We start from the raw sequence: 57671 nt of genomic DNA on the forward strand, positions 1-57671 counted from the left end.
GGCGAACTTTTGCCATTCGTCGCCCGGCATTTTGTAAATCATGCTCGATTTGCCATGCACCACTTCGTCATGGGAAAGAGGCATCATGTAGTTTTCGTTGTACATGTACATGGATGCAAACGTAATTTTGTGGTGATGGTATTTTCGGTGGATGGGATCTTCTTTGAAGTATTTTAGGGTGTCGTGCATCCAGCCCATCATCCATTTCATGCCGAACCCCACTCCACCGTGATGAACGGGTTTGGTGAGCATCGGAAAATCGGAACTTTCCTCGGCGATGGTCATGGTGTCGGGGTAATACCGGTATACTGCTGTATTGAAATCTTGCAGAAAAGCTTTAGCCTCCAAATTGACATTGCCTCCGAAAACATTGGGCTCCCATTGGCCTTCTTCCCTCGCGTAATCCAGATAGAGCATGGAGGTTACCGCATCCACCCGAAGGCCGTCGGCATGGTAGCGATCCAACCAAAATAAGGCATTGGAGATTAAAAAAGACTTCACCTCGTTTCTGCCGTAATTGAAAAGATGAGAATTCCATTGAGGGTGATAACCTTTCCGCGGATCTTCGTGTTCGTAGAGAAAAGTTCCGTCAAAATAATGAAGCCCGTTGGCGTCCCCCGGAAAATGAGAAGGAACCCAATCCAAAATCACTCCGATGCCGTGAACGTGAAGTTCATTGATGAGAAACATCAAATCCTGAGGCGATCCAAATCTCGAATTCGCTGCATAAAATCCCGTAATCTGATACCCCCAACTCGGATCGTAAGGGTATTCCATAACGGGCATAAATTCCACATGGGTAAACCCCATTTCCAAAACATAAGGAATCAGCCGTTCGGCAATTTCTCTGTAATTGAAAAAACGTTCGGGATCGTCCGTGCCACGCATCCAAGACCCCAAATGAAGCTCATAAACAGAAATCGGAGCCTCCAAGCGATTATTTTTCCAGCGGTTCAGCATCCATTCTTCATCCGTCCATTCGTACCAGTTGGTCGATACCAGTGAAGCCGCTTGAGGATTTTGTTCCCAGCTGAGCCCGTAAGGGTCGCTTTTTTCTAAAAGAATACCGTCGGTCGTCCGAATTGCATATTTATAAAGCGTTCCCCAAGATAACCCCGAAATAAAACCTTCCCAAATTCCGGACTGATCCCAGCGAGGGTAAAGTTTATGCGCTTCGGAATGCCAGCCATTAAAATCACCGATGACCGAAACCTCTTTGGCATGGGGAGCCCAGACCGCAAAGTAAACGCCGTCTTTCCCATCATGATTTAGCGTATGGGAGCCGAATTTTTCATACAATCTGTAATGTTTACCTTCTCTGAATAGATAGAGATCGTCCTCTGTGAACAAAGAATAAGGTTGGACGTCTTGCTTCATTTTTTGCTGTTTTTATTAGTGTCTTGATGGCCTATTGCTCTACGAATATATTGCATTTTTGCGGAATATCGATTGCTTGATGCAATAAATTTTTATTAATATTAGATATGTCATCTTTTGCTCTTGGAAGAATAAGAAATAGAGGGGATTTCTTTTGTTTTAGTGCTGTTTTGAGTTGGAGTTTTAGAATTTCATCGGAGGTTTATATAATTTTTGAAAATTTACGACTGTTCCGAATATTAGAGGATAAAGGAATGATAATTGCGGGACTGACGGTAACCAATCACTATACATATCTTAATTTTAAAACTAAAAAAACGATTATGAACAACGAAGAAGTAAAAAAAGCAGAAAATGCAGTAGAAAGCACCGAAAACGCCATTAAAAATGCAGCAAACGAGGTGAAAGACAAGGTGAGCGAGTATTCTGATCAATTGAAAGATTATCTCCGCGAGCAAAAAGACAAGAACGAAGAAGCGACTAAGGAAGGATGGTTCGAAAGAATGAAAGAAAAAGCAGCAGATGCTTGGGAAGACACTAAAGATGCGGCATCCGAAGCATGGGAGAAAACCAAAGATTGGAGCGAGGATGTGAAAGCCGAAATCAAGAAAGCCACGAACTAATTAACGTTAGAAACGTTAAGAAAAGGAAGTCGGGAAAACCGAACTTCCTTTTTTTATGCTTCAAACAATAAAATCATTACTTTTGCGTAAAACAATTCATTATGTCTTACGGATTATTAAAAGGAAAAAAAGGGATTATTTTCGGGGCACTCAACAGCCAGTCTATCGCTTGGAAGGTTGCCGAAAAATGCCATGAAGAAAGAGCAGAATTTATTTTGTCGAATGCACCGATTGCGATGCGGATGGGAGAACTGAATGCTTTGGCAGAGAAAACGGGATCGGAAGTCATCGGAGCAGATGCCACTTCGTTGGAAGATTTGGAAAAACTCTTTGATGCTGCAATTGCAAAATTCGGAAAAATAGATTTCATCCTTCACTCCATCGGTATGTCGGTTAATGTAAGAAAAGGAAAGCATTATACGGAGATGAATTACGATTGGTTGGAGAAAGGTTGGGATGTGTCGGCGGTTTCTTTTCATAAGGTGATGCGGGTGGCTTGGGAAAAAGATTGCATGAACGAATGGGGATCCATCCTGGCTTTGTCATACATTGCGGCGCAAAGAACATTCCCGGACTATAACGATATGGCCGATAACAAATCTTACCTTGAAAGTATTGCCCGTACATTCGGTTACTACTGGGGCGAACGGAATAAAGTAAGGGTTAATACAATTTCCCAATCGCCTACTCCTACAACGGCAGGAAGCGGAGTTAAAGGGTTTGGCGGATTTTTAGGGTATGCAGAAGATATGTCGCCTTTGGGGAATGCTTCAGCCGAGGAATGTGCAAACTATTGTGTAGCCATGTTTAGTGATTTAACCAAAAAGGTTACCATGCAAAACCTTTTCCATGACGGTGGGTTTAGCAGTACGGGGGTTTCCCAAAAGGTCGTGGAGAAATACGAAACGGAGGAATAACCGCTTTTGTTTCTTTTGAATAAACTTTATAAAATCTCAGAAATTTCTGAGATTTTTTTATAAAAAAATAGCCATCTTTTAAGATGGCTATTTTTAGAATTAAAGGTCCTTAAGAAGTTCTTCAACGGCTCGTTTCAGCTGATTGTCTTCCCCTTGATCGGCTTTTTCAGGATCCAAATAGACTTCCACATCGGGCTGGAGTTCATAATTCTCCAAATACGTGCTATCGGCTTTTTCGTATCCCACGACAGGAATTCCAAAATACAGGGAAGGGTCCTGAAGGGTAACCCAATTGACCGAAGTCATGGTTCCGGGGACGGGAGCGCCCACCAGTCTGCCTAATCCCAAATGCTGGTAGACCCAAGGGGTCCCGTGAGCGTTGGAATAATCTGCCTCGTTGATGACCATGATGGACGGTTTGGTCCAGCGGCGGCTGGGCATTACACCGTATTTTTTTCCTTGAACTTTTTGGGTGAGGTATTTTTTTGCACTGAAAAATACTTCAATGTCTTCATGGAGGCGTCCTCCTCCGTTGTTTCGGATGTCGATGACGATCCCCTCTTTATCGTTGTATTTACCTAAAACGTCGGAGTAGGCTTCTCTGAAGCTGCCGTCCCCCATGGATCGGATATGGACGTATCCTAATCTGCCCTCTGACCATTTTTCCACGTCGGCAGCTCTTTGTTGGATCCAGCGTTGGTATAGTGCTTCGTTCCACTGCGAGAGGGTCATTCCTTTGATTTCTTCATCCCAGCGTTGTCCTGATTGAGGGTCGTAAATCGAAATTAAAAGTTTTTTTCCCGCTTTTCCTTCTAAATAAGGATAAAAATCGTTTTTGGACGAAAGTTTTTCCCCGTCTATTTTCTCGATGATATGTCCTTTTTTGGCTTTTGAACGGTAATGGTTGAACGGGCTTCGCGCCGGAATTTCTTCGATTAAAAGGCCTTCTTCGACCGGAGTGAAGAAAACCCCAAGTTGAGCGGTAGAGGCCGAACTTTCGGAAGGCGAGCGATAGCCCGATCCGGTATGAGAAACGTTGAGTTCGCCGAGTAATTCGCTGAGCATTTCCGAAAAATCGTAGTTGTTATTGATGTGGGGAAGGTATTTACGGTATTGTTCGGTTAGTTTTTCCCAATCAACACCGTGCATGTCTTTAACGTAGAATCTTTCTTTGGTTTCCTTTTTGACCATGTCGAACATGAATTCTCTTTCTTTTGCTTCGTCGAGCTTCATGCTGGCGGAAAAGTTAAGATCTTTGATTTTTTCGGAAGGCAGTTCCATGAGTTTCATTTTGGAACCTCCGAGAAGAAAAATCTTTTTGCCTTCTTTGTCGGATACCAGTGAAGCCGATGCACCGCCCAGTTTCGAGAGTAGTTTGGTCGAACGCTCGCGCAAATCGTGCACCCATAAATCATAGCCTTTTTCAAAAGCGGACAGATAGTATAGTTTTTTGCCGTCTTTGCTGATAATGGCGTCACCCAAATTGGAAGAGTTAGGCGTCAGCCTGACAATTCGGTTTTCGAGGTTGTCCCACTCTATTTTGATTTCGGAAGGTTTCTTTTCTTTTTTGGGATTTGATTTTTGAGCTTCCGTAGTGTTTTTCTCAGTTTTCTCTTCTTCGGTATTTTCTTTTTTTGGAGTTTGGTTTAGCAATTCGTATTCTTCTTTGCTCATCAGGTATTTGTCGTAAGCTTCTCTGTTGAGAAAGACGATCATTTGGTCGCTCATCGATCCCCAAGAGGCGTGATTGCGCATACCGTAGCGTTCGGATTTCCAAGTGATGGCGTTTCCGTCCAAAGCCCAACTGGGATTGGTATCAAAGTACCCCGAATCGGTAAGGTTGACAATAGGCTTTCCTCCTTCGGTGCTGATGATCCCAATATCGGAATACGGCTCCCGATTTCTGGCGGTGTACTGCACCACTAACCATTTGCCATCGGGGGACCATTCGTACCCGATATAGCCACTGCGTTCGGTTTGATACTTGGCGTCGGTTATGGTGCGGACTTTTTTGGTTTCCAAGTCATAAATGGAGATGGTGCTGCGGTTCTGAACGAAAGCAATTTCTTTTCCGTCGGGCGAAAATTTAGGATGCATTTTTTCCGAAGCATCTCCGGGAATTAATTTCTCTTCCGAAATAAGGGTGGCATTTGAAAAATTGGGGTCTTCTTTTCGTGGGATGGAAGCTCGGTACAAATCCCAGTAACCGTCCCGATAGCTGGCGTAAACCAAGTTTCTACCGTCGGCGGAAAAGCTGACTCCCTGTTCTGCGGCTGCGGTTTTGGTAATTTGCTTGGTGGTGGTGTAATCGGTGGAGTTTACGAAAACTTCCCCGCGGATAACCATAGCGATTTGTTTTCCGTCCGGAGAAACGGCTGTAGATGTTGCACCGGATTGGAAATTCATGGTTTTATTTCGACCGGCAACGGCGTCGCTGATAATGCGAACGTCAATTTTTTTGGAGGGAAGACCTTGTTCTAAAAGGTAAAGTTCGCCGTCGTAGCCGTAAACGATGGTTCCGTTATTGGCTACGGAAAGAAAACGCACGGGAAATTCCTTGTGAAACGTTAATTGCTCGGCTTTGGAAGGAGATTGTGTCGAAGCCTTAAAAACATTGAAGCTGCCGGCCCGTTCACTTAAAAAATAAAGGGTTTTTCCATCGGTGCTCAATACGGGGTTGCGGTCCTCACCTTTCCAATCGATGATTTTTTCGTGTTTCTTTTTTTTGAAATCGTATTTCCAAATATCTCGTGTAACGGAAGACGTATGGTGTTTTCTCCATTGATTTTCGTTTCCTTTGATGTTTTCGTAGTACATTTCTTTGCCGTCCGAAGTCAGAGCGATTGCTTTAGTCGGCGCATTGAATATTCTTTGAGGAATCCCGCCTTCCACCGGAATCTGATAAAGCTGCGGCAAAGCGCTCGGAAAGGCTATGTTCTGAGGTGCATTTTGAAGGTTGGCGGCATAAACGATGTGCTTCCCGTCTTTTGAAAAAGCCAAAGGTGTGGAAGATTGAGAATGGAAGGTGATTTGTTTGGCTTCTCCTCCTTGGGAAGGCATGAGAAACAGGCGTTGGAAGCCGTTCTCTCTATCGCTGCTGAAAGCAATATAGCGGCCGTCCGGAGACCATACCGGATCGGAGTCGTAGGCCGGGTGTGTGGTGAGTCTCGTTGCTGTTCCCCCCTGCGTTGGGACGGTATAAATATCTCCCATGTAGGTAAAAGCCACTTGTTTTCCGTCCGGAGAGATGGAGGGGTTTCTAAGCCAAAGTGGCGGATTGGCCGAACATAACGACCATGAAATTAAAAAAAAACTTACATACAACTTTTTCATACAATAAAATTATTTTCTTAATCCGTGATTTATAGCCAAAAGAGGATGCTAACCAATGAGCGTATAATTATTCTTAAATGCACATTGGCAGGATTGGCTTCTTTCTTGGGAAGCTAACTTACAAAAAATATTGGAAAGTCGTTCGGCTCCGAGTCGACGGAAAGTTGGATTAAGGCGTGAGCGGGTTGGAATTCAAAGACAGCGAAGAATTTGCAGTCGGTTCTCCGGTTGTTTTTTTAAGATTTTGTTTGATGGTTTTCAGAATGTCGTTCATAACGCCTTCTGTTCCTGTTTTGATGAAGTTTTCCGTGCTCCCCAGTATCTTTTTGTTTTTGCGGTAGGTGTCGTGGCTGGTTTCTGAAAGCAGTTGCCCTTGAGCGTCGTAAACTTTCATGCTAACCACCACCTGATTGGAGAAAACGTATTTGCCGATACCGACCTTAAAGTATTTGATTTTGGGAACGATAGCGAACTTGGCTTCATTGTTTTTACAAATTTCCCTCATCAGGTCGGAGTCGATGTGATCGTAAGAGAAAGGTGTTTCCACGCGGAGCATTTTGAGGTGGTTGTACCGGCTGATTTTATTGCTCACCTCTCCGAAGAACGTTTGGTACGAGAGCTGTTTTACCTCTTCCACATCGGGCAAAATTTCCGGATTAAAACAAACGATTTTTTGAGGATTTTCGATATTCAGGGCATTTCCTGTCGCAATGCGACGGGTTGTTGAATAGGCAGAGGCGCAACCGTAAACCACGGCTGCTCCGGCACTCAATAATACAATCGGTAGTAGATATTTCCTCATCGCACTTTTTCGCAGCAAAAATAAAACCAAATTACGGTATTTTCATGCTAAATTTAGATAAAAAACGGCTAAATTTTCATTTCTTTTACTCGGTTTTGGTTTTCGGGAGGATTAGGGCACAAATTAAGGCGGGCAAATTTTGCTTATTTTTTTTAATAAGACTAAATTTGTGCGAATCTAAATAAAAGTAAATTTATGTCAACTTATGTGGTAGTCGGTCTTCAGTATGGTGATGAAGGCAAGGGGAAAATTACGGATGTTTTATCGGCTAAATCGGACTATGTGGTTCGGTTTCAGGGAGGCGATAATGCTGGTCATACGGTTTATGTCGGAGATGAAAAATTTGTATTGCATCTTCTTCCTTCCGGAGTATTGCAATGCAAAGGAAAATGTGTGATAGCCAACGGAGTGGTGGTAAATCCCAAGTCTTTCATCAAAGAAATCAGTCAAATTGAGGCGAAAGGCATGAAAACCGATCATATTTTCATTTCCAGACGGGCGCATGTGATTATGCCTTACCATATTTTGCTGGATACTTATCGGGAGGAAGAGGCCGGAGGGACGGAAATCGGGACTACCAAAAAAGGCATTGGTCCTTGTTATGAAGACAAAATCGCACGGGTGGGAATCCGAATGGTCGATCTTCTGAATCCGGAGGTCTTGAGAGAAAAAATAGAGAAAAACCTTCGGGTAAAAAATGCACTTTTCGAAAAATATTTCGGGAAGCCTACTTTGGATATCGATGAAATTTACAATGAGTTTTTAGAGATTGGTAAGCAACTTCAGCACCGCATCGTGGATACGGAATTGGAGTTGAACGAAGCGATTAAGGCTGGGAAAAACGTTCTTTTTGAGGGAGCGCAGGCTTTGATGTTGGATATTGATTTCGGGACTTATCCTTTTGTAACGTCCTCTTCGCCTTCTACGGGGGGCGTTTGTGCGGGGGCTGGGGTTCCTCCCACGGCGTTGGAGAATCTCATCGGAGTGTCTAAGGCGTATACCACGCGTGTGGGGAATGGGCCTTTTCCATCGGAGCTTCATGACGATTTGGGCGAACACATCCGTAAAGTGGGGCACGAATTTGGAGCAACGACGGGGCGTCCGAGACGTACGGGATGGTTGGATTTGGTTTCTTTGAAGCACGCGTGCATGATTAACGGGATTAATAATCTTGTGATTACAAAACTGGATGTGCTTACCGGAATCAAACCGCTGAAAATCGTAACCAAATACAAAACGGAAGACGGGAAAATCATTGATTATTTCACCTCTTCGACCACAAAGCTTTACAAGTATGAACCTATTTATGAAGAATTGGAAGGATGGGACGAAGATATTACAAAAGTGAGAAGCTATGACGAACTTCCGGTTAATGCAAAAAAATACATCGAATTTATAGAGAAATATTTGGGGATTAATGTTTATTTGGTTTCGGTTGGTCCTGAGCGAAGTCAGAATATTATCAGAAAAGAGCTTTTTTAACGCTTTTTACAATGATTTTTATAAGTCTTGTTCCTTTGGGATGAGGCTTTTTTAAATTTTATTATTTTTATTTATTAAGATATTTTTATGCTTTTGTCTATTTGAGTTTGTTTTTGGCAAGATTATTGATTTTAAATAATTGAAATTTTATAATAATTTTATTTTTATTGTTAAATAAATTTTTATTTTAAATTAAAATAACTAAAAAACAAACAAATGATGAGAAACTGGTTTAGAAATTCGGATTTTAATCTTGACGACATTGTCTTTGAAGGACGAAACAAAAGGTATGGAGCGTATGCCATAAGGCGGGATTCGGAGAATATCATGGCTAAATCCATGTTTTTTGGGGTGGCTTTGTTTGTTTCCGCTGCGGCAATTCCCTTTGTTTACAATCAACTTAAAACCCCGACAAGTTTGGCAACTCCCGATTTATCGGGAAATCACGATCTCCATCAGATTGATTTGATTGATAAGGTTATTCTTCCGCCGCCTGCGACGGCTCCGCAAAAGCAAGAAAGCCGGAAGGTTTTTAATTCTACGGTGCCCACTCCTACGAAAACCGTTAACAAGGTGGAGCAGCCTTCAGCTAAAACTTCCGATTACGACAAAGCGGTGGCCGGTTTAGAAAATCAGGAAGGTGTCGAAAAGCCTTCTTCCAGCCACTCGCCTATCGTTACCCCAGGAATTTCGGATCTTCCCGTGGTTCCTACGGCCACTCCTCCGGCTCCGGCTCCTGCAGACGACAATCTCTATACTAAGGTTGATGTGGAAGCCGCCTATAAGGGTGGGATTGATTTATTCCGAAATCGGGTGATGAATGGTTTTGATGTTTCGGCATTCTCAGGTTCGGGAGAGGTTCTTAAAACCACGATTATTTTTGTGGTGGAAAAAGACGGGCGTATTTCCTCCGTAAAAGCCGAAGGTCCGGACGAGGCATTTAATCGAGAAGCCGAACGTACAATCCGAAAAATTAAAGGAACGTGGACTCCTGCAAAAATCGACGGTCAAAGCGTGAGAAGCTATTTTAGGTTTCCTATTTCAATGAAATTTGAATAAAAACAAAAAACAGAGCCTTGTCAAGCATGACAGGGCTCTTTAAATTTTTAGAATTAATTCAATAAAAGAAAGCGTTTATCGGTAAAGGCTTACTAAATATTGGTGGTTTTGATCTTCGACTAAATGTTTGATTTTCCATCCTTTGGCGGATGAAATCGCTTGCATTGTTGCTTTATCCAGATAAAGCCATTGAAACCAATCGGTAAATAATGATCCATACTGGTAACGATAGCTAACCTCACCATAGTAATAATCTTCGGGTTTTTCCTGTTCCTGAAACATGTAGGAAATATCGCAAGAGTCAAAAACCAGTTCGCCTTCCGGAGATAATAGTTTTTGGGCGTGATCCAAAAACGAAGCAAAACCATCCAAATCGGAGCAAAGACCGATGCCGTTCATTAAAAGGAGTAAGGTGTCGAACGTTTCGCCAGAAAAGTTAAAAATATCATTGCAAATCACTCTCTTTACCCCTCTGTTTTTCATTACTTCACACGCTGAAGGGGATAATTCCAGAGCGGAAACTTCTTTGTTCTCCTTTTGCAGTTCCAGCGCGTGAGAGCCTGCACCTGCTCCAATGTCCAATATTTTTCCTTGGCAAAACCTCAGTGCCTTTTTTTCCAAAAGAGGCATTTGGTTCCGCTGACGAAAATAGAGAGATACTGGCATTTCGACCTTGGGGCCGAATGTATCATGAACAAAAAGTGGCGTACGGGATTGATCGAACCAATAATCGTAAATTGCTTTTCCCGGAAGATCTATCATGAAAGATTTTTTTCAAAGATACTGATTACCGCGGTTTTTTAGACTACGTAATATAAATTAAAATCCGGCTCATCTTTAAAAAAGATTGCCGGATTTAATACACTTTTCAGAGTAAGGTTATTTTTTCATAGCAGCCTCTTTCTCTCTGAATTCTTTAGCTTTGGCTTCGTTGTTTGTTGATTGATACAAGCTTTTTAGCAAAGAAACCGCATCAACGTTTTTAGGGTCGGCTTCGTACCATTTTTCTGCATAAGGCAATGCTTTTGCAAACCGAGCTCGTCTGGCTTCGATGATTTTATTGGCTTCGTCGGCCTTTCCTGCCTTTCGGAGTTCGTTGTATTTGTCGATATGCTTTTGGTCGTTGTCCAAATCCATGGCCATGTAAGTCAGGTTTTGGTAAGCTAAAGCATATTTAGGGTCTATTTCCAACGCTTTTTTGAAATAACCTTCGGCTTCGCTGTATTTGGAAGGATCTTTACTTGCCAATACCCCAAGGTTGTACCAGCTGTCTCGGTCGTTAGGATTTTTGGCAACTTGTTCTTTCAAGCTGGCCACAAACTCTTCGGTTTTTCCGGACTTGTAGTAAGCCAGCCCTCGAAGTTCGGACAAGCGGGTGCTTGCAGGGAATTTCTCAAGCCCTTTATTGGCCAACGCAATGGCTTCGGTGTATTTTTCCGATTCCATCATAAGTCCTACGTTGGTTTCGTAAATTTCCAACTCTACACTCTTGGAGGTTTCGGTTTTAAAGTCGGTGTAATCGCCGGTAGCCCCTGCTTTTTTCATGAGATCCCAAGCGCTTTTTTCCAACTCTTCCATCTGCCCTGTTTTTTTGTTTTTAGCCAAATATTTGGTTTCCACTCCGGTATACCCCGAGTCGATTAATTCGTTGTAGGTTTCGATGGCTTTGGCTTTGTCATTTCCTAGCGCGTAGGTAATGGCAGAGTAATAAAGGTATTGTTTGTTGTTCTGACCGGCAGCCTTCAGCAGGTTGTAAACCTCTCTGAATTTTGGTCCTGCTACGGCATAATTTTTCGCATTGTAGGCATCAACAGCCGCTTTATTTGCATTTTGAACCAAAGGGTTAACGGCTGAAATTACTTTTGGCGTAAGCGAAGGCGTGTAGCTTTCTTCTTTTAAACCGGAAATTCCCGAAGCATCTGCTGCCGCTTTTCCAACGAAATAAACTTTAGTCTTACCGTCCTTACCCGTGTAGATTTTAGAACTTGCAAGATCGCTTATTTTGGAAAGAACAGAAGCGCCTTCCGATGTTTTTCCCGCCTTGATTAAGGCTAATCCTTTAGCGTAATAATACTGTTCCAAGAGCGCTGGTTCAAGCAAGTGAGTTTGTCCTCCAAAGGCCGATTCCGCGGCAGCCACTTGGGCCGTTGCCGTGGCGTGATCCCCAGACTCTACCGCTTTTACGGCTGAAGCTATTTCTTTTTTTTGGGCAAAAGCAAAAGTAACGGTTACCATTGCTAAGCTTAATACTAGTTTTCTCATTTTTATACGTTTTTATTATAAATTGAGGTTAAAATTACTTTTATTTTCAGAGGAGGTTTACGGCATTACAAGTCTTCGCCGTTTTCCTCCGCTTCCTCCTCCTCTATTTTTCGGAGTTCGTCCTCATCTCCGGTGTTGGTGTAGGCATTGTCTCCGGTTTGCGGAGTGGATACCGTCTCGGGAAGGTCACTATTGACGTGTCCCTCTGGGTGTTCGGTTTCCTCCTCGTCACCTTCCACTTCTTTATCCATTTCCACCTTGGCGATGGCGGCGATTTCGTCATTGTTTTTAAGGTTGATGAGCCTTACCCCTTGGGTGTTTCTACCCATAATCCGAAGTTCGTCTACGCCCATGCGAATCGCTACGCCCGATTTGTTGATGATCATCAGACCGTCTCCATCGGTTACATTTTGAATGGCAATCAAGTTCCCTGTCTTTTCTGTGATGTTCAGGGTGATAACTCCTTTACCGCCGCGGTTGGTTTCCCTGTAATCCTCCACCGCCGAACGTTTGCCGTAGCCTTTTTCGGAAACAACCAAAACACTTTCGTTCTGTACATCATTCACAACAATCATACCAATTACTTCGTCTTGGTCTTCTAAGGCGATTCCGCGTACCCCAATTGAACCACGTCCGACGGCTCTTGCTTTTTCTTCCGGGAAGCGGATGCATTTACCGTTTTTGGTGGCAATCATAATTTGAGAATTTCCATCGGTAAGTCTTGCACCGAGAAGCTGGTCGTCCTCCCGAATTTCAATGGCATTGATACCGTTGGTTCTCGGACGGGAGTAGGCTTCCAAAGACGTTTTCTTCACGGTTCCGTTCTTGGTGATCATTACCACATACATCTGATTAATGTATTCTTCGTCCTTCAAATCGTTGGTACGGATATAGGCTTTGACCTTGTCATCCGCTTCGATATTGATGAGATTCTGAATGGCTCGTCCCTTCGCTGTACGCGATCCTTCGGGAATTTCGAAAACCCTTAACCAATAGCATTTTCCTTTTTCCGTAAAGAAAAGCATATATTGGTGGTTGGTTGCCGAGACAATATATTCCAAGAAATCCTCGTCCCTTGTGGTAGCGGCTTTGTTTCCTACGCCGCCGCGGCTTTGGATGCGGTATTCGGAAAGTAACGTCCGCTTGATGTAGCCCGCATGAGAAATGGTAACCACCACCGTCTCGTTGGGAATAAAATCTTCGATGGACATGTTACCTCCGGCATAATCAATCTCAGTTCGTCTTTCGTCGCCGTATTTCTCTTTGATCTCCAGCATTTCGTTCTTAATGATCTCGTATCTACGGCTTTCATTGGCAAGAATATCTTCCAGATCTTTTATCAAGGCCATGATTTCTTCGTATTCGGCACGGATTTTATCGAGTTCCATTCCCGTAAGCCTTGCCAATCGGAGATCCAAAATGGCTTGCGCCTGAATATCGGAAAGCTCAAAAGCCTCTATTAGGCCTTCTTTGGCGTGTTGGGGTGTCGTGCTGTTCCGTATGATGGAAATGGCTTTGTCTAAGGTGTCCTGAGTGGCGATGACCTTCATGAAACCCTCCAAAATATGAGCTCTTTCTTGCGCTTTTTTCAGTTCGTATTCCGTTCTTCGGATGACCACCTCGTGGCGGTGCTCTACGAAATGTTGAATGATGTCTTTAAGGTTAAGCTGCTGCGGACGCCCCTGCACCAATGCAATATTATTGACGCTAAAGGACGTCTGAAGTGCGGTGTATTTGTAAAGCAGATTAAGCACAACGTTCGGTATGGCATCGTTTTTCAGTTCGTAAACGATTCGCATTCCCCGTCGATCCGATTCGTCCCTGATCTCGTGAATCCCCTGGATTTTATCTTCCTTAATCAATTCCGAGGTGCGCACAATCATTTCGGCTTTATTAACCTGATACGGAATTTCCGTCACGACGATGGCGTTTCGGTTGCCTATTTCTTCAAAATTGACTTTTGCCCGAATCACGATGCGGCCTCTTCCCGTATGGAAAGCATCCCTCACGCCTTCATAACCGTAGATGATGCCGCCCGTAGGAAAATCAGGGGCCACGATATGCTGCATGAGTTCATCAATGGTAATCTCCCGATTATCGATGTAGGCGCAAATCCCATCCACGGCTTCCGAAAGATTGTGCGGTGCCATGTTGGTAGCCATCCCTACCGCAATACCAGAGGTCCCGTTAACCAAAAGGTTCGGAATTCGTGTCGGGAGCACTTTGGGCTCCTGAAGACTGTCGTCAAAGTTGTTTTGAAAATCTACGGTGTCTTTATCCAAATCGGCCAAAATTTCATCCGAAATTTTCTTTAGCCGGGCTTCGGTATAACGCATTGCCGCTGGCGGATCCCCATCCATGGAACCAAAGTTCCCCTGGCCGTCCACCTGAGTGTAGCGCAAACTCCAAGGCTGCGCCATACGTACCATCGCAGCATAAACGGAATAATCCCCATGAGGGTGATACTTACCGAGGACATCCCCTACAATCCTTGCGGATTTCAGGTACTTTCGGTTAGAGAAAACCCCCAAGCCGTACATCCCGTAAAGCACCCGTCGGTGAACCGGTTTAAGCCCGTCCCTTACATCCGGAAGGGCCCTGGATACAATTACGGACATCGAATAGTCGATGTAGGAGGATTTCATCTCATCCACAATGTTAATCGGTATTAACCTTTCTCCTTCTTTATTCATATTATAGTAATAAAATGATTTTCAAAGCTATAAGAAGCTTTGTTTCTTTTTTTGAAATTTACAAAAATAATAACGGGCTAATTTACGAAAAAATACCGATTTTTGCTCCGCTTTTTTCATAATCTGCACATAAACTTTTATTAAAAATGGAGCGTATTCTTAGCCTGACCTTTCATGCCATGCCGGAAATTTTGTCCCGATGGGAAAATTACGCCGAAACCGAACTGTTGGTTTTGGTGGATAATCTTATGGATGTGGATAAATACATTCTTTCGGAGGTTTATAGCGAGATGATTACCGAAGGAAAAAACATGAATTTATTATTGGTTTTTGATAGTGAACAAATCAGAAACCAGTTCATCGAAAGTGAACTGGTTAATATCACGGAACGTATAGCCTCTGAATTTGGCGATCAGGTCATGGTTTTTGAAACCTTACTGAATCCGAAAAAAATACGTTTATAAGTCCTACAAGGCTTGAAGAAAAGCCATAGTGTCGATATTGTCGGCATAAGTGTCAAGGGAGGGACTTTGAGCCTCGCCAAATTTTAGCGCCTTCAACTCCAACGAAGGATGGGCTACCACGCATTGGATTTCTTCTTGATGGTTATCGAGAAAATCATGCACTTGGGAGAGATCGGAATAACGGGTGAAATGAAGAACCGAAAGCGGGCTGAAAAGTGCCGGATCTTCTTTCAGCATGACAAAATTGTTATCCCAAAATTTCTCTTGGTTTAGAAGGTAAACCGCTTTATTATAATCGTAATTGTTGGCGTAGGAGTGATGGTTGATGACCTCCCCGTAGCCGATAAAATTTTCGAAAATAGGATCCAAGGGATAGTCTTGCGGAATCCAAAGGCGGCTTACGTTTCGGCATCCCAGACCAAAATAACGGAAAACATCTTCGCCTAAACGCTGTAAATCTTCTGAGGTTTCTTTACCACTCAGAATTCCTACGGAAGTTCGGTTTTTCCGGATGATGTTTTTGTATTTTTTAAAGTAATAGTCCAAATATTTCGCAGTGTTGTTGCTTCCTGTAGCAATCACCGCCTGCTGCCCTTCCAGCTTTTCTACTATTTCGTAGTGAAAATTGCTTTCTGAAAAACGCTGCCACAATGCCAGTAAAAGCGGTATCATCCGCTTGTCTTTGGACGAAAGTTTAATCAGAGGAATATGGCCGCTGAGCAAAACGCAGACAACATCGTGAAACCCGACCAAAGGGATGTTTCCTGCAAGAATGAGTCCTACCTTTTTCGGCGTCTTTGCGGGAGTATAGGCTTCCAGCCAGCGGGTAATATTGGAAAGGGTGAGCTGCCTGGCCCACTGCAAAAGAGCAAACTTTTGGTTATCGTAAGTAAACCAAGAGTTTTCAATCTCGGATTGGTGTATGGCTTCGGCCAAAAGACGGAAATCTTCTCGATCATAGGGAGGGTTGGTTTCAAAAAAACATTGGATAAATTCTCCCAGGGCGACTAATCCTCCAATTTTTTTTTCCGTATTCATAGGCTGCGTAGAAATTGGTATATTTTTAGTAATTTTGTGCAAATTTAAAAATAAAAATCAGCAATGGCCATTAAAATAACAGACGAATGCATCAATTGCGGCGCTTGTGAACCGGAATGCCCCAATAATGCGATATACGAAGGAGCGGTGGACTGGAAGGCTTCGGACGGAACCAGCCTGAAAGGAATGGTAACACTCACTTCGGGGCTTACCCTTGATGCAGATGCTCCTCAAGAACCTGTAAGTGATGATTTCTACTTTATCGTTACCGATAAGTGTACGGAGTGTAAAGGGTTTCACGAAGAGCCTCAATGCGCGGCCGTTTGTCCTGTGGACTGCTGCGTTCCCGATGACGACCACGTGGAGTCCGAAGAGAAACTCTTGGAAAAGAAAGCCTTTCTCCATAACGAATAATCCTGCGGTTTTTAGAAAAAAAATAAAAAAAGTTAAAAACCTCGGCATCATTTGATGCCGAGGTTTTGTTTTATGCCATCAGATTAAATTTTATAACCCTTATAGCAAAGTTTCGTCCACGAAATGCGGTAAGGTTACTTTGAGATTCGGTTCAACCTCCATTGCCCGTTTGATGGCAAAAATAGCTCCTTCGTTTCTTGCCCAGCTTCTTCGGGAAATTCCGTTGTTGACGTCCCAAAACAGCATGGATTTAAGTCTTCGGTCGGCTTCCTCCGTACCGTCGAGCAACAAGCCGAACCCGCCGTTGATAACCTCGCCCCAGCCAACGCCTCCGCCATTATGGATGGAAACCCACGTGGCGCCCCGGAAACTATCGCCTATCACGTTATGGATGGCCATATCTGCCGTGAACCGCGAGCCGTCGTAGATATTGGAAGTTTCCCGGTAAGGCGAATCCGTGCCGGAAACGTCGTGGTGATCCCGACCTAAAACTACCGGACCGATTTCTCCCTTCCGAATTGCTTGGTTAAAGGCCTCGGCAATTTTCATTCGGCCTTCCGCATCTGCATACAGAATTCTCGCTTGACTTCCGACCACCAAATTGTTTTCTTGAGCCCCTTTAATCCATTGGATGTTATCCGCCATCTGCTGGCGGATTTCTTCGGGAGCTTTTTGCATGATTTCGTTTAAAACCGCTGTGGCAAGATCGTCCGTCCGTTTTAAATCGTCGGGATTGCCGCTGGTGCAGACCCATCGGAACGGCCCGAAACCGTAATCGAAGCACATCGGCCCCATAATGTCCTGAACGTAACTGGGGTATTTGAACTCCCGCCCTAAAGTCGGGTTTTCAGCCATTACATCGGCACCGGCACGACTGGCCTCCAATAAAAAAGCATTTCCGTAATCAAAGAAATAAGTGCCTTTAGCTGTATGTTTGTTGATGGCTGCCGCATGTCTTCGAAGGCTCTCTTGCACTTTTTCTTTAAATAATTCCGGTGTTTCGGCCATCATTTTATTGGCTTCGTCAAACGAAAGACCTACCGGATAATACCCGCCAGCCCAAGGGTTATGAAGCGAAGTCTGATCCGATCCCACGTCGATTTTCAAACCGACTTCATTGAATTTTTCCCATACTTCCACCACATTGCCGAGGTAAGCCAAAGAAACCGTTTCTTGGTTTTGTTGAGCCTTCTTTACTCTTTCCACCAAGGCGTCTAAGTCTTCGTGGATTTCGTCAATCCACTTTTGGTCGTGTCGAATTTTAGTGATTTTCGGGTTTACCTCCGCACAAACGGTAACGCATCCTGCGATATTTCCTGCTTTAGGCTGAGCACCCGACATTCCGCCCAACCCCGAAGTGACAAAAAGCCCTCCTTTCGGCGTTTTCTTGATTTTTCGGAAGGCATTGAGTACCGTGATGGTGGTCCCGTGGACAATCCCCTGAGGCCCAATATACATATAGCTGCCCGCCGTCATCTGCCCGTATTGGGAAACCCCTAAAGCATTAAATTTTTCCCAATCATCAGGCTTGGAATAATTCGGAATGACCATCCCGTTGGTAACCACCACCCGAGGCGCCTCCTTGTGTGAAGGAAAAAGCCCCAGCGGATGCCCCGAATACATCACCAAAGTCTGCTCGTCCGTCATTTCGGAAAGGTATTGCATGGTAAGCAAATACTGCGCCCAGTTTTGGAAAACCGCGCCGTTGCCCCCGTAGGTAATCAACTCGTGGGGATGCTGCGCCACCGCATAATCCAAATTATTCTGAATCATCAGCATAATTGCTTTCGCCTGCTCGGATTTCCCGGGGTATTCGGAAATGGGACGCGCCTTCATTTCGTAATCCGGACGGAATCGGTACATGTAAATCCGTCCGTAGGTTTCCAGTTCCTGAGCGAATTCCGGTAAAAGTTCAGCGTGAAATTTCGGGTCAAAGTAACGCAGTGCATTGCGTAAAGCCAGCTTTTTTTCTTCTTCGGATAAAATGGCCTTGCGTTTCGGCGCATGGTTGATTTGAGGTTCGTACGGCTTAGGAGCCGGCAACACCGCCGGAATCCCTTGCCTGATCTGTTCTTGAAAAGTCATTTTTAATGAATTCAATAATTTTTTAGAGTGGGTTAATAGAATTTTAAAATCCAATCGTTTTCGGGTCTTAAAGATATTGAATAAAAAAATAGTCTCCAAAAAAACACCGAGACCTCACAAAAAGAACCTTTTAAGTAAGAAATTTACCCTTCCGACTCTATTGAATTCGATCAAAATAAACCCTTTTTCCGCTGAAAACGTCGCTTGGTTTTATTTAAATCGTTCTTTCAATTTTCTTTCGGTGAGGTAAAAAATACTTCCGCACAGTGCAATCAGCAAACCCAAAGCAACGGCGAGGCAAATGATTTCATGGCCTTCCGTATAGGCTCCAACCAACGAAGTCGAAGTATAAGCTAATCCCGACCAGGTCGTAACCTTTCCGGCATAGCGTTGGGCAAAACGCCAACGTTCCAGGTCCTTCATAGCGCTTTTACTTCGATAGCCGTACAGCGAATTAATTTTTTTGGGCGGAAACTTCAACAATAACAGCCCCGAAACCATAAAAATGGGGCCGACTAAAACAGGCAGGAGAAAAAGAGGATTTTCAAAATTCATGTTTAGGATTAAGCGATTTTCGCAGTAGATTCTTAACTAATTTTGTGGGCTTATATAAGTGTTAAAATCGTTTTGTTTATCTTTTTGTTCCGGACTTAAATCTTCGTATTTGGTATCCGACATCCCTTGAGGAGAAGTAAATTGCCATTTCCAAGTGGGTTTGGATTTGATGAAAAACTCCTGTCTCCGAATTCGTCATGAACATAAACCCTGCAAAATAATCGACCAACGGTTAAAAATAAACCGATAAATAAAGCCGTGAATAATAACTTTTTGGGGATTCTTTTGTAGAGATTGTTTTTTGAAATATTCATTTCGGACCAATTTAATATTCGCAATCCTCAGAACTTCGCTTTGAGGAAGTAAATCGCCAGCAGAGTCCAGGAACCAATCATCAAAAGCCCGCCCAAAGGTGTTACCGGCCCCAAAAACCTCAGGTTAACCCCCCAATAGTCCTGAAAAGAAAGGAAATAAATACTGAAAGAAAATAAAAACGTGCCTAAAATCATTAACCAAGCCACCGCTTTTTCCGTTCCGGTTTCAAATTTTAGAATCCACCCCACCAAAAGTAGAAAAAAAGCCGCGTACATCTGATAACGTACACCGGTTTCAAAGCTTTCCAAACGCTCTACCGAAAGAATTTTTTTGAAAGCATGCGCTCCAAACGCTCCTAAAATAACCGAAAGCAATCCGTAAGCCGCTCCCGCAAATAAAGTGATGGTTTTCATAAATTAATTTTTTAAATATTTAAAAAAGGTCTTTTTTAGTTTAAGAAAATACGGTACTGATTTTCAACCATAAAGAGTTCGATGAGATGATGATTCAGTCGCACTTGGCTCCGCATGGAATGCAGTTCGATATGACTGTTGTCCTCCGGATTTCGGATGTAAAACTGCAGCTTCTGCTCCCCTTCGTTCTCCTTGAGTATCGTTCTGAAAAAATCCAAGTCTTCCTTCCGTAAATCTTCCAAATCCATCACGACCGTCATGCTCTTGGCAAATTTTTCAAGAGCTTCTTTTAGTTCAATCACGTCATTAACATTCACAAACACCCGTCCGTCCTTGGCAATGGAAAATTTAATCTTCAAAATGACAAAACGCTGAACATCCAGTTTATCCCGAAGCCGCAGATAATCCCGATCGCCGAGACGGAAAGAATAACTGCCGCTATAGTCCTCCAAAGTAACAAAAGCCACTTTTTCTCCGCTGTTGCGCCCGTCCCGAACCGAATATTCGGTAATCAGCCCCGCCACCATGTATTCTTTGGCATTGGCATTGTATTTCTGTTTTTCCTTGTAGTCCTTGATTTCCTCGAAAAGACGGATTTGTTCGGGACCGTAGTTTTTATCCCGAAAAGCATCGATTTCATCCAAATTCAAGAAATTGAAACCGCCTTTGGCTTCTACGTTTTTCACGGGTTCTTCCTCGATGAATTCGCCGTCTTCGTCCATTTCCAAGTCTAAAACCCCCTCCGTTAGATCGTCCTCCTCGTCCAAGGGAACTACTGGAGATTCCACGGGGATTTCGTCTTCTTGTTTTCCTTCCAAAATGGCCTTTCGGGATAAAATTCCCTGAATGAACTGGTATTGGTACTTGAACTCGTCCAAAGGATGAGCCGAAAGATAGAACCCGATGATTTCTTTTTCTTTATTGAGCTTATGCATGTTAGGCCATTCCGGAGCGGCGTTCATCTTGGGTTGTTCCACCTGAACTTCTTCGGCAAAATCGGCAAATAAGGAATTTTCAACCTCGTTTTTGTTCTCCTGAAAACTTTGACCATAGCGTAAAAGTCTTTCGATATTGGTTTTTCCGGAGGCATCCATATCGAAATATTGTGCCCGGTGAAAAGTGTCGATTTCGTCAAATGCCCCGGCCACCACCAAACTTTCCACTACCCGCTTGTTAATCTGTCCCGCAGGAATTCGCTCGAAAAACTCGTAAACATTGGAAAAACGACCTTGCTTGCGAGCGGCCACAATCGCCTCGCTGGGGCCTTCTCCAATGCCCTTTATCGCCCCCAAACCGAAACGAATCTGGCCTTTATCGTTCACGGCAAATTCGTACTGGCTTTCATTGACATCAGGTCCCAAAACATCCACCCCCATCGCCTTGCAGTCTTCCATGAATAGGGTAATTTGTTTGGTGTTGTTCAAGTTGTGGGTCATGACGCTGGCCATGTATTCCGCAGGATAGTTGGCTTTCAAATACGCCGTATGGTAAGCAATCAGAGCATAACACGTGGAATGGGATTTATTAAAAGCGTATTCGGCAAAAGCCTCCCAGTCCTTCCATATTTTGTTGAGTTTTTCTTCATTGAGGTTGTTTTTTTTGCCGCCTTCGATGAACTTCGGATACATCTTGTCCAAAACGTCTTTCTGCTTTTTTCCCATCGCTTTTCTCAGCGTATCGGCTTCCCCTTTCGTAAAATTAGCCAGCTTTTGGGATAAAAGCATCACTTGTTCCTGATAAACGGTAATCCCGTAAGTTTCGGAAAGGTATTCTTCGTTTTCGGGCAAGTCGTAGACAATTTCTTCCACGCCATGCTTACGGTTGATGAAGTTCGGGATGTATTTAATCGGTCCGGGGCGGTACAAGGCGTTCATCGCAATAAGGTCGGCAAAAACCGTGGGCTTTAGTTCGCGCATGTATTTTTGCATTCCGGGGCTTTCGTACTGGAAAATCCCTACGGTGCGCCCTTCCTGAAACAGCTGGTAGGTTTTCTCGTCATCCAAAGGAATGTCGTCGGTAATGATGTCGATGCCATGGTTAGCCTTAACCAATTTGACAGCATCCTTAATGATAGTAAGAGTCCGAAGCCCCAAAAAGTCCATTTTGAGCAGTCCTGCACTCTCCGCCACGGAGTTGTCGAATTGCGAAACGATAATATCCGCATCCTTTGCCGCAATGGTAATGGGGACCAAGTTAGAGATGTCTTCCGGTGTAATAATTACCCCGCAGGCATGGATTCCCGTGTTTCGGATGGCTCCTTCCATTTTTTGTGCCGAAGCCAAAACCCCGTGACGGGCGTCGTTTTTATCTTCGAGAATCAGTTTCATCTCGTCTACAAGCACTTTGTCTTCCGGTGCGAGTTTATCGTATTTGGAGAAAGCCTTGGCGATATTCATTCCCGGAGTGGCCGGAACCAATTTGGCAATATTGTTGGTGTCGGGAATGGGGACGTCCAAAACCCTTCCCGCGTCTTTAATTGCCGATTTTCCTCCAAGAACCGAATAAGTGATAATCTGAGCCACATTGGTTTTTCCGTATTTTTCCACCACCCATTTGATGACTCTGTCCCGGCCTTCGTCGTCAAAATCGATATCAATATCGGGCATGGATATCCGTTCAGGATTAAGAAACCTCTCAAAAAGCAAATCGTACTTGATGGGATCCACATTGGTAATCCCGATGCAATAAGCTACCGCAGAGCCCGCCGCAGAACCCCGCCCCGGCCCTACTGAAACCCCCATTTTACGGGCTTCGTTGCAAAAGTCTTGCACGATGAGAAAGTACCCCGGATACCCCGTGTTGGCAATCACCTCCAATTCAAAGTCTAAACGTTCGGCAATTTCCGGGGTAATTTCATCGTATTTGGCTTTGGCTCCTTCGTAGGTTAAATGCCTCAGGTAGGCGTTTTCTCCCCTTTTTCCCCCGTCTTGCAAATCTTCCGCACTTTGAAACTCCTCAGGGATGTCAAATTTTGGCAACAGAACGTCCCTCTTGAGGGTGTAAGGCTCGAATTTGGCCAAAAAGGATTCGTAGCTTTCAAAAGCGTCGGGGTAATGACGGAAACAGTGCTTTAGTTCCGCTTCGTCCTTAATGTAATATTCTTTGGTCGGAAGCCCACGGCGTTTTCCAAAGCCTTTCCCTACGGGAGTAGAAAGTTTTTCGCCATCCTTAATGCAATACAAAATGTCCTGAATGTTCGCGTCCGATTTTTCGGTGTAAAACGTTTCGTTTTGGGCTAAAATTTTAACTTCGTATTTATCCGCAAACCCCAATAAAACTTCGTTAACGTAGTCCTCTTCATCCACGTTGTGATTTTGGATTTGAACGTAAAAATCGTCGCCAAAGGTGTCCTTCCACCAGCGGAACAGTTCTTCTCCTTTTTGCTCCCCCAGCTCCAATATGGTGTTGGGAATATCTCCGTAAGTCCCTGATGTTAAAGCGATCACATCCTCTTTGTATTCGGCAATCATCGCTCTGGAAATCCGTGGGACTCCGAAATAAAAACCGTTGACATACCCCAAACTCGATAGTTTGGCCAAATTTTTATACCCGTTGAAGTTCTTGGCCAAAAGAACGACGTTGGTTCGGCGGTCGGGATCGTCTTTGGTGAATTGCTTCTGTTCCGGACGATCGGAAATGTAAAACTCACAACCCAAAACCGGAATTAAAAGCGGGGCGGGTTCCGGCTCGGAAAAAGGCTCGCCCTTGTCTTCGGCTTCCTTTTTTTTCAAAAGGTAGTTTTCTTTTTCTTTTTTTAGCCCAGAATTGGCTTTTTCGACTTCGGATACAAATTTGAACGCTCCCATCATATTGCCCAAATCCACCATTCCCACCGCCGGAAAATTATTCTTTAAAGCTTTTTTTACCAAATCGGACAAAGAGGAAGAGGCTTGCAGGGAGGAATAAATACTGTGATTGTGAAAGTTAAAATATTTTCCCAAATCCACTTCGGCCACTTCGCCGAAATCCACTTTCTTTTTCTTTTTGGAGGCTTCCACTTGGCGGCGGATTACGATTCCAAACGGACGAATCGGATTCGGATGACGTTCTCGGAACGCTTGGATCATTGCCGAATCAACCCCTAAATCCGACGCTTCGATAACCCCAATCCTGAGCATTTCGAAAAACACCTGAGCCGTGGCGTTAACGTCTGCTGCCGCATTGTGAGCTTCATCGAATTTATGCCCATAAAGTTTCTCGTAAATTTCTTCCAATTTGGGGGACTTGTAGCGACCGGCTTTTCCGCCCGGAAGCTGACAAAAATCGGTGCCAAAAAGCATCGTGTCGGCTTTAGGAAGTTCCTGAAGTTGGTTTTCGATGCCTTTTCTGTGGAACTCCGCACCGATGATTTTGTAATCGAATTCCACGTTTTGGCCAACCCCGAATTTTGCTTTTTGAAGCGCTTGGTTGAACTCCGCCAAAACTTCGGCCAAATCACGCCCTTCTTCATGAGCAAGCTTGGTAGTGATCCCGTGAATCCGAGAGGCGTTGAAGGGAATGTCGTACCCCTCTGGTTTTATGATATAGTCTTGATTTTCCACCAAATCTCCATTCTCGTCATGCAGTTGCCATGCAATCTGAACCATTCTCGGCCAGTTGTCGCTGTCGGTGATCGGGGCGTTGAAATTATTAGGTAATCCGGTGGTTTCCGTATCAAAAACTAAATACATAGAGGGTAATATTTTCGGTAAAAATAGAGTAATTTTTTTTAAGAAAAAAGTCGGTTTGCCTTTGGTTTTTCAAAGGGTTTGATAGAAAGCACCTTGCGAAAAGTTAATATATTTGCAAAAATTTTCCGAATGAAAAACACCCTGCTGGCTTTTTTGGGATTGGGACTTTCGTGCCATGTTCAAGCCCAAAAGCAGAGCCCTCTCCATAGAGCGTTTGAACGCCAATACCAAGACAATCTGCAAAAGCTATCGGTATACCTGAATCAAAACACCCGCCGAGCTCCCGATACCGACTCGTTGAAAATCCTAACTCAGCGTTTGGCCACATTTGTAAATGGAGCGCCGTTACTGTGGACCTCCGAAGATGTCCAAGCCAATACGGCTTCCAATCTTCCGTTACTCCAAAATGGGACTTTAGCCGGGCTTTCTTCACCGATCGACGGAGCCGGCGTGCGAATTCTCATCATGGATACGGGAGCGATTTTTGAAAAACATAAGGAATTTGCAGACCCTTCCCGAATTGCATTTATGGAAACCGATCCCATGACATATAGCCCGCACTCGACCATCGTGGCTGGTCTTATCGGAGCCAAAGGAATGATCTCTACAGCCAAGGGAGTTCTTACCAATGTTGTTTTTCAAAACTATTCGTTTGGAAATACCCGGCTGGGGACCAACTATCAAAAACTCGAAGCTGCTTCGGACGCTAATATCAGCAATCACAGCTACGGTACCAATTTAGGATGGTCCAAAAGCGGTAATGCCTGGTATTGGTATGGCGACTACGAACTTTACAAAAAAACAAAACAAGACACCTACAGCGGAAGCTATCATGAATTGGACGCCAACTACGACAAAATCGTGTATGCCAATCCCAATCACATCGTAATAAAATCGAGCGGAAATTATTACGGCCTTGCTCCTTCTTCGGGCGAAACAAAATACAGAATAGACAATGCCACGGGCAACTATGTTCCTTTTGCTTCGGGGGAAGAAATTCCTCCTGCGAATTGCAGTAAAGGTTCTTACTGTATCGGCTGGGGAGCATTGGCTAAAAACATCATCACCGTGGGAGCAGCGAATCAAATCACCACCGAAAATAATACCTATACGCAAAGCACCGACGTAACCCGTTGGGCAAACAGCACTGCAGGCCCCAGAAAAGATGGAGCGGTGAAGCCCGATTTGGTTGCCGTGGGACAAAATCTCTATGCACCGTCTTATGCATCGGAAAATTCGATAAACAGCTATTCTACAGACAGCGGAACTTCTCTTTCCGCAGCGGTTGTTTCCGGAATTGCAGGGGCTCTAACGCAGGTTCAACGGCAAATATCGGGCAATGACGCTTTCGTATTCCAAGCCGACGAAATGAAAGCCCTCTTGCTCCACACAGCCAATGATGCTGGCAATACCGGTCCCGATGTATGGTACGGTTGGGGATTGGCCGATGCAAGGAAAGCGGCAGAGGTTCTCATCGGAAAAAAAGCGGGAAATTCCATTTTTGAACAACGGACGCTTGGCAATGGGCAAACGGATAATTTTGAAATTCTTGCGGGAACCTCTCCGCTTAAAGTAACCATCAGTTGGGTAGATCCTGCTGCCGTTCCGTTTACGACGTCCGAAGATTTGCAAAATAATACTGCTTCCCGATTGGTCAACGATTTGGATTTAAGACTTATCGATACGGTTACCGGAGCGGTGTATTACCCCTGGAAACTCTCTTTGGAAGATCCTTTGGCTGAAGCCACCAAAGGGGACAATACTGTTGATAATGTGGAACAGGTTGTTGTTGATCAACCGTTTGTAGGACGAAAATACCGTGTCGAAATTACCCATAAAGGGCAGTTGGTTGATGCCGAAGGCCGTAGTACAACCTCTTCCAAATACAGCGTTGTGGCTACGGGATACCAAACCATGGACGGATTGTCCTCAGACTGTGAAGCCATTACTGTTTACCCTACCCAAACGAAGGATTACACCACCGTTATTGTCCCTATGAAAGGCGAATCCATTACCGTGTATGACACCAGCGGGCGGAGGGTTTCCGACATCCGAATGCCTAACTCTCAAACTTTGGACGTGAGTTCGCTGAAAAGCGGAGTGTATCTGATAAACGTTAAAACGCCCTATTGCAACAAAACGAAGAAGATCCTGAAACTCTAATCTTTTGACGATATATTTTTTATCTTTGTTAAAATTAAAATCATTCCAATGAAATTTTTTATCGACACCGCCAATTTGGAGCAAATTAAAGAAGCGCAAGACCTTGGTATCTTGGACGGCGTAACCACTAACCCTTCCCTTATGGCCAAAGAAGGCATTAGCGGATCGGAAGCCATCATGAACCACTACAAAACCATCTGCGAAATCGTTGACGGAGCCATTTCGGCCGAAGTGCTTTCCACCACCTACGAAGAAATGATAAAGGAAGGCGAAGCCTTGGCTGCCATCCATCCCAATATTGTGGTGAAAATTCCGATGACAAAAGACGGTGTAAAAGCATTGAAGTATTTTTCCGATAAGGGAATTAAAACCAATTGCACCCTGATTTTTTCGGCAGGACAGGCGCTTTTGGCTGCTAAGGCCGGAGCAACCTATGTTTCTCCGTTTTTAGGGCGTTTGGATGATATTTCAACCGACGGCCTCGGCTTGATTGACGAAATCCGTACCATTTATGACAATTACGGCTACGAAACCCAAATTTTAGCGGCTTCCATTCGTCATTCGATGCATATCATCAACTGCGCCAAAATCGGGGCTGACGTCATTACTTCCCCATTGGCTCCCCTGTTGAGTTTGCTTTCTCACCCGCTGACCGACAAAGGGCTTGCCCAGTTTATTGAAGATTCTAAAAAAATGGCCTAAAAAAGACCAATCATCCCCACCTAGAGGTGGGGATGATGATTTTATGATGCAAATAAGTCCTAAAGGTTGATTTAGTAACAACAAATCATTCCATTGCGGAAAATTACTCATAGTTTAGGCATTGAACTTCAATAAATTTTCAAAAAATAAACAGAAGTTACCTCAAAGCGTCGAGAATTAAAAAGGACTGGTCGTTCTTTTGGACTTTTTCTTTCGGGGCTTTTCTGCGAATTAGTTTATTGGAATACGACATTGATGGTTTTTAGTTCTCCGTGATCGATTACTCCGTTTAAATTCTGATCGGTAAAAATCATAAAATACAACGAAGAAAGAGGCAATTCCGAAAATGGGACGTCTTGATCCTGATAAAACGCACCGGCGATGTTCCATTCAAATTCGCATCCGCCCTTGGATTTAGAAACCAAATCTACCCTTTTCTCCTTTTCGTTTTCGTAGAGCAAGTAATGATGCCCCGAGTTGGTGATGTAAACGGTATCGTATCTCTCGTTTTCCCCCGGAGCCATTCCGGTTCCTGGAGCAAAGTAAGAAGTCGCTTCTACGGATTGACCTAATGGTAAAGTGTTTTCTTTGTTTTCTAAAACAGCAACTTGAGTTGCGTAAAATTTTTGCTTTGCAGGGGTGTATATTTGTCCGAAGTATCTTATCTTGAATGGTTTTCGCTCTAAGAATACCGTCCCGGAGTTTTCTTCCACGGCGAAAGAACGGTCATCTTGCAAAAAGGTGATTTTGTTTATCAGGGCTTTTTGTGCATAAGATTGACCAGTCAATACGAACGCAAAAGCTGATATCCACGTTTTGAGAAAATGATTACGCTTCATAAGTGTTTTTAACTTTATGGTTTAAAACAAAAATAAGTAAAATTAAAAAAAAAACAATCATTCTTTTTTAGGAGCCTCATTTTTTTGCAAAAAAGAATCCAAAGAATTTAATAATGGGTAAACGAAGTTCTAATTTAGATCGAATGAACGAGGTGGAAGTTATGCTCTAAATCCTACTTAATCCGAAATTAATTTTCTTTTTGATTGCGGGATTTTGGGCTTGAGATTAATTTTAATCTTGAATCGTTTGAAAAAATATTGAAGCTATGGAAAGCGTTGTTTTTTTATCAGAAAAGCATTAGAGTCTTTTTACGATCTACTCGTCTACGGATACCTTAAGCAAAAGAAAAATCCCTACAAGTTAATACTTGTAGGGATTTTTGCGGAGAGAGAGGGATTCGAACCCCCGGACCTGTTACAGTCAACGGTTTTCAAGACCGCCGCAATCGACCACTCTGCCATCTCTCCTAAAAACGTCCTTGTTTTTAAGTGGTGCAAATATACAACGATTAACCATTCCCTGCAAATATTTTTTTTATTTTTTTACTAAAAGGTTCGTTATCAGATTGAAAAAATGCTTTTCGCCGATTGCATTCCGGCATAGACCGCCAAAAACCCCAATGCAATGCTTAGAAACACATAACTCCCTAACACAATATATTCCCTGCTTTGCCATAACGTATAGCCCTCCAGCGAAAAAGCCGAAAACGTGGTAAAGCCGCCACAAAACCCGGCTAAAAACAAATATTTTAACGGTGTGTCGCTTTTCAAAAAATAGAAGGAAAACCCTCCCATGAAAAAACAGCCCAACAAATTAACCAAGAAAGTCCCTGTCGGAAAAGCCCCGAAAATCAGCCATTGACGGGTGAAAACCGAAATTAGAAAACGAAAAACACTTCCCAATCCTCCACCTAAAAAAATCAAAAACAATACTCGCATAAAATAAACTGAAGCACCTCTAAAAGAGGTGCTTATCTAATGGATTTGAATTAAATTCATTTTAGAAAATCTTATTCTAATTCGGCCAAGTAACGCTCTGCATCAATCGCAGCCATACAGCCGCTTCCGGCTGCCGTAATCGCCTGACGGTAGATGTGATCTTGCACGTCGCCAGCAGCAAAAACCCCAGGAAGATTGGTTCTGGAAGATCCCTTTTCGGTTACGATATATCCGTTTTCATCCGTAGTGATTTGGTCTTTGAAAATAGCGGTATTAGGTTGGTGGCCTATCGCAATAAAAATACCGTGCACTTCGATTTTGGATTGTTCTTGGGTTTGATTATTGAGGACCACTGCCCTTTCGACCAAATTGTTTTCGCCTTCGATGCCGATAAGTTCATGATTGAATTTCACCTCGATATTCGGGGTATGTTCCACCCTATGAACCATTGCTTTGGAAGCTCGGAAATGGTCTTTCCGCACCAGCATGGTTACTTTGTTGCATAGTTTAGCCAAATAAGTAGCCTCTTCTGCCGCAGTATCTCCCGCTCCCACGACAATCACGTCTTTGCCCTTGTAGAAAAAGCCGTCACAAGTTGCGCAGGCGGAAACCCCGCCACCGCTGTATTTTTTTTCGTCTTCCAGTCCCAAATATTTTGCCGTGGCTCCTGTAGAGATAATCACTGTTCGGGCTAGGATCTCTTTATTGCCGGCCCATAGCTTGTGCACGCCGCCCACTTGGGTTGAAAACTCTGCCTTGGTGATTAATTCGTAAAAAATTTTGGTATCGAATCGCTCGGCTTGTTTTTGTAGATCCATCATCATTTCCGGCCCCGTAATTCCGTTGGGATAGCCCGGGAAGTTATCGACTTCCGTAGTGGTGGTAAGCTGCCCACCCGGTTCCAAACCGGTATAAAGTTGAGGGTTTAGATCTGCTCTGGCGGCATAAATGGCTGCCGTATAGCCCGAAGGTCCCGATCCTATAATCACACAATCGTGTACGTTTTCCATAGGGTTTTCCATTCTTGTTTTGATTTAATGAGTGTTCAAAATTCGGGATTTATTTCGGGTTGTGAAACTTTTAACGATGTTTTTTTTCGATGCTTTTGTTTTATGTTTTGGATTTCATCTCCCGTCAGAAGGAGGCAAATCAAAGATTTTTTTATCTTTGTGGACTAATTTTTTTCAAGCATGAATTCCTTTATCGAAGAACTAAAATGGCGCGGTATTTTTGCCGATGCGACCCCCGAAATCGAACAACTGCTAAACCAAGGAATGACGTCTGCTTACGTGGGCTTCGATCCTACGGGAGATTCACTGCATTTGGGACACTTGGTTCCGATTATCGTATTGAGACATTTTCAAAACCACGGGCATAAGCCCTACGCTTTGGTTGGAGGGGCCACGGGAATGATTGGGGATCCTTCCGGAAAATCGAATGAGAGAAATCTTCTGAATGACGAACAATTGAACCACAATGTAGCCGGTTTGAAAGGACAATTGGAGCGTTTTTTGGATTTTAATGCCGATACTCCCAATGCGGCCGTCTTGGTCAATAATTACGATTGGATGAAAAACATTTCGTTTCTTGAGTTTGCCCGGGACATCGGTAAGCATATTACCGTGAATTACATGATGGCCAAAGATTCGGTCAAAAAAAGACTGAATGGCGAATTTCAAGAAGGAATGAGTTTTACGGAGTTCACCTATCAGCTTCTTCAGGGATTTGACTTTTTGCACTTGTATCAAAATCACGGTATCAAACTGCAAATGGGAGGAAGCGACCAATGGGGCAACATCACTACCGGTACCGAACTTATCCGACGCAAAGTGCAAGGTGAAGCGTACGGTCTAACCTGTACCCTGATTACCAAAGCGGATGGGTCCAAGTTTGGAAAGAGTGAAGCCGGAGAAAATGTATGGCTTGATGCGGCACGTACTTCGCCTTACAAGTTCTATCAGTTTTGGCTGAACCAGTCGGATGCGGACTGCGAAAGGTACATCAAAATCTACACTTTCCTCTCCAAATCAGAAATCGAGACGCTTATTACCGAGCACTCTCAAGCGCCCCATGAAAGAAAACTTCAAAAAAAGCTGGCGGAAGAAATGACCGTTTGGGTACACGGACGTGAGGAGTATGAAAAAGCTGTAAAAGCCTCTGAAATTTTATTCGGGCGTTCCACAGCTGACGATTTGGTTCGCTTGGATGAAGCGACTTTTTTGGACGTCTTTGAAGGCGTGCCTCAAAAAGAAATTGCCAAATCCGAGCTTATTGGGACCGGTATTGTGGATATTTTGGCAGAACGCTCCGGTTTTTTAAAATCCAAAAGCGAAGCCCAAAGGGAGCTTAAAGGCAATGCTATTTCCGTTAATAAAGCGAAAGTGGACGACACCTACAAAGCCGAAGAAAGCGACTTGATCGACGGGAAATTTCTATTGCTTCAAAAAGGAAAAAAGAATTATTTCATTGTAAAAGCCGTATAAAAGATTATACAGAAATCATTCAGATGTAAAAAAACTCCGCTTTTTCTTAGAAAGCGGAGTTTTTGTTGGTGGAAGCCACTTAAAATTATTTCATATTGACCACTCGATCCACAACATAGCGGGTGTTGCCACGCCAAGGCAGTGCTCCGTTGTATTCTTTGTAGTGAAGGTCAAAGTGTTTTCCGCTGTTTTCTTCCAATTGCCGGAAGACTTCGGGATCCTCCACGGAAAATTCGAATTCGTAACTGGTTAGCTCTCCGGTGCGTCCCCGTCCGAAGCCTTCCTGAATTAACTTTCCTTCGTAGGTTTTAAAAACATACCCTTTTCGGACGGCATAATTAAGGTACCCCGACTTTACGCCTTCGCCGAAAACGAAATAATATTTGTACCAGACAAATACGCCCAAAAACAAAAGCAGTACGCTCGCAAGAATCCAAAAATATTTTTTCATTGGTCTATAATTTTCATTCGAAAAATAAATCCGACCGTTTTATTACCGACGGTTCATTTTTATTTTTTAGCTATGGATCGGGAAATGACAATTTTCTGAATCTCCGACGTTCCCTCGTAAATTTGGGTGATTTTGGCATCACGCATTAACCGTTCCACGTGATATTCTTTCACGTAGCCGTACCCTCCGTGGATTTGAACCGCTTCGATGGTGGTATCCATTGCCACTTGGGAAGCATAGAGTTTGGCCATGGCTCCACTCTCGGAAATGTCCTTGCCTTCGTCTTTTTCGCAGGCCGCTTTCAGGCAGAGCATTCTTGCTGCCGTTATCTGCGTGGCCATATCGGCTAATTTAAAAGCGATAGCTTGGTGGTTAACGATTTCCGTTCCGAAGGCTTTTCTTTCCTTGGCGTATTTCAAAGCCAGTTCGTAAGCGCCCGATGCAATTCCCAATGCTTGGGACGCAATGCCAATCCGCCCGCCGTTGAGCACGGCCATGGCAAAATGAAACCCGAATCCTTCTTTACCAATACGGTTTTCTTTCGGAATTTTCACATCGGTAAACAAAAGCGAATGCGTATCGCTCCCGCGAATTCCCATTTTATCTTCTTTCGGGCCGATTTCGAATCCCTCCCATCCTTTCTCCACGATAAAGGCATTAATGCCTTTGTGCTTTTTTTCGGGGTTTGTCTGTGCTATAACAATATAATAGGAAGCTGTATTCCCGTTGGTAATCCAGTTTTTGGTTCCGTTGAGCAAATAATGGTCGCCCATATCCACGGCTGTGGTTTTTTGCGATGTAGCGTCCGATCCTGCTTCGGGTTCGGATAAAGCAAAGGCTCCGATTGCTTTCCCAATGGCAAGCGGAGTTAGGTATTTTTGTTTCTGTTCTTCACTACCGAATTTTTCCAAACCGGCACAGACCAGCGAATTATTGACCGACATGACCACGGCGGCCGAAGCATCAATTTTGGCAATTTCTTCCATGGCCAAAACATACGATACGCTATCCATCCCTGCACCACCGTAACGAGGGTCTACCATCATGCCCAAAAAGCCCATCTCTCCCATTTTTTTCACTTGCTCGTGTGGGAATTTCTGATCCCTATCTCTTTCGATAACTCCGGGGAGCAATTCGCTCTGTGCAAAGTCCCGGGCGGCTTGTTGAATCATCAAATGCTCTTCAGAAAAATTAAAATTCATAACTGTAATTCAAAATGTTGGTGGGTAAAAATACGCTTTTCGGTTGAATCTGAAAAAAAACTTTATTTTTGAGATTACAAAAAATAGTCTATTTTTACGAAAATCATTGTTTCGTTTTTAACCGATAAATAATATTCAAACCGTTATGTCTATACGAAGATTATTCGATATTCCTCATCATGCATTGATAAAGTTTCCTAAAGAGGATATGTTTGCCACCAAATACAACGGGCAGTGGAAAAAAACCTCTACATTAGAGTACGTCAATATGGGGAATAAAGTCTCCAGAGGATTATTAAAGCTGGGGATAAAGCCCGGCGATAAGATTGCGATGATTACCACCAATACCCGTACGGAATGGGCGGTAATGGATCTCGGGATTTTGCAAATCGGAGCCGTAAGTGTGCCGGTTTATCCGACTATTTCTTCTGAAGATTACCAATACATCTTCAACAATGCGGAAATTAAATATTGCTTCTTATCCGACCGGGAGCTTTTTGAAAAAGTGAATGCTATCAAGGACAAAATTCCTTCTCTTCAAGGAGTATTTTCGTTCGATCAGATTGAAGGCGTGGCCAACTGGAACGAAATTCTCGATTTGGGCGAAAATGATGCCACTCAAAATGAAGTGGAGGATCTTTCCAAAAGTATTAATCCGGAGGATTTGGCTACCATTATTTACACTTCGGGAACTACGGGAAAACCCAAAGGTGTTCTGCTGAGCCACCGGAATATCGTTTCCAATGTATTGGGGGCGGATCACCGAATTCCGCGGCGTAATATCGATTACAAAGATTTGCGTGCCTTAAGTTTTTTACCTATTTGCCATATTTTTGAAAGAATGCTGTTTTATCTTTACCAATATAATGGTTTTTCCATTTATTTTGCCGAAAATATCGAAAAAATGGGGGATAACATTAAGGAGGTAAAACCCCATTATATGACTGTGGTTCCCCGTCTCATTGAGAAGGTATACGATAAAATCTACGACAAAGGGACGAGTGCGGGAGGACTTAAAGCCAAAATATTTCTTTGGGCATTGGGGGTCAATAAAGCCAAAACCACTATCGGAAAATTTTCGGGGATTAAGGAAATCATTGCCGACAAATTGGTTTTTAGAAAATGGAGAGAAGGTTTGGGGGGCAATATCATTACGTTGGTATCAGGATCGGCGGCTCTTTCGGCCAGACTGAACAAAATGTTCCAGAACGCGGGCATTCCTATTTTGGAGGGCTATGGGCTGACGGAAACGTCTCCTGTGATTGCGGTGAACTCTTTCGACCGGATGAAAATAGGTACGGTAGGGCATCCTTTGGATAATCTCGACGTTAAAATACAGCCCGATGGTGAAATTTCGGTTAAAGGGCCTTCCGTTTTTATCGGATACCATAACAACGAGGAAATGACTCGCGAGGCTTTTACCGAGGACGGCTATTTCAAAACCGGGGATATCGGACATATTGACGAAGAAGGTTTCCTTTATATTACTGACCGAAAGAAAGAAATGTTCAAAACGTCGGGAGGGAAATACATTGCTCCTCAAGTGATTGAAAACATGGCTAAAGCGTCCAAATTCATCGAGCAAATTATGGTTGTGGGCGATGGGGAAAAAATGCCTTGTGCCTTGGTTCAGCCTGATTTTACATTCGCCAAGAACTGGGCCGATCGAAAAGGTCTAAATATAGGGCAGACTCCGGAACAGTTGGCTCAAAGTCCGGAACTGAAAGCCCGTATCGAAAAAGAGATAGACTTTCTTAATACTAAACTCGGGAATTGGGAACAAATTAAAAAAATCGAATTGACTCCTGAGGTTTGGAGCATTGAAGCAGGATTGCTGACTCCTACGATGAAGTTGAAGCGAAAAATTATCAAAGAACATTTCATCCGGTTGTACAATAAAATGTACGGTCATGAAGCATCGGAGGAGAAACTTTAAACAAAATACCGGCGGAAAAATCTGCCGGTATTTTGTTTTTATTTTTTAACCTAAATTGGTTTTTCGAAGCATTGGAACGAATTTGTAAATCCCGAACTCTTCTTTTTCAAACTCTGTGAGCGAAATCTTGGTTAAGCGGTAAAGGATTTGTTCTTCGGAAGGGCCTAGAGGAATCACCATTTTTCCTCCGATATTCAGTTGTTTCAGAAGTTCCGTAGGCATCACTTCTGCTCCACAGGTTACGATGATTCGGTCAAAAGGGGCAAAAGTAGGAAGTCCGGCAAAACCATCGCCAAAACTCTGGAATTTGGGGCGTAAATCCATAGCTTTAAGTTTCGCTTTAGAAAAGTCGAAGAGTTCTTTTTGTCGTTCCACCGTATAGACCCAAGCGCCCATGGCTACCAATACAGCCGTTTGGTAACCGCTTCCCGTACCGATTTCCAGGACTTTATCTTTAGGACTTACCTCCAGTAATTCCGTCTGTTCGGCGACGGTGGAGGGATGGGATATCGTTTGGTTTGCCGCGATGGGAAAAGCGCGATCTTCATAAGCCAAATCTCCAAAAACACTTTCCAAAAAAAGATGGCGAGGCACCTCGTTGATGGCCTTCAGGACGGCCTCGTCCGAAATACCGACGTTCATCCGAAGATAGTCGACCAATATTTTGCGTTTTCCTCTATGTAGAAATGAATCCTGCATGAGGCAAAAATAGCAAATACAAGCGAATTTTGGCGTCTAATTTTTTTCATTTTTGCTCTGAAGGCTTCCCTTAGGCTTGTCCAAAAATCCGTATCTTTACAGAAAACTTTTTGAGTATGCTGAAAGCTGGTTTGGTAGGTGCCGGGCACCTTGGAAAAATCCATTTGAAACTATTAAACCAAAGTGAAAAATATGAGCTTGTTGGTTTCCATGATGCGGACAAAGAAAACGGACAAAAGATAGAACGCGAATTTGGCTATCGTTTTTTTGAAAACTTTGACGAATTACTTTCGCAAATTGAGGTATTGGACATTGTAACCCCTACCCTTTACCACTACGATTACGCCATGAAGGCGATTGCTAACGGAAAACATTTTTTTATTGAAAAACCCGTAACCCATACGTTGGAACAAGCCGAGGAATTGCTTTCCCAGTGCGAAGCCAAAGGGTTGATGGCGCAGGTAGGTCACGTTGAAAGATACAACCCCGCTTTTATCGCTACCAAAGAATACATTCATAACCCGATGTTTATCGAAATTCATCGCTTGGCCGAATTCAATCCCCGAGGAACGGACGTTTCCGTTGTTTTGGATTTAATGATTCACGATTTGGATATTCTATTGTCTTTGGTTGCTTCTAAGGTGAAGAGTATTCGCGCATCGGGAGTGTGCGTCGTTTCCAAAACCCCTGATATTGCCAATGCCCGCATCGAATTCGAAAACGGTTGTGTTGCCAATTTAACGACTTCCAGAATTTCGATGAAAGCGATGAGAAAAAGCCGTTTTTTCCAACAAGACGCCTACATTTCCGTGGATTTTCTTGAGAAAAAAGCGGAAGTCATTCGGATGAAACAAGCGCCGGAAAATCCGACTCCATTCGATATGATTATCGAAAATGCCGAGGGCGAACGCAATCAAATTTTATTTGAATACCCCGACATCCAACCCAATAACGCCATTTTGGATGAACTGAACTCCTTCGCTCAAGCCATCGAAAACGGAAAGAATGTGGAGATCTCCCTAAAAGACGGTACCGAGGCATTAAAAGTAGCTTTGGAAATCATGAAGCTCATAGGATGATTTATTCCATGAAAAGTTTGAAAGGTTCCGTTTGCATTTATTTTTTTATTAGTTTTAGAAGCTAAAACCAAATCAACAACGCTTATTTATGTTTGAACTAAATTACGAATTATCCGGCATCGACATTAAGACGTTTTACGGAGTACAAAACCAAAATTTCAATTTAATCAAATCCAGCTTTCCTACCTTGAAAATCACCGGAAGGGATCATTTTATTTTCGCCATGGGCACTCAAGAAGCGCTGGACGTATTAAAGGCCCGCTTGGATGATATTGTTCGTTTTATTTCCACCCATAATTCTATTGGAATCAAAGATATTGAGAGTCTATTGAAAATCAAAAACGAGGAAGAAAAACAACTGGTTTTCGATCAGGATATTATCGTTAAAGGGGTGAACGGCAAAATCATCAAGGCCAAAACCACGAATTTGAAGAAACTGGTAAAAGAAGTTCAGGGAAAAGACATGGTTTTTGCCATAGGCCCTGCGGGGACGGGAAAAACCTATACCAGTGTGGCATTGGCGGCGAAAGCCCTAAGAGATAAGGAGGTGAAGCGAATTATTTTGACGCGTCCGGCCGTAGAGGCGGGTGAGAGTTTGGGGTTTTTGCCTGGGGATTTAAAAGAAAAACTCGATCCGTATTTGCAGCCGTTGTATGATGCGCTTCGGGATATGATTCCTCATGAAAAACTCGAAGGTTTCATTGAGAAAAAAGTCATTGAGGTGGCTCCTTTGGCCTTTATGCGAGGACGAACCTTGGACGATGCTTTCGTTATTTTGGACGAAGCCCAAAACACCACTCATAGTCAAATGAAAATGTTTCTGACCCGAATGGGGATGAATGCGAAATTCATTATCACGGGCGATCCGAGCCAAGTGGATTTGCCTCTCAAACAGAAATCGGGGCTCAGGGAAGCCATGCGGATTTTGAAAGACGTGAAGGAAATCGGGTTCGTTCATCTTACGGAAGAAGATGTGGTAAGGCATCCCGTTGTAAAGAAGATTATTTTGGCCTATAATAATGAAGAGAAGAGATTGCGGGAAGAATAGTTTCAAATTCGTTAAAAAAAGAAAACGCCGGAATTTGTCCGGCGTTTTTGCGTTAATTATGGTTTTATTTAATAAATCGAAGGGTACTTCTGAGGATTACTTTCATGAAACATGGCGTAGATTTTTTCCACAATATCGTCTACGGAAGGTTTACTGAAGTAATCTCCGTCGCTCGCGTAAGCTGGGCGGTGATCCTGCGCGGCAATGGTTAGCGGATCGGAATCCAAATACCTAAAGCCTTTTTGTTTCTCCAAAATCTGCTGAAGGATAAATGCCGAAGCTCCACCCTCCACGTCTTCGTCAATTACGGCCAAACGGTTCGTTTTCTTAAGGCTTTGGGCAATGTCGTGCGACAAATCGAAAGGAATAAGCGACTGAATGTCGATAACTTCTGCCGAAATGCCTAATTTTTCCAATTCCGAAGCAGCTTCGCTGACTACGCGCCATGTAGAGCCATAGGTTACCAGCGTTACATCTTTTCCTTCTTTGGTGATTTCTACTTTCCCCACAGGTACGGTAAATTCTCCCAAATTATCGGGCTGTTGTTCTTTCAAACGGTAGCCGTTGAGGCATTCTACAATAACACAAGGTTCATCGCTTTGCAGCATGGTATTGTAAAAGCCTGCGGCTTTGGTTAGGTTTCGGGGAACCAAAACCAAAATCCCTTTGGATAAATTGAGAATCCCGGCCATCGGTGATCCCGAATGCCAGATGCCTTCCAAACGATGCCCTCTGGTACGGATGATTACCGGAGCTTTTTGCCCGCCTTTGGTTCGGTAATGCACCGTAGCCAAGTCGTCACTCATCCCTTGAAGACAATACAGAATGTAATCCAAATATTGGATTTCCGCAATTGGGCGAAGCCCTCGCATTGCCATACCGATTCCCTGCCCCAAAATAGTCGCTTCCCGAATTCCGGTATCCGCCACGCGTGTCTTTCCGTATTTTTCTTGCAAGCCTTCCAGCCCTTGGTTCACGTCGCCAATATTTCCCGAATCCTCGCCGAAAACGAGAGTCTGAGGGTATTTCTCGAAAATTTTGTCAAAATTGTTTCGCACGACTACCCTTCCGTCTACCATTGGGGAATTCTCGCTGTATATTGGAGGAATTTCTTTTACGTTTGTCGCTTTCCACTCGGATTGCGAGTACAAGTGCGAAGAGTAATTATCCCGTTCTTTGGCCAAAAGTTCTTCGTATTTGTTTTTCAGCCATTGTCTTTCGGTGGATTGGGTATTTCGAGTCAAAAGAAGGGTTTTTCTGGCTAAATGAAATACGTCCTTCTTGGCCACCGAAATGATTTTGTTGAATTTTTTGATTTCTTCACTAACCGAAGGATTGGCGGATTGCATTTTTTCGACCAACGGAAGCATTTGGTTTTTGATTTCCGCTATCGTAGCCTGATACGCTTCCCAAGCTTTTTTTTGCCCTTCTTTTACAATCTTTTTGGCTTCTGTTTCAATTTGAGACAACTCCTCCTCGGTTGCCAAAATTACTTCGCGTCCTTCGATTTCGACCGAATAGCTTAAAATCCAGTCTTTAAATTTCAAAAGACCGTCATGCTCCGCTTCCCAAGCCAAACGGGCCTCATCCTTGTAACGCTCGTGCGATCCCGAAGTGGAATGCCCTTGCGGTTGGGTTACTTCGATCACATGAACCACCACCGGAATGCCTTCCTCCCGGGCATAGTATTCCGCTTTGGCGTAAGCATCCAACAGCGCAACGTAATCCCAAGCCCTTACCTGAATGATTTCGCATCCCTGTGTTTCGCCTTCCTTCCGTTGGAAGCCGGAAAGCATTTCCGAAATGTCCGCCTTGGCACGCTGGTCATGCGTGGGTACGGAAATACCGTAGCCGTCATCCCAGATGGAAACGATCATAGGCACTTGCAATGCACACGCCGCATTAAGCGTTTCCCAAAAATGCCCTTCGGCTGTGGACGCATCGCCAATGGTTCCGAAAGCCACTTCGCGCCCGTTGTTTGAAAAACGTTCGGCTCCCTCGAACTGGATCTCCTTGAAAATATTGGAAGCCTGAGCCAAGCCCAACAAACGAGGCATTTGCCCTGCCGTCGGCGAAATATCAGAGGAAATATTTTTAATTTTGGTCAAATCCTTCCAGCTCCCGTCTTCATTAAGCGAGCGCGTGGCATAATGCCCGTTCATTTGCCTTCCTCCCGAAGCCGGTTCCCGCTCCACACTGGTGTCGGCGTAAAGTTGTGCAAAAAAACGCTCAACGCTGAGAGCCTCCACTGCCATAGCGAACGTTTGATCCCGGTAATAACCAGAGCGCCAGTCGCCTTCGCGAAAAAATTTGGCCATTGCCAGTTGGGGAAGTTCTTTGCCATCTCCGAAAATTCCGAACTTAGCTTTACCTGTAAGCACCTCCCGACGTCCGAGTAAAGACATCTCGCGGGAAATACACCCTAATTTGTAATCTTCAAGAACCGAATTTTTGAAATCTTGGAAAGAAATTTCCTGAGTTTCTATATAAGTTGTCTGCATATCTGTAAAATGTAGAGTTTTACAAATATACGCATTTTGGAAAAATCAATAAAATAAAGCGGAAATCTTTGACCGCAAAAAGAACTAAAATTTACGTTCAATCACGTAATCCAGCATAAGATGAAGCGATTTTTTAGCTTCGGACTCCGGGAATTCTTCCAGTAATGCCTTGGCTTTCTGCTGAAAATCCTTCATAACTCCGATGGCATAATCCAAACCGCCCGATGCTTTGACAAAAGCTATAAGCTCTTTTACCCGCTCTTTTTTGTTATTGTATCGTTTGATGGTATCAAAATAATACTTGTAATCTTTCTCGCTGGCATTTTTTAAGGCATAAATCAGAGGAAGGGTCATTTTCTGCTCTTTAATGTCAATCCCGACCGGCTTACCGATCACATTGGAACTGAGGTAATCGAACAAATCGTCCTTAATCTGAAAAGCCATCCCCGTATAAGTTCCGAAATCCCTCATCTTCTCGGCCACCGATTCGTCGGCGTTGTTGGAAAGCACCCCGATTTCGCAACATGCCGCAATCAAAGTAGCGGTTTTCTGACGGATGATTTCATAATAAACCGGTTCGGTAATGTCCAGTTTGCGAGCTTTTTCCAATTGCAATAATTCTCCTTCGCTCATTTCCCGGATAGTGCGGGAAATTACCGCCAGTAAATCGTAATCCTGATGATCCGTGGAAAGCAAAACCGATTTGGAAAGCAAGTAATCCCCTACCAAAACGGCAATCTTGTTTTTCCACAAAGCATTAATCGAAAAGAAATTTCTCCGTTTCAAACTCTCGTCCACCACGTCGTCATGAACCAACGTTGCCGTATGAATGAGTTCTATCATCGAAGCTCCCCGAAAGGTTTTCTCCGTTACCGACCCTACCAATTGCGCGCAGAGAAATACAAACATCGGGCGCATTTGTTTCCCCTTGGTCGTTACGATAAAGCGCGTTACTTTATCCAACAAAGGCACATTGCTCTGCATGGACTCGTAAAACTTTTTTTCAAAAAGTTTCATTTCGTCACTTATCGGTCTTTTGATTTCTTCTACGATATTGCCCACAATTAATCAGATATGAATGGTATTTTACAGAATAAAACGAAAGCAAATATAATCAATTTTCTGTCACGGCGTCTTAGGATATTTATTTAAGTTCCGTTTGGGGAATGAAATAAAGCCGCTGCGGAACTTTAAACGGGCGACGATGAAAACGCTCTCCTGAAATGTAAATCCCTTCTTTCGTTACGGCAATGCCTTCAATCTGTCCCACGGAAGACGTCATCCCCAAGTAATACTTTGTCGCTTTTCCTCCAAAAAAACGACCGTTTTCATCCCGCTCGAATATTGTAAGGTAAGCCTCCATTTTTTTGGTATAGCCAACGGTATAGAGTTTTCCATCGTAATAAGCCGCATCCGTTGCCACATAGCCCAACGGGTATTCTTCCAATTTCCGAGCCGCAACGGGTTCGCTTCCCGTTCCGGAGGCTGGAAGCACATAGTGCGATGTACGGTACGAAAGCCATTCTTTGGTGAAAAGGTGAAGCTCACCATCAATAAAAACCGCCGACTCCGCATCCCAATCATTGGCCTGGGGTTTGCGGACAAACGAGGTTTGCTCAGGGTAATAAAAACGGATGGTCTCAACCGTTTCCATGGAGTCCGCTGCAACTTTGTAAAATTTTAAATCCTGTCGCGTCCCCCAATTGTTACCGATATCGGCAACGTAAAAAAAAGAACCGCCGCAAGCCAGAGCCTCCCAATCGAAGTTAGCCGCTCCCGAAATCGGATAAGTCCGAACAAGCCGACCGTCTTGAGGAGCCAATTCGTAAAGTTCAGCGGCATTTCCACTGTCATTAAGCGTAAATAAGCGGTCTTTGTAAAACGACAACGCCGAGGTTTCCTCCACTTTGTCGTCCAGGTCGGCTACTTTGTATTTTTTCAGCTTTAACCATTCGTAAGACTGACCGTAAACACCTGCCGAAAAGGCCATCGCAAAAGCCACCCAAAGTTTAGTCATGCATTTGAATTTTATTCGGTTCCTTTATTAGCTAATTGGCCGCAGGCGGCATCAATATCTCCGCCTCTGCTCCGCCGTACCATCACGGTGATTCCCGCTTTGGTCAGTTCGCGAACGTAATGCTCTTCCGCCGCTACGCTTCGGTGGTCAAATTTTCCTTCTCCTATCGGATTGTATTGGATGAGATTTACCTTGGAGGGAACCTTCCGACAATAGTTGATTAAAGCCTTGATATGGCGTTCGTCGTCGTTAATCCCCTTCCAAACACAATATTCAAAAGTGATTGCGCTTCCCGTTTTTTCGTACCAATACTGTAGCGCTTCCATGATTTCCGTCAATGGGAACTTGGTGGAAAAAGGCATGATTTCGTTTCGCGTCTGCTCCACAGCCGAATGGAGTGATAAAGCCAATTTGACTTTAAGATCTTCGTCCGCCAGCCGCTTAATCATTTTGGGGATTCCCGAAGTCGAAACCGTAATACGCCGCGCTGACATCCCTAAACCTTCCGGTTGGGTGATTTTACGGATGGCATCCACCACGTTGTTGTAGTTCATCATCGGTTCTCCCATCCCCATAAACACAATATTGGACAAAGGTCGATCAAAATACAATCGGCTTTGCCGGTCAATTAAAGCGACCTGATCCACGATTTCTGCCACTTCTAAATTTCGCATTCGTTTAAGTCTTGCCGTTGCACAAAACTCGCAGTTTAACGAACACCCCACTTGGGACGAAACGCAGGCTGTTGTACGCGTTTCTGTTGGAATAAGAACCGACTCAACCATAAGGCCGTCATGCAATTTCACGCCATTCTTGATGGTTCCGTCTTTGGATTTCTGAAGCAAATCTACCGAAACCGGATTAATCACAAACGTCTCCGAAAGTTTTTCGCGGAGTGGTTTGGACAAATTGGTCATCTCCTCGATGGAATGAAGATTTTTACTCCAAATCCAATCGTAGACCTGTTTGGCACGGAAAGGCTTTTCGCCAATCTGAACGAAATAATCGGTCAATTCTTGCAGCGATAATGTTCTTATGTCTTTCATTTCGGACGGAAAATTATAAATTAGGGTGTCGTTTTAAAAAACAACACCCACTTTTCTTTTTTATTAAAACGATAGTCTCATTATCGGTTAGAGAATGAGCATCGCATCCCCGTAGGAATAAAATTTATACTTCTCCTTAATCGCTTCCTCGTAAGCATGCATGACGAAATCTTTGCCTGCGAAGGCCGCAATCATCATAATTAAGGTTGATTTCGGCGTATGGAAGTTGGTAATCATGGCATTGGCCACCCCGAACTCGTGCGGAGGGTAAATAAATTTGTTGGTCCAGCCATGGTAAGGCCCGATTTTCTTGTTGGACGAAACCGAAGTTTCCAAAGCCCGCATGGTGGTGGTTCCTACCGCACAAACCCGACGGTTTTCTTCCACCGCCTTATTGATGATTTCCGCGTTAAGCTGATCGATAATCGCCTCTTCGGATTCCATCTTATGCTTGCTCAAATCTTCCACCTCGATAGGATTGAACGTCCCTAAACCGACATGAAGCGTAACCTCGGCAAAATCAATCCCTTTAATCTCCAAACGTTTCATCAGATGTTTGGAAAAGTGAAGCCCCGCCGTAGGTGCCGCAACCGCTCCTTCGTGCTTGGCATAAATCGTTTGGTAACGCTCGGCATCCTCAGGTTCCACCGCCCGTTTAATGTATTTCGGAAGTGGGGTTTCGCCCAGCTCCTTCAACTTGGCACGGAACTCCTCATAGCTTCCGTCGTACAAGAATCGAAGCGTTCTTCCTCTGGAAGTTGTATTGTCGATAACTTCGGCCACCAAGGATTCGTCCTCGGTAAAGAACAATTTATTACCAATTCGTATTTTCCGAGCCGGATCCACCAAAACATCCCAAACCCGGGTTTCGCGATCCAATTCTCTAAGAAGAAAGACCTCTATCTTGGCTCCCGTTTTTTCCTTATTGCCATAAAGACGGGCCGGAAACACTTTGGTATTATTGAAGATGAATAAATCCCCTTCGTCGAAATAGTCGATAACGTCTTTGAAAAGTTTATGTTCGATGGTTTCGTCTTTTCGGTTAAGCACCATCAAACGAGCTTCATCTCTATGCTCGGAAGGATGCTCGGCAAGCAGTTCCGCAGGAAGATCGAAATTAAAATCAGATGTTTTCATGCAATAAAATTTACGGATTTTATATTAAAAAATAAAGCGGCAAAGATACAATATCAAACGGGCATTGTCAAGCCCTTCGGATAAAATAGGAAAAATAACCTTTTCAAAGGTTTCCTCCCCTCCTTCCCAAAAAAAATCGGATGCCTAAAACATCCGATGATAAAATTATAAGGTTTCTTTCAGCCATCCGAAAAACTCCCTTTGCCAAACCAATGCGTTGTGGGCATTCAGCACCCAGTGGTTTTCGTCCGGGTAGTAAAGGAATTTGGATTTCAATCCCTTCAAACGAGCCGTCTGGAAGGCCTGGTTCCCTTGCTCGTACGGCACGCGGAAATCCAACCCACCCTGAATAATCATAATCGGAGCGTTCCAATTTTGGCTGTAAAGGCTCGGATTAAATTCCGTATAGGCCTTTGGTGTAGGCGTTTCCCAAGGTGAACCAATATCCCAATTGGCAAAAAACAATTCCTCAGTCGTTCCATACCAAGACTTCATGTCGTAAAGCCCGTTATGTGCAATAAACGATTTGAAACGGTTTCCGTGCACGCCCGCAAGCATATACACACTGTAGCCTCCATAGCTGGCTCCGACGGCCGCCATACGGTCGCCGTCCACAAAAGGAAGTGTTTTGGCATAGTCCGTCGCCGAAAGGTAATCGCGGATCGGCTGCCCTCCCCAATCTTTGGAAATCGCTTCGTTCCACTGTGTTCCCCAGCCCGGCATTCCTCGACGGTTAGGAGCCACCACGATATACCCTTGAGCAGCCATCAAGGCAAAATTCCAACGGATGCTGAACGTTTGGGTCAACGCCGACTGCGGCCCTCCTTGGCAATATACTAACGTAGGATACTTTTTGGTTTCATCGAAATCGGGCGGGTAAATAAACCAAACCCCCATCGATTTGCCGTCTGTGGTTTCAACCATGCGGAGTTCGGTTTTAGAAGGTTTAATCTTCGCGTACGTTTCCGCATTCACCGCAGTTACCTGCTCCATTTTTCCGCCTTTAAGGTTAACCGAAAATAAATCCGCATTATGGTTCATGTCGTTTCTGGAAACCACAAGCGTATTTTTATAATCGGCATAAATCGCATTAACATCGAAATCCCCTTTCGTGATTTGCGTTATTTTCTTAGCCGAAGGACTGAGTGAAAACAATTGCTTTGTCCCCCGAAAAGCCGCCGTATAATAGATCGTTTTGGAATCTGAACTCCAAGCCAAGCCTCCCGTTACGCTCTCGTCCCAATGTTCGGTAAGGTTCGATTTTCGACCCGTTTTCCAGTCAATGAGTTTAATGTCGTTTTTATCCGCCTCAAAACCGTCCCTTTTCATCGACGTATAAAGAAGGTACTTTCCATCGGGGCTGAAAATTGGCTGATTATCATAGCCCTTATTTTCCTCCGTAAGATTACGCACTTTTCCCGAAGCCAAATGGTAGGCAAAAATATCCGTATTGGTCGATTGAACGTAAGCCGCACCGCTTAGCGGTTTAACCACATACAACAATTCTGAAGAATCCGGACTCCAGACAAAATCTTCACTGCCCCCGAAAGGACGCTGAGGCGAATCCCACGCTTTCCCCTCCAAAAGATCCTTGGCCAAAGAAACCGGCTGAGAAACCCCAACCACAAAAACATGATTGTATCGGCCCTCGTTCCAGCGGTCCCAATGGCGGTGATTCAAATCCGTGTAAATCTGAGCGGTAGAATGAGGTACATCCCCATATTTTTCCTTTCCATAGACCGTTTCCACCTGAACTTCCCGACTAAAGGCAATTTGTTTTCCGTCCGGAGAAATCTTGATTTCAACCGCATCCGGAAGCGTGTAAAACGCTTCCCAACTTTTTCCCGCATCTTTGGAAAGATAAATTTGATCCCCTTCTTTGGCGTACAAACCGTTTTTATCCCATTGGATTAAACTCTTCTTTCCTAAATCCAAGGCCGAAGAACGACGTGTTGCCACCTCGAACAGAAAATTAGTAGACTTGGATTTTTCGGTCGCCAAATCCGTACGGCTGACTTTGTAAATCAACGAAGACTGGTCCGGTGAAACCGCCGAAACACTCATTCGGTTAAGCGACCAAAGCACCTCCGGTGTCATCACCTCCTGCGCCTCTACCATCAACGGAGCCGCCAAAGCCACCATGGCATGTTTTAAATTCATATCAAAAGGATTTTTAGTTTAACAATTAAATAAAACTCTAAAAAATTACTTCTCTCCAAGCAAAAGCGACTCCAAAGCCGAAGTAATCAACGACAACAAAATGCTAAAAAAGAAAGCCCACCAAAAGCCATCCACCTGCATCCCAATCACAAAATAGTCGGCAATCAAAACGATTAAAGCATTAATCACCAAAAGGAAAAAGCCCAACGTGAAAACCGTAATAGGAAACCCCACGATTTTTAACAACGGCTTAACCACTACATTGAGAAAAGCCAATACCAAAGCAAAACCAATTGCCGTCGAAAAACGGTCAAAGTGAACTCCCGATAAAACCATCTGAAGCAGATAAGCCGATACCGCCGTGAGCCCCAATCGCATTAAAAATCTCATTTCGTCTTAATTTTAGCCAAAAATAACGTATTATTTGATTTCGTGCAATTTCTCTCGGAGAGGAAAAAAATAAAGAAATGACATATCCCATCCCGAAAATTTTGGCACCGCTAAGTCGGAGTATTAATTTTGCGGTGTTAAACCATCCCATTGCCTTATCGTGACGTTGAATTTCCGTTTCGTTTCAGTCTTTTGCCTTCTTTTGGCCAGTCTTCGTTTGGAGGCTCAGGATGACATTATCCACGAAAATCAGGCTTGGGTGGGCTACATCAATCAAAGTCGGATGAATGAGAGAATAAGTCTATTGAACGACGCTCATTTCGTCCCTAATAGTTTTCTTATTTTAAGAACGGGAGCAATTTATCACTTTTCGCTTGGCGAAAATCTGAAAGGAAGCACCTCTTTGGGATACGCTCATTTGTGGCTCTATCCGCCCGCAAAATCTCCCGACCCCAGCCGAAATGAACACCGACCGTGGGGGCAAACTACGCTAAACCACCAATCGGGAAAATTCGGGTTTTTGCACCGCCTGAGGTACGATGCGCGTTTCCGTCAGCAGGTAACCCATCACCAGCGCACCGACGATTACCTCTTTAACTGGCGCTTCCGTTATTTTGTCCAAGTGAGATACCCCCTGAAGAATTTTCCGGAATCTGGAGCCCAACTCTACGTTTTCAATTCCAACGAGGTGCTTTACGATGCCGGGAAAACCATCAAAAACCATTTTCGGCTCAACCAAAACCGTTACACCATCGGCATAGGTTACCGCTTCAGTCCTACCCTGTCTTTGCAAATCGGTTACCTCAATATGTTAAAAAAAGCCCCTTCTTCTTCTACGCTGACCATGGCTCATACCGCCTCGGTCATGCTGTTTCATAATTTGGATTTCAGAACGAAATAAAATTTAGACCAACGTTTTGGAGAAAATGGTGTACTCTTTATAAAGACGGTACCCCTGAAGACGCTCGATTTCCCGACGCATCTTTGTGTTTTCGCGCATAATTAAATGACTGTCCATCATGTTAAAGCCCAAAGCCTTAGCCGAGTCAATCAGCTTAACTGCTAAAATGGCATCCAATCCTTTGCCCTGCATCTCGTTCTTTACTGCCCCAAGCAGTAAAACCAAACGCTTGGACGTTTTAAACGCTCGCAGGAGATGGTACCACCCTAAAGGCCACAAGCGTCCTCTTCCCTTTTTCACCGCGTCGCTTAGGTCCGGCATGGCAATCACAAAAGCAACCACATTTCGCTCACCATCCCCATGAGTGATGATTTTAACCAACTTAGGATTGAGCAAAGGGATGAAGCGACGGGCAAAATCATCCATTTCTTCTTCCGATATTTTTACAAAACCATAAATATCAGTATAAGTGGCATTAATCAAATTGAACACCGGACGAACAAACGCCTGAATCTGTCGGGTTGAAGTAAATTCGTGAATTTGAAAATTCATTCGCTCAAGCAGACGGCTGCTGTAGACCGCATATTTCTCGGGAACCCCTTCCGAAATAGGCACTTCATACTGGCAAAGTTCGACATACGGGGCATACCCGCTTTCCTCGATAAAATCCACCATGTAAGGAAAATTACAGTTGGTAACCATCATCGTTTTTTCCTGAAAGCCCATCGTCAAAAAGCCCTGAGGCTCTTTATCCGAAAAGCCCATCGGTCCGACAATAAGCGTGCTCTCCTGAGCCAAAGCCCATCGTTCCACCGCCGAAAGTAATGCGTTAAACACTTCCCGATCCTCATTGCATTCAAAATAGGAAAAACGGGCGGTTTTCTGATGTTTTGCCTCATTGTACTCTTTCGGAATGAGCCCCATGATACGGCCTACGGGGTTTCCGTCGCGGTAAGCCAACAAAAGAAGCGTGGCATTATGCTGAAAAGCAGGATTCTTGCTCTTGTCGAAAAAACGTCTTTCATCCATATACAAAGGCGGTATCCACGACGCATGACGGCGGTGAATTTTTTCCGGTAGATAAACAAACGTATGCAGATCCTTCCTGCTTTTAACTTCTCTTATTTCAATACTCATTCTTTCTTAATCCTTTTAATAAACGGGTAAGCCCATAATACACTACGGGAGCACTTGCCAGTCCCCCTACCACATCCACGAAATAATGCGCTTTGATGTATACCGTAGAAAACATCAGCAAAACGACAACCGGCAGAAAGTAAAACAACCATTCCCGTTTGTGGGTCCATACCCAAAGCAGTATAATAACCGCCACCGCCACGTGCGAACTGGGGAAAGCAGCCGTGGGAGCTTCTCCGTTTTGTTGAATTAATTTAATAATCCGTCCGAAAATTCCGTGCGCCTGAATTTGATTTTCCGGAAAAGGGAAAAAAAATTGAGGCCCGAAAGCAGGAACGAAAATAAAGAAAACATAATACGACAAAAAAGACGCAATAACCAAAAATCCAAACGATTCCAAAAGCCCAGGCCGATACCGGTAAAGGTAAAACAGCAAAACCACCGGCATAAGGTAATAAGCAAAATACCCGAAATACATCATCTCACTAAAAAAAGGATGACTCAGCACTTGCGAAAACACGAGAGCCGGTTGTTCTCCGAAAATTTTTTCGTCCCAAGCCATCAGCATCGGATCCACCGAAGGTAAAAACAACCGATTGAGTAATGCCGTTTCTTTGTACAAGACACTCAAAGCTGCATAGGCCAATAAAACCGTCAGCAGAGCCCAAAGCCGGTAACTTACCCTTTGGTGCAGAGCAAAACTAAAACCGAATATTCCCAAAAAAAGAGCCCGATTTCCCATTATTGACGGAGACAGCAGCAATTGCGGATCTTTCCAAGCGACTATTCCTGCCACCAAAAGAAAATAAGCCGTCAGAGGAAGCCAAATAATGGAAGAACGCTTAAAAAGATTTTTCAATTCGAGAAAATTTGCGCAAAATTAAGGATTTCTTTGATTGCGTAAAGATTTATTTTTTTCAGAAAAATCTTCGGTTTAGTTTCTTAATTTTAATTTAGAAGGTTTTTCCCTTGATTGGTTTAACTTTACGAGCCGAAACACCACGTAAAAAACCGTAGCCGCATCTTTTGATGCGGCTACGGTTTAGCTCAATCTAACTGCCTCAAACAATTTAGGGGGTCTTTTTGCTGTTCGCATTAAATTTAATACGGGAAAATACAGCCAATACCACCATTGCCAATGCACCGAGGTAAACCCATAAAGGCACAGGAACGGGATCGCCCGCTGCATAGGAGTGCAGGCCACTAAGGTAATAGTTTACCCCGAAGTAGGTCATAATAATCGAACTGATGGACACCATGGAAGCCACATGAAAAGCCCATCGGCCTCTCAGCCCCGGAACCAAACGCATATGCAATACAAACGCATAAACCATTACCGAAATAAAAGCCCAAGTTTCCTTCGGATCCCAGCTCCAATAACGTCCCCAAGATTCGTTAGCCCAAATGCCTCCAAGGAAAGTTCCCACGGTTAGGGCATACAGTCCTATCGTTAAAGACATTTCGGAAACAATGGTCAATTCCTTAATGGTACTTTCGTTATGCCGTTTAAAGTTGTTTTTATCCGCCAAAATATAGAAAATCAAGCACAGAACAGCAATCACAAACGACAGTCCGAAGAAACCGTAACTTGCCGTAATGATCGCCACATGGATAATTAACCAATACGATTTAAGCACGGGGACCAAAGGGGTAATTTGAGGGTCGAGCGCCGAACCTCCGTGTGCAAATCCCATCATAATCACGGCTACCATAAAACCCGAAGCCGGAATTAAAGCATTGGCATTTTTATACAAAACCAAACCGGCGGTAATCCCCACCCAGGAAATGAATACAATGGCTTCGTAACCGTTACTCCAAGGCGCGTGTCCCGAAATATACCACCGTCCGATTAGTCCAAAAAACTGAAGCACATAGCCGATGCATCCCACCGCAATGAGCCCTTTGATGATTTTGTTCAGCATTTTATTAGGACGGAATAATTCGATAAAGCCCAAAAGAACCAAAAGCCCTCCGATAAAGGTATAGAAAATCAACAGTTTAAAATTGATGTCAACTTTATTCATGAAAACTTCCAGATCCACTTTGCTTTTGGCTGGAACCACATTTTTTCCCCAGGTTTGTTGGTACTGAGAAAGCTTTTCCAATTCTTTATCCGCCTTTGCCCAGTTGCCGCTCTGTTGGGCATCCAATACGGACGAAAAATAAGGCCCCATCACGTTCTGAGCCTCCATGTCCGGCTCAAAATTTTTATCCAACCAAGAGTGCCACGTAGAATTTGGGTCGTTTTTCACCGGAACGATACGCATGAGCTGACCACTGAAAAATTCATTAAAAATCTGAACCCTCTCGTTCACCTTAATAACTTCTTTATCGTAGTTGCTCTGTTCGGCAGGTTTTTTGGCAAACGCCTCCTGATAATCCTCCTCTAAAACATACCTTAGGTTTCCATTGCCATCGGACGGAAATAGGTTCATCAGACTGGTGTATCCGTCTTCGTTGGCTTTGGTCTTTCTTCTTAGTTCTTCTCCGCCTTTGTCGCCGATTTTAATCATTGGAACCATAGCCCAGCTCGGCGCGTCGGTATTGACGGAAAGAAACCATTGTTCCGCCGTAAGGTATTTGTCTTTTTTGGAGTCGTAAAACTTATCCCTTTTGTAAAGTTTTCGCAATACATCCAAGGCTTGCGTGTTAAGGGGAACAATACGTCCTTCGTAGTTTTGAACCAAAAGATAGCCGAATTTTTCAGCGTGTTCTTTTGATATTTTGTTTCGGGCAATGGCTTCTTCCGGCGAAATTACCCGCATAGCCGCCATGGAGCGTGCCACCGAATTTTGCGATTTTGCTTCCGATTTCACCTTTTCTTCCGTCTTATGTGCACTATCGGCATGCAGTGTTCCGTCGGCGTGCCTGTGCATTCCTTCCGCAGGCTGTTCGGTGATTTTTTGATGGTCGCGGCTTCCGTCGTGCGTGCCGTGGGTTTCTATCTTCTGCGCTCCTATTCCCAAGGACATCAGCAGTGCCAAAACCGTAACCGTCTTCTTTTTATTTAAATTTCTAAGCATCGAATTGAGTTTCCAAAAGTGTGTTCCCTTCCAAAAGAAAATGACAAACATCGAAACAAAAAGAAGGAAATACCCTATGTAAGTGATTAAAGTCCCCCACCAATCGTGATTGACGGAAAGGTGGGTCCCCCGCTGATCTTGGTCGAAACTGGCTTGAAAAAAACGATACCCTTTGTGATTCAATACGTTGTTCATATAGATTTTGTAGGGAGTTTGTTTTCCTTCATCAATGATTTGAACATGACTTTCGTAAGCACTCGGCGACGAACTTCCCGGATACGTTTCCATGACGAAATCATCCAGCTTCAGGGCAAAAGGTGTATGATAGACCTTCGGTCCGAATCCCAGCATGACGTTCATTCCGTCCAGTGTAATTTGTTTAAAAAGATTGGGGTTCCCTTTTTCAACCGGAAGTTCCACTTGGGTTTTTGTGACAGGCCCCTGAACCTCTACGAGCAACTGATCCGGTAATGCCCGGTCTTTCTTTTTATCGCCTTCAAACGCTTTTAGCGTTCCTTTCCGAAGCCCTTCCGGAACCACAATTCGATTATCGCCAATGGTATAGAGGCTTCGCAGGCTCAAAGGTTGGTATTCTTCTTTTTTCACCTCGCCGTTCTGTTGGGTTGCCATAACCATATAATTGGCATCAACAGGCGTTTTGATATACAATTTTCCATCCTCTCCTTTTTTGAATTCGATGGCCCCCTCAATGGGACGATTGAAACTCACCAAAGTTCCCTTCATGGATTTGGACTCGCCACTTTTCAAAAAGTAATCCACCCTTCCGTTATCTCCGGCGTAGACGAAATGCAGGTATTCCGTCCCGTTGTTATCCGCAATAAGACTGTCCTTTTTCCTTTGAACATAAGCCAGTTGTTTCACGCTAATCTTTTTGCCGTGGTAGTCGTAGCTGGCATTGAAGCGGTGAGGAAGCAAACGACCAATAATCGATTTTTCCCTTGCCACATCCGGCACCATCATAAAAGGAATATCTTGATAATTAAGCACTTCCCCTTTTTCTTCAATTTGAATTTTGAAGAAGTTTTTATCCGTGATGATTTCGTTGGAGGTTTCGCCCTCGCGTATCAACATCAGCCCTTCGTAACTGATATAACGGGTGATCGCCCCTCCGACAAAAATAAAAACAAAAGCCAAGTGGAAAATAAGTACCGGCAGTTTTTCCTTTCGCCAAAGACGGTAGCGTTCGATATTTCCCACGAAATTTAGGATTAGAAGAAGCATCACCAATTCAAACCACTTGGCCTCGTAGATCAAAGCCTTGGCCGTAGGAGTTCCGTAGTCATTCTCCAAAAAAGTGGCATACGCCATTGCAAAAGCGTAAACGACAAAAAGAACCGCCATGGTTCGGGTCGAAATAAGAATATTCTGTATTGTTTTCATAAAAATTCAATCTGTTGAAAAACAAGATTTTGAAGTTGAAAAATCTTTTGCATTCGCTTTTTCCGGTTGGGGCAAAAAGACAGAAAGCCTTGCAAAAATACGTTCTATAAATTTAATATGCGAATTTGAAAACCAAATTTTTACAAGGCTTGTTTTGCCTTTCTTAGGGACAAAAAACGAGGTATGGTAAAAAATCAGGTTTTTAATCCCCAAATAAAATCCATGAAAAACCATCGGCATTGAAGGGATTTAGTATTTTTGCACCAATAATTTGGTTATGACAAAAGAAGCATTGCTAAATAAAGCTATAAAAATAGCGGATAAGGCCCACAAAGGACAAACCGACAAGTACGATGCACCCTATATCGGCCATGTCATGCGGGTTACCCATTACGGCAAAACTTTGGACGAAAAAATTGTTGGAGCGTTGCATGACGTGGTGGAAGATTGTGAAGATTTCGATTTCGACTACCTTCGGAGCGAAGGCTTTCCCGAGTACATTCTTTTTGCGGTAAAGTGCCTTACCAAACTCGACAAAGACGAACCTTACGACGATTTCATCAGAAGGATTGAAGCGTCGCCCTTAGCCGTTGCCGTGAAAATAAACGATTTGAGGGACAATATGGATTTGCGCCGTCTGAACAAACCTCTTTCGGAAAAAGACCTGAAGCGGTTTAACAAATACCTGAAAGCTTACCGTTATTTGGTTGAGAAGTATTAAGGGGGAAAGCTATCATTCTATTCGAACCCGAAAAATAGTATCCGAAATTTGGTTATCGCTAAGCCGATGAATTCGGAAAAGAACCACCATCTGATGTTTCGTGGTTGTTAGTTATATGAGATTAAAAAAGCATCCTAAAAAGGATGCTTTTTTTGGTGGGTTCATTCTTTTCAAAAAACGGAGCGATCATGCTCCGTTTCTTTGGTTTTTAAGATTAATAGAATTACTTAAAGTAATCCACTCCGTTTTTAAAGATGTTGTGGTAGTTGGCGTCGGGAATGTTTTTCAGTAAACCTTCGGCGTAGCGCTCCGGATGTCCCATACGGCCATAAATTTTGCCGCATTCGCTGGTAATTCCCTCTATTCCGAAGAACGAATTATTCGGGTTAAACGGCATACCGTGAGCCACATTGCCTTCCAAATCAACGTATTGTGTAGCAATCTGTCCTTTTTGGTAGAGCTCACTCAAAACTGCTTCATTGGCAATAAAGCGTCCTTCTCCGTGCGAAATAGGAATGGTGTAAATCTGATTTTTCATTCCCTTCAGCCATGGGGAAGCATCGTTGACTACTTTTACGTGAACCATTTGGGAAATATGTCGTCCAATGGCATTGTGTGCCAATGTTGGCGAATGCTCATTTAAATCGCGAATCTGCCCGTAAGGCAAAAGCCCCGATTTCACCAAAGCCTGAAAGCCGTTGCAAATTCCCAAAATCATACCGTCTCTTTCCAAAAGACGATGGACTGCCGCTTTCATTTTTTCGTTTTTCAAAACGTTAACGATGAATTTTGCCGAACCGTCCGGCTCATCTCCTGCAGAGAACCCTCCCGAAAACACGAGAATTTGAGATTGGTCAATGGCTTTGGCCCAAGCGTCGATGCTTTCACTAAGCCTTTGGGGATTCAGATTGACTAAAGGCAGGCTGCTGACCTCTGCGCCTTCTTTTCTGAACGCATTTTGGGTTTCGTACTCGCAGTTGGTTCCTGGAAATACCGGAGCAAAAACTTTGGGTTTGGCCAAGCCGTGCGAGCCGATATACACCGTTTTTTGCGTTTTTCCGTTAAGAGCTTCGTCCAAATTGACTACCACTTTGTCTTTTTCTTTCGTGGAAAATAAAGGTTCAAAAGTGGATTTATAGGCGGTTTTAAGCTCTTCGATATCAAAGAGTTCTCCGTTAATGTTCAGAGAGCCTTGTTCGATGACTCTACCAATTTCACGGCATCCTCTTCCATCCCAGTCGCCTTTCACTTCCATAATCATGGAACCGATGGCTTTCTCCAAAAGAAGGTTTTCCTCCAGGTTCACATCAGCTCCCAATCCGTTTCCAAAAGCCATTTTGGCCAAGGCAACCGCTACTCCCCCCTGTTTAATGGTTTTAACTGATACGATTTTCCCTTCTCTAATTCCGTTGTAAATGCCCTCGAAAGCTTCTTTCAATCGGTCATAATCCGGCATGCCGTCCGCTTTCGCCTGATGGTGGAATAGGTAAATTCGGTTTCCTGCTTTTTTGAACTCGGGCGAAACCACCTCGGATTTGCGCCCGTGAGCACAAGCAAACGAAATAAGCGTCGGAGGAACGTTCAGCTCCTGATACGATCCGCTCATACTGTCTTTCCCGCCAATGGCAGCCAGTTTAAAATTCATTTGGGCATCGTAGGCTCCTAAAAGGGAAGCCAGTGGTTTGCCCCATTTTTCGTCGTGATGTCCTAATTTTTCAAAATATTCCTGAAAACTCAGGCGGATATTTCGATAATCGCCTCCCATAGCCACGATTTTTGCCACACTTTCCACCACGGCATTGGCCGCTCCGATCATGGAGTTGGTGCTGGAAAGCTCCGCATCAAAGCCCCAAGAAGCCATCGAAACCGTTTCTACATCGCAAGCGTGCAATACCGGAAGCGTCTGTACACTTCCCTCCATTAAGGTTTCCTGATAACGTCCGCCGTAAGGCATCGCCACGGAGGTTCCTCCCACGGAAGCATCGAACATTTCGACCAGCCCTTTCTGCGAAGCCACGTTTTTATCCTGAAGCAACGCCAAGAAATTAGCTTTATTGAAAGGAAGATGGGACGAGGTTACATTTTTAAGGTGGGCCACTTCCACCGATTGGGATTTGGCACAACCGTTGGTATCCAAAAATGCACGACTCAAATCCACAATTTTCTGTCCTTGCCAAAACATCTGCATCCGACCGCTGTCGGTTACTTTAGCAATCTCAAAAGCGTGGATGTTCTCTTTTTGACAAAACTCGATGAATTGGGTTTTGTCCTTTGCCTCAATCACCACCGCCATTCTCTCCTGAGATTCGGAAATCGCCAGTTCCGTTCCGTTAAGCCCATCGTATTTCAGAGGCATTACGTCCAAGTGAATTTCCAAAGATTCTGCAATTTCACCAATGGCGACCGAAACTCCACCAGCTCCGAAATCGTTCGATTTTTTAATTAAACGGGTTACTTCCGGGTTACGGAACAGACGCTGGATTTTGCGCTCTTCCACTGCATTCCCTTTCTGAACTTCCGTAGACAGCGTATGGATGGAGGTTTCATCCTGTTCCTTAGAACTTCCCGTCGCACCGCCTACCCCATCTCTTCCCGTCGCGCCTCCCAAAACGATAACCACATCGCCCGGCAGAGGTTTTTCCCTTTTTACCCAGTCTTTTGGCACTGCTCCTACCACAAAACCGACTTCCATCCGTTTCGCTTTATACCCCTCGTGATAAATTTCATTTACCATTGTGGTTGCCAGACCAATCTGATTACCGTAAGAGGAATACCCGTTGGCCGCCTGCTTACTAATGGTTCTTTGAGGGAGTTTTCCCGGAAGGGTTTGGGAGACCGGTTCCAAAACATCCGCCGCTCCCGTCAAACGCATGGCCTGATAAACATAAGCCCGACCAGATAAAGGATCCCGAATCGCCCCACCCAAACAAGTGGACGCCCCACCAAAGGGTTCAATTTCCGTGGGGTGGTTGTGGGTTTCGTTTTTAAACAAAAGATACCATGGCTCTTTCTTTCCGTCGTATTCGGCCTCAATCTCAACCGTACACGCATTAATTTCGTCCGAGACCACCAAATTATCCAGTGCCCCGGTTTTATATAAATATTTCGCCGAAATTGTCCCCAAATCCATCAGGGAAATCGGACGATTTTCCCGCCCCAAAAAAGCGCGTTTCGCCTTATAATCTTCAAAAATA

The 57671-nt window shown here is 44.0% G+C and carries 43 protein-coding genes and 1 tRNA gene (2 of these 44 running past the window's edge); 14 read left to right on the forward strand and 30 right to left on the reverse strand.

Annotated elements, in window-relative coordinates; translation table 11 throughout:
* Positions 1-1377, reverse strand: partial view of a 1,4-alpha-glucan branching protein GlgB gene (gene glgB / locus VQ048_RS03220; protein ID WP_327610246.1) — the 5' portion only. It extends 546 nt beyond the left edge of the window; only the first 1377 of its 1923 coding nucleotides appear in the window; the start codon lies at positions 1375-1377; its stop codon lies beyond the left edge, outside the window.
* Between the two features lie 323 nt (positions 1378-1700).
* On the opposite strand from glgB, the gene VQ048_RS03225 reads away from it, so the two are divergent.
* Positions 1701-2000, forward strand: a complete 300-nt coding sequence (locus VQ048_RS03225; RefSeq protein ID WP_327610247.1) for a hypothetical protein — start codon at positions 1701-1703, stop codon at positions 1998-2000.
* A gap of 101 nt (positions 2001-2101) precedes the next feature.
* Positions 2102-2917, forward strand: coding sequence for an enoyl-ACP reductase FabI (locus tag VQ048_RS03230; protein WP_327610248.1), 816 nt, complete (start codon positions 2102-2104; stop codon positions 2915-2917).
* A gap of 99 nt (positions 2918-3016) precedes the next feature.
* Here the strand turns inward: VQ048_RS03230 and VQ048_RS03235 are convergent, their stop codons facing one another.
* Complete coding sequence (locus VQ048_RS03235; protein ID WP_327610249.1) at positions 3017-6250, reverse strand: S41 family peptidase; 3234 nt, start codon at positions 6248-6250, stop codon at positions 3017-3019.
* 169 nt (positions 6251-6419) lie between these two features.
* Positions 6420-7052 (reverse strand): pyruvate decarboxylase, encoded by a 633-nt coding sequence (locus VQ048_RS03240; RefSeq protein WP_327610250.1) that lies wholly within the window; start codon positions 7050-7052, stop codon positions 6420-6422.
* A gap of 195 nt (positions 7053-7247) precedes the next feature.
* On the opposite strand from VQ048_RS03240, the gene VQ048_RS03245 reads away from it, so the two are divergent.
* Both VQ048_RS03245 and VQ048_RS03250 read left to right on the forward strand, forming a co-directional pair.
* A complete protein-coding gene (locus tag VQ048_RS03245; protein ID WP_327610251.1) occupies positions 7248-8534 on the forward strand; it encodes an adenylosuccinate synthase in 1287 nt (428 codons plus the stop codon).
* 216 nt (positions 8535-8750) lie between these two features.
* Complete coding sequence (locus VQ048_RS03250) at positions 8751-9593, forward strand: energy transducer TonB (RefSeq protein WP_327610252.1); 843 nt, start codon at positions 8751-8753, stop codon at positions 9591-9593.
* Positions 9594-9668: 75 nt separating this feature from the next.
* Here the strand turns inward: VQ048_RS03250 and VQ048_RS03255 are convergent, their stop codons facing one another.
* The 3 genes from VQ048_RS03255 to gyrA form a co-directional block, all read right to left on the reverse strand.
* The gene (locus tag VQ048_RS03255) at positions 9669-10355 is read right to left on the reverse strand and encodes a class I SAM-dependent methyltransferase (RefSeq protein ID WP_327610253.1); all 687 of its coding nucleotides are present in this window, start codon (positions 10353-10355) and stop codon (positions 9669-9671) included.
* Positions 10356-10472: 117 nt separating this feature from the next.
* Complete coding sequence (locus tag VQ048_RS03260; protein WP_327610254.1) at positions 10473-11855, reverse strand: tetratricopeptide repeat protein; 1383 nt, start codon at positions 11853-11855, stop codon at positions 10473-10475.
* A 65-nt stretch (positions 11856-11920) separates the two neighbouring features.
* Positions 11921-14548, reverse strand: a complete 2628-nt coding sequence (gene gyrA, locus VQ048_RS03265; RefSeq protein WP_327610255.1) for a DNA gyrase subunit A — start codon at positions 14546-14548, stop codon at positions 11921-11923.
* A gap of 146 nt (positions 14549-14694) precedes the next feature.
* On the opposite strand from gyrA, the gene VQ048_RS03270 reads away from it, so the two are divergent.
* Positions 14695-15012 carry a DUF4286 family protein gene (locus VQ048_RS03270; protein ID WP_327610256.1) on the forward strand — a complete coding sequence of 106 codons (318 nt, stop codon included), beginning with the start codon at positions 14695-14697 and terminating at the stop codon, positions 15010-15012.
* Between the two features lie 3 nt (positions 15013-15015).
* Here VQ048_RS03270 and VQ048_RS03275 read toward each other — a convergent pair whose 3' ends face one another.
* On the reverse strand, positions 15016-16050 hold the full coding sequence (locus tag VQ048_RS03275; protein WP_327610257.1) for an acyl-CoA reductase: 1035 nt from the start codon (positions 16048-16050) through the stop codon (positions 15016-15018).
* Positions 16051-16113: 63 nt separating this feature from the next.
* On the opposite strand from VQ048_RS03275, the gene VQ048_RS03280 reads away from it, so the two are divergent.
* Positions 16114-16464 carry a 4Fe-4S binding protein gene (locus tag VQ048_RS03280; protein ID WP_327610258.1) on the forward strand — a complete coding sequence of 117 codons (351 nt, stop codon included), beginning with the start codon at positions 16114-16116 and terminating at the stop codon, positions 16462-16464.
* A gap of 99 nt (positions 16465-16563) precedes the next feature.
* Here the strand turns inward: VQ048_RS03280 and hutU are convergent, their stop codons facing one another.
* The 4 genes from hutU to dnaE all read right to left on the reverse strand — a co-directional run bounded on the left by hutU (position 16564) and on the right by dnaE (position 24502).
* Positions 16564-18549 (reverse strand): urocanate hydratase, encoded by a 1986-nt coding sequence (hutU, locus tag VQ048_RS03285; RefSeq protein WP_327610259.1) that lies wholly within the window; start codon positions 18547-18549, stop codon positions 16564-16566.
* Positions 18550-18759: 210 nt separating this feature from the next.
* Positions 18760-19104, reverse strand: coding sequence for an SdpI family protein (locus VQ048_RS03290; protein WP_327610260.1), 345 nt, complete (start codon positions 19102-19104; stop codon positions 18760-18762).
* A 341-nt stretch (positions 19105-19445) separates the two neighbouring features.
* Positions 19446-19832, reverse strand: coding sequence for a DUF423 domain-containing protein (locus VQ048_RS03295; RefSeq protein ID WP_327610261.1), 387 nt, complete (start codon positions 19830-19832; stop codon positions 19446-19448).
* A gap of 35 nt (positions 19833-19867) precedes the next feature.
* Positions 19868-24502, reverse strand: a complete 4635-nt coding sequence (dnaE, locus tag VQ048_RS03300; RefSeq protein WP_327610262.1) for a DNA polymerase III subunit alpha — start codon at positions 24500-24502, stop codon at positions 19868-19870.
* Between the two features lie 129 nt (positions 24503-24631).
* On the opposite strand from dnaE, the gene VQ048_RS03305 reads away from it, so the two are divergent.
* Positions 24632-26665, forward strand: a complete 2034-nt coding sequence (locus VQ048_RS03305) for a S8 family peptidase (RefSeq protein ID WP_327610263.1) — start codon at positions 24632-24634, stop codon at positions 26663-26665.
* Between the two features lie 48 nt (positions 26666-26713).
* Positions 26714-27367, forward strand: a complete 654-nt coding sequence (fsa, locus tag VQ048_RS03310; protein WP_327610264.1) for a fructose-6-phosphate aldolase — start codon at positions 26714-26716, stop codon at positions 27365-27367.
* 236 nt (positions 27368-27603) lie between these two features.
* Here the strand turns inward: fsa and VQ048_RS03315 are convergent, their stop codons facing one another.
* The 4 genes from VQ048_RS03315 to trxB all read right to left on the reverse strand — a co-directional run bounded on the left by VQ048_RS03315 (position 27604) and on the right by trxB (position 30155).
* Positions 27604-28206 carry a hypothetical protein gene (locus tag VQ048_RS03315; protein ID WP_327610265.1) on the reverse strand — a complete coding sequence of 201 codons (603 nt, stop codon included), beginning with the start codon at positions 28204-28206 and terminating at the stop codon, positions 27604-27606.
* A gap of 383 nt (positions 28207-28589) precedes the next feature.
* Positions 28590-28674 (reverse strand) — tRNA-Ser (locus VQ048_RS03320).
* A gap of 93 nt (positions 28675-28767) precedes the next feature.
* A complete protein-coding gene (crcB, locus tag VQ048_RS03325) occupies positions 28768-29145 on the reverse strand; it encodes a fluoride efflux transporter CrcB (protein WP_327610266.1) in 378 nt (125 codons plus the stop codon).
* Positions 29146-29216: 71 nt separating this feature from the next.
* Positions 29217-30155, reverse strand: coding sequence for a thioredoxin-disulfide reductase (gene trxB / locus VQ048_RS03330; RefSeq protein ID WP_442872809.1), 939 nt, complete (start codon positions 30153-30155; stop codon positions 29217-29219).
* Between the two features lie 180 nt (positions 30156-30335).
* Here trxB and tyrS point away from each other — a divergent pair, with 180 nt between their 5' ends.
* Positions 30336-31628 carry a tyrosine--tRNA ligase gene (tyrS, locus tag VQ048_RS03335; protein ID WP_327610268.1) on the forward strand — a complete coding sequence of 431 codons (1293 nt, stop codon included), beginning with the start codon at positions 30336-30338 and terminating at the stop codon, positions 31626-31628.
* An 85-nt stretch (positions 31629-31713) separates the two neighbouring features.
* Here tyrS and VQ048_RS03340 read toward each other — a convergent pair whose 3' ends face one another.
* Both VQ048_RS03340 and VQ048_RS03345 read right to left on the reverse strand, forming a co-directional pair.
* A complete protein-coding gene (locus VQ048_RS03340) occupies positions 31714-32079 on the reverse strand; it encodes a hypothetical protein (RefSeq protein WP_327610269.1) in 366 nt (121 codons plus the stop codon).
* A gap of 59 nt (positions 32080-32138) precedes the next feature.
* Positions 32139-33281 (reverse strand): acyl-CoA dehydrogenase, encoded by a 1143-nt coding sequence (locus VQ048_RS03345; RefSeq protein ID WP_327610270.1) that lies wholly within the window; start codon positions 33279-33281, stop codon positions 32139-32141.
* Between the two features lie 145 nt (positions 33282-33426).
* On the opposite strand from VQ048_RS03345, the gene VQ048_RS03350 reads away from it, so the two are divergent.
* A complete protein-coding gene (locus tag VQ048_RS03350) occupies positions 33427-35217 on the forward strand; it encodes an AMP-dependent synthetase/ligase (RefSeq protein ID WP_327610271.1) in 1791 nt (596 codons plus the stop codon).
* A gap of 45 nt (positions 35218-35262) precedes the next feature.
* On the opposite strand, the gene VQ048_RS03355 is transcribed toward VQ048_RS03350, so the two are convergent.
* Positions 35263-35916 carry a protein-L-isoaspartate(D-aspartate) O-methyltransferase gene (locus tag VQ048_RS03355; RefSeq protein ID WP_327610272.1) on the reverse strand — a complete coding sequence of 218 codons (654 nt, stop codon included), beginning with the start codon at positions 35914-35916 and terminating at the stop codon, positions 35263-35265.
* Positions 35917-36032: 116 nt separating this feature from the next.
* On the opposite strand from VQ048_RS03355, the gene VQ048_RS03360 reads away from it, so the two are divergent.
* Positions 36033-36995 (forward strand): Gfo/Idh/MocA family protein, encoded by a 963-nt coding sequence (locus tag VQ048_RS03360; RefSeq protein ID WP_327610273.1) that lies wholly within the window; start codon positions 36033-36035, stop codon positions 36993-36995.
* Between the two features lie 88 nt (positions 36996-37083).
* Positions 37084-38043 (forward strand): PhoH family protein, encoded by a 960-nt coding sequence (locus VQ048_RS03365; RefSeq protein WP_327610274.1) that lies wholly within the window; start codon positions 37084-37086, stop codon positions 38041-38043.
* A gap of 68 nt (positions 38044-38111) precedes the next feature.
* Here the strand turns inward: VQ048_RS03365 and VQ048_RS03370 are convergent, their stop codons facing one another.
* The 7 genes from VQ048_RS03370 to VQ048_RS03400 form a co-directional block, all read right to left on the reverse strand.
* Positions 38112-40544 (reverse strand): alpha-ketoacid dehydrogenase subunit alpha/beta, encoded by a 2433-nt coding sequence (locus VQ048_RS03370; RefSeq protein WP_327610275.1) that lies wholly within the window; start codon positions 40542-40544, stop codon positions 38112-38114.
* 84 nt (positions 40545-40628) lie between these two features.
* A complete protein-coding gene (locus tag VQ048_RS03375) occupies positions 40629-41606 on the reverse strand; it encodes a polyprenyl synthetase family protein (RefSeq protein ID WP_327610276.1) in 978 nt (325 codons plus the stop codon).
* 82 nt (positions 41607-41688) lie between these two features.
* Positions 41689-42561 carry a hypothetical protein gene (locus tag VQ048_RS03380; protein WP_327610277.1) on the reverse strand — a complete coding sequence of 291 codons (873 nt, stop codon included), beginning with the start codon at positions 42559-42561 and terminating at the stop codon, positions 41689-41691.
* 11 nt (positions 42562-42572) lie between these two features.
* Entirely contained in the window at positions 42573-43607 is a 1035-nt protein-coding gene (gene rlmN, locus VQ048_RS03385) for a dual-specificity RNA methyltransferase RlmN (RefSeq protein WP_327610278.1), read from the reverse strand.
* Between the two features lie 87 nt (positions 43608-43694).
* Positions 43695-44744 carry a tRNA preQ1(34) S-adenosylmethionine ribosyltransferase-isomerase QueA gene (queA, locus tag VQ048_RS03390; RefSeq protein ID WP_327610279.1) on the reverse strand — a complete coding sequence of 350 codons (1050 nt, stop codon included), beginning with the start codon at positions 44742-44744 and terminating at the stop codon, positions 43695-43697.
* 165 nt (positions 44745-44909) lie between these two features.
* Positions 44910-46904, reverse strand: a complete 1995-nt coding sequence (locus VQ048_RS03395; protein ID WP_327610280.1) for a S9 family peptidase — start codon at positions 46902-46904, stop codon at positions 44910-44912.
* Between the two features lie 45 nt (positions 46905-46949).
* A complete protein-coding gene (locus VQ048_RS03400; protein ID WP_327610281.1) occupies positions 46950-47294 on the reverse strand; it encodes a phage holin family protein in 345 nt (114 codons plus the stop codon).
* Positions 47295-47454: 160 nt separating this feature from the next.
* Between VQ048_RS03400 and VQ048_RS03405 the strand changes: the two genes are divergently transcribed.
* Entirely contained in the window at positions 47455-48195 is a 741-nt protein-coding gene (locus VQ048_RS03405; RefSeq protein ID WP_327610282.1) for a DUF2490 domain-containing protein, read from the forward strand.
* A 3-nt stretch (positions 48196-48198) separates the two neighbouring features.
* On the opposite strand, the gene VQ048_RS03410 is transcribed toward VQ048_RS03405, so the two are convergent.
* From VQ048_RS03410 to VQ048_RS03425, 4 genes are all read right to left on the reverse strand, one after another.
* Positions 48199-49332 (reverse strand): hypothetical protein, encoded by a 1134-nt coding sequence (locus tag VQ048_RS03410; protein ID WP_327610283.1) that lies wholly within the window; start codon positions 49330-49332, stop codon positions 48199-48201.
* On the reverse strand, positions 49322-50191 hold the full coding sequence (locus tag VQ048_RS03415; protein WP_327610284.1) for a phosphatase PAP2 family protein: 870 nt from the start codon (positions 50189-50191) through the stop codon (positions 49322-49324). Before VQ048_RS03415 ends, VQ048_RS03410 begins: the two co-directional genes overlap by 11 nt.
* Before the next feature lie 211 nt (positions 50192-50402).
* On the reverse strand, positions 50403-53756 hold the full coding sequence (gene ccsB, locus VQ048_RS03420; protein ID WP_327610285.1) for a c-type cytochrome biogenesis protein CcsB: 3354 nt from the start codon (positions 53754-53756) through the stop codon (positions 50403-50405).
* Positions 53757-53762: 6 nt separating this feature from the next.
* Positions 53763-53996 (reverse strand): hypothetical protein, encoded by a 234-nt coding sequence (locus VQ048_RS03425; RefSeq protein ID WP_327610286.1) that lies wholly within the window; start codon positions 53994-53996, stop codon positions 53763-53765.
* Between the two features lie 37 nt (positions 53997-54033).
* On the opposite strand from VQ048_RS03425, the gene VQ048_RS03430 reads away from it, so the two are divergent.
* Positions 54034-54477: a phosphohydrolase gene (locus tag VQ048_RS03430; RefSeq protein WP_327610287.1), complete on the forward strand. Its 444-nt coding sequence runs from the start codon at positions 54034-54036 to the stop codon at positions 54475-54477.
* Between the two features lie 223 nt (positions 54478-54700).
* Here VQ048_RS03430 and VQ048_RS03435 read toward each other — a convergent pair whose 3' ends face one another.
* Positions 54701-57671, reverse strand: the 3' portion of a protein-coding gene (locus tag VQ048_RS03435) for a phosphoribosylformylglycinamidine synthase (RefSeq protein ID WP_327610288.1). 719 nt of this gene lie beyond the right edge of the window; the window shows 2971 of its 3690 coding nt (coding positions 720-3690); its start codon lies beyond the right edge, outside the window — the gene reads right to left on this strand; its stop codon occupies positions 54701-54703.

It is taken from the genome of Bergeyella anatis, from assembly GCF_036016955.1.
Classification (GTDB): Bacteria; Bacteroidota; Bacteroidia; order Flavobacteriales; family Weeksellaceae; genus JAYWXI01.

Excerpts from the sequence above, each read along its gene's own strand:
- VQ048_RS03225 (WP_327610247.1), top strand. The coding sequence starts at position 1,701 with ATGAACAACGAAGAAGTAAAAAAAGCAGAAAATGCAGTAGAAAGCACC.
- VQ048_RS03230 (WP_327610248.1), top strand. The coding sequence starts at position 2,102 with ATGTCTTACGGATTATTAAAAGGAAAAAAAGGGATTATTTTCGGGGCA.
- VQ048_RS03235 (WP_327610249.1), bottom strand. The coding sequence starts at position 6,250 with ATGAAAAAGTTGTATGTAAGTTTTTTTTTAATTTCATGGTCGTTATGT.
- VQ048_RS03240 (WP_327610250.1), bottom strand. The coding sequence starts at position 7,052 with ATGAGGAAATATCTACTACCGATTGTATTATTGAGTGCCGGAGCAGCC.
- VQ048_RS03245 (WP_327610251.1), top strand. The coding sequence starts at position 7,248 with ATGTCAACTTATGTGGTAGTCGGTCTTCAGTATGGTGATGAAGGCAAG.
- VQ048_RS03250 (WP_327610252.1), top strand. The coding sequence starts at position 8,751 with ATGATGAGAAACTGGTTTAGAAATTCGGATTTTAATCTTGACGACATT.
- VQ048_RS03255 (WP_327610253.1), bottom strand. The coding sequence starts at position 10,355 with ATGATAGATCTTCCGGGAAAAGCAATTTACGATTATTGGTTCGATCAA.
- VQ048_RS03260 (WP_327610254.1), bottom strand. The coding sequence starts at position 11,855 with ATGAGAAAACTAGTATTAAGCTTAGCAATGGTAACCGTTACTTTTGCT.
- gyrA (WP_327610255.1), bottom strand. The coding sequence starts at position 14,548 with ATGAATAAAGAAGGAGAAAGGTTAATACCGATTAACATTGTGGATGAG.
- VQ048_RS03270 (WP_327610256.1), top strand. The coding sequence starts at position 14,695 with ATGGAGCGTATTCTTAGCCTGACCTTTCATGCCATGCCGGAAATTTTG.
- VQ048_RS03275 (WP_327610257.1), bottom strand. The coding sequence starts at position 16,050 with ATGAATACGGAAAAAAAAATTGGAGGATTAGTCGCCCTGGGAGAATTT.
- VQ048_RS03280 (WP_327610258.1), top strand. The coding sequence starts at position 16,114 with ATGGCCATTAAAATAACAGACGAATGCATCAATTGCGGCGCTTGTGAA.
- hutU (WP_327610259.1), bottom strand. The coding sequence starts at position 18,549 with ATGACTTTTCAAGAACAGATCAGGCAAGGGATTCCGGCGGTGTTGCCG.
- VQ048_RS03290 (WP_327610260.1), bottom strand. The coding sequence starts at position 19,104 with ATGAATTTTGAAAATCCTCTTTTTCTCCTGCCTGTTTTAGTCGGCCCC.
- VQ048_RS03295 (WP_327610261.1), bottom strand. The coding sequence starts at position 19,832 with ATGAAAACCATCACTTTATTTGCGGGAGCGGCTTACGGATTGCTTTCG.
- dnaE (WP_327610262.1), bottom strand. The coding sequence starts at position 24,502 with ATGTATTTAGTTTTTGATACGGAAACCACCGGATTACCTAATAATTTC.
- VQ048_RS03305 (WP_327610263.1), top strand. The coding sequence starts at position 24,632 with ATGAAAAACACCCTGCTGGCTTTTTTGGGATTGGGACTTTCGTGCCAT.
- fsa (WP_327610264.1), top strand. The coding sequence starts at position 26,714 with ATGAAATTTTTTATCGACACCGCCAATTTGGAGCAAATTAAAGAAGCG.
- VQ048_RS03315 (WP_327610265.1), bottom strand. The coding sequence starts at position 28,206 with ATGAAGCGTAATCATTTTCTCAAAACGTGGATATCAGCTTTTGCGTTC.
- crcB (WP_327610266.1), bottom strand. The coding sequence starts at position 29,145 with ATGCGAGTATTGTTTTTGATTTTTTTAGGTGGAGGATTGGGAAGTGTT.
- trxB (WP_442872809.1), bottom strand. The coding sequence starts at position 30,155 with ATGGAAAACGTACACGATTGTGTGATTATAGGATCGGGACCTTCGGGC.
- tyrS (WP_327610268.1), top strand. The coding sequence starts at position 30,336 with ATGAATTCCTTTATCGAAGAACTAAAATGGCGCGGTATTTTTGCCGAT.
- VQ048_RS03340 (WP_327610269.1), bottom strand. The coding sequence starts at position 32,079 with ATGAAAAAATATTTTTGGATTCTTGCGAGCGTACTGCTTTTGTTTTTG.
- VQ048_RS03345 (WP_327610270.1), bottom strand. The coding sequence starts at position 33,281 with ATGAATTTTAATTTTTCTGAAGAGCATTTGATGATTCAACAAGCCGCC.
- VQ048_RS03350 (WP_327610271.1), top strand. The coding sequence starts at position 33,427 with ATGTCTATACGAAGATTATTCGATATTCCTCATCATGCATTGATAAAG.
- VQ048_RS03355 (WP_327610272.1), bottom strand. The coding sequence starts at position 35,916 with ATGCAGGATTCATTTCTACATAGAGGAAAACGCAAAATATTGGTCGAC.
- VQ048_RS03360 (WP_327610273.1), top strand. The coding sequence starts at position 36,033 with ATGCTGAAAGCTGGTTTGGTAGGTGCCGGGCACCTTGGAAAAATCCAT.
- VQ048_RS03365 (WP_327610274.1), top strand. The coding sequence starts at position 37,084 with ATGTTTGAACTAAATTACGAATTATCCGGCATCGACATTAAGACGTTT.
- VQ048_RS03370 (WP_327610275.1), bottom strand. The coding sequence starts at position 40,544 with ATGCAGACAACTTATATAGAAACTCAGGAAATTTCTTTCCAAGATTTC.
- VQ048_RS03380 (WP_327610277.1), bottom strand. The coding sequence starts at position 42,561 with ATGACTAAACTTTGGGTGGCTTTTGCGATGGCCTTTTCGGCAGGTGTT.
- rlmN (WP_327610278.1), bottom strand. The coding sequence starts at position 43,607 with ATGAAAGACATAAGAACATTATCGCTGCAAGAATTGACCGATTATTTC.
- queA (WP_327610279.1), bottom strand. The coding sequence starts at position 44,744 with ATGAAAACATCTGATTTTAATTTCGATCTTCCTGCGGAACTGCTTGCC.
- VQ048_RS03395 (WP_327610280.1), bottom strand. The coding sequence starts at position 46,904 with ATGAATTTAAAACATGCCATGGTGGCTTTGGCGGCTCCGTTGATGGTA.
- VQ048_RS03400 (WP_327610281.1), bottom strand. The coding sequence starts at position 47,294 with ATGAGATTTTTAATGCGATTGGGGCTCACGGCGGTATCGGCTTATCTG.
- VQ048_RS03410 (WP_327610283.1), bottom strand. The coding sequence starts at position 49,332 with ATGAGTATTGAAATAAGAGAAGTTAAAAGCAGGAAGGATCTGCATACG.
- ccsB (WP_327610285.1), bottom strand. The coding sequence starts at position 53,756 with ATGAAAACAATACAGAATATTCTTATTTCGACCCGAACCATGGCGGTT.
- VQ048_RS03425 (WP_327610286.1), bottom strand. The coding sequence starts at position 53,996 with ATGCCGATGGTTTTTCATGGATTTTATTTGGGGATTAAAAACCTGATT.
- VQ048_RS03430 (WP_327610287.1), top strand. The coding sequence starts at position 54,034 with ATGACAAAAGAAGCATTGCTAAATAAAGCTATAAAAATAGCGGATAAG.